Below are 54603 nucleotides of genomic sequence, written 5' to 3'. Positions count from 1 at the left end.
GTCGGCGGACCGGCCGAGGCCGTGGCGGGCATCCGCTCCGGTGCCAGCGTCGCCGTCGGCGGCTTCGGCCTCGCGGGCATCCCGTGGTTCCTCATCGAGGCGCTGCTGGAGCAGGGCGCCGACGACCTCACGATCGTCTCGAACAACTGCGGTGTCGACGGCGCCGGCCTCGGGCTCCTGCTGGAGCACCGCCGCATCAGCCGCGTCATCGCGTCCTACGTCGGCGAGAACAAGGAGTTCGCCCGGCAGTACCTCGCCGGGGAGCTGACCGTCGAGCTCACTCCACAAGGGACACTCGCGGAACGGTTGCGCGCCGGGGGTTCCGGGGTCGGCGCCTTCTACACCCCGACCGGTGTCGGCACGCTCGTCTCCGAGGGCGGCCTGCCGTGGCGGTACCACGGTGACGGCACCGTCGCGCTCTCCTCGCCGCCCAAGGAGGTGCGCACGTTCCACGGCAGGGAGATGGTGCTGGAGGAGTCGATCGTCACCGACGTCGCGCTGATCCGCGCCGCCGTCGCCGACCGCGCGGGCAACTGCGTCTTCCACGCCGCCGCCCGCAACTTCAACCCCGCCGCCGCGATGGCCGGTCGGTTCACCGTCGTCGAGGCCGAACGGGTCGTCGAGGTCGGCGGGATCCACCCCGACCAGGTGCACCTGCCCGGCGTGTTCGTGCAGAACGTCGTCGCGCTCACCCCGGAGCAGGCCGCCCGCAAGGACATCGAGAAGCGCACGACCCGCGCCCGCCAGGAGGCGAACTGACATGGCCTGGACCCGCGACGAGATGGCCGCCCGCGCCGCGCTCGAACTGCGCGACGGCGAGTACGTCAACCTCGGCATCGGCCTGCCCACGCTGATCCCCGACCACCTGCCGGCGACGTCGACGGTGACGCTGCACGCGGAGAACGGCATCCTCGGCGTCGGCCCGTTCCCCTACGACGACGAGGTCGACCCCGACCTGATCAACGCGGGCAAGCAGACCGTCAGCGTCCTGCCGGGAGCCTCGTTCTTCGACTCCCCCACCAGCTTCGCCATGATCCGCGGCGGCCACATCGACACCGCCGTCCTCGGCGGCATGCAGGTCTCCGCGCACGGCGACCTCGCCAACTGGATGGTGCCCGGCGCCATGGTCAAGGGCATGGGCGGCGCCATGGACCTCGTCAGCGGCGCACGGCGCGTCATCGTCCTCATGGAGCACACCGCCCGCAACGGCGACGCCAAGCTCGTCGACACCTGCACGCTGCCGCTCACCGGCCGCCGCGTCGTCTCCCGCGTCATCACCGACCTGGCCGTGCTCGACGTCGCCGAGGGTTCCTTCCGGCTGGTCGAGCTCGCGCCCGGCGGCACCGTCGAGGAGGTCGTGGCGAGGACCGGGGCGCCCGTGCTGGCGTCCGCCTGTTCTCGGATCCGCTGACCGCCCGCGGCCTGGCGGCCGGGTACGTGGCGATTGCCGATTGCGACAACCTGTCGTAACGTTTACGACAGGTTGTCGCAAAAACTGCGCGCCACGTCCGCCCCGAGGAGAAGCCGTGAGCACGACGAGCGACCGTGCCGAGATCATCGAGCTGATCGGCAACTACGCCACGATCTCGGACCGCAGGGAGTTCACGACCCTGCCCGCCAGGACCTTCACCGACGAGGTGACCGTCGACTTCTCGTCCGTGGCGGGCATGCCCGAGATGACGGTCCCGCTGAGCGCTTACGTCGAGAGCCTGAGCGGGGCGTTCTCCGCCTTCAAGGCGACGCACCACGCCATCACCGGCCACGTCGTCGAGATCGACGGGGACACCGCCTCGGTGCGCGCCCACGTCCGCGCCGAGCACTGGTACCCGGACGAGGCCGGCGTTCCGCGCTGGCTGGTCGTCGGCTTCTACGACAACGAGGCGGTCCGCACCCCCGCCGGCTGGAGGCTCAGCCGCGTCAAGCTGACCGCGGTGCACCAGGAAAACGCCCCGCGACCGGCAGGCCTCCTCGCGGGAGAATAGGCACCGGCAGCCCGTCCAGGAGCGAGGAGAACGACCAGATGCCGCGGATCCGCGCCGCCACCATCGAAGAGCACCACGAGATGGTGTGGGCCGACCTCACCACGGCGCTGCGGCACCTGCTCCTCGAGCGCGACTACGACTCCATCACCCTCGGCCACATCGCGGCCAGGGCCGGACTCGCGCGCAACACCCTCTACAACTACGCCAAGGACAAGCGCGCGCTGGTCCTCGAACTGGCCCGGCGTGCGAGCCGTCCCCTGGCCGCGCGGGTGGCCGCGATCGCGGAGACCTCGTCCGAGCCGGCCGCGACCCGGTTGCGCGAGATCGTCGACGTGGTCCTCACCGCGTCCACGAACCACGACATGGCCCTGATGTTCCTCCCGAACGCCGCCTCCCTGGTCGCGGAACTGCAGTCGGGGCCGGCGAACCCGTTCACCGCGGTCGTGGCCGAGGTGGAGAAGGTCGTCCGGGACGGCGTCACCAGCGGCGAGTTCGGCGGCGTGGAGGACGTGGGCCTGGTCGTGGAACTGCTCTCCGGTGCGATCACCGCAGGCGCCACGCGCGTGAGCAGGGACCCGTCCACTCTCGCGGCCACCGCCCGTGCGGCCCAGCACATCGTTCTGGCGTCGTTGACCCGCTGAGCGTTCTTGCTCCATAAGGGACACTTGTGCCATGGCGTTGCAGGATCTCGGCGCGGAGGTGCGCCGCTTGCGCGAGTCCACGGATCCCGCCTCGATCGGTCTGCCGCCGGGCAGGCGGCGGGCCCGCGGGGTGCGGCGGGAGGAGCTCGCCGAGCTGGCCGGGGTGTCGGCGGACTACGTGCGGCGGCTGGAGCAGGGGCGCCGCCACCCGTCCGCCGCCGTCGTGAACGCGATCGCCCGCGCGCTGCGCGTGGGACCTGGTGAGTACGAACGGCTGTGCGCGCTGGCCGGGTACGCCGCCGCGGACGGGCGGGTGCCGCGCGAGGCCGGGGCGGCCGCGCTGCGGTTGCTCGAACGGTTCCCGGACACCCCGGTGTTCCTGACGGACGCGGCGTGGAACGTCGTCGCCGTCAACGGCGCCTGGATGACGCTGGGAGCGGGCTCGTCCAACCAGCGGGCGCGCGACTGGAACGTCGCCTGGCGCACGTTCTCGAACGCCCACCGCGAGATCAGCCGCGAGGACGAGCACGCGGCCGCGTTCCGGGTGACGCTCGCCGCGCGGTTGCACGGCACGGTCCTGCGCTACCCCGCCGACGAGCAACTGGCCGAGCTCGTCGACGAGCTGCGGACCACGAGCCGTTCGTTCGACACGCTGTGGCGCGCGCCCAAAACCGTTGCGGCGTATGACAACCGCGCCGTGTTCCGGCATCCGGACGTCGGTGACATCGCTCTCGACGGCACGGTGCTCGACGTGCCCGGCGACCGCCTCCAGGCGGTGGTGCTGACCGCCGCGCCGGGGTCCGTCGACGCGGGCCGGCTCGGTGAGGTCGTCCGCGCCTCGACGGGGCCCGCGATCATCAGGGTGGGACAACCTGGCCCAGGCTGACCGCCTCCGCGGCGGCGATCCTGGGGCGGTGTTGATCACCACCTTGCCCCGGGAAGGCCGCGTTGCGCGGCGGCCCTCGTCTGCGCCGGCTCACCCTCGTCGAGCAACTCCTGGCGCGGTGAGATCAGCTCTTGCGGCGGCGGGGCGCGGCCGAACGCGGTGGCGCCGACCGCATGTGGTCGCGCACCGGCCCGAGCAGCCGGGCGAGCGCGGTGACGTCGTCCGGTGACAGCGGTTCGAAGAGCAGCCCGCTGACGACCTCGACGTGCCCGGGCAGCACGGCCGCGAGCAGGGTGCGGCCGGCGTCGGTGATGGTGACCGTGACGCCGCGCTCGTCGTCGGCGGACGGCGTGCGCCCGACCAGGCCCGCCTTCTCCAGCAACCCGACCTGGTAGGTCAGGCCGCTGCGGCTGTAGACGACGCCGTCGGCCAGGTCGGTCATCCGGTGACTGCCCGTCGGCGAGTCGCCGAGCCGTGCCAGCAGTTGGAACTGCACGTAGCTCAGGTCGCCCGCGTCCTTCAGCTGCTGCTCGACCGCGTGCCGCAGCAGGCTGGTCACCTCGACGAGGGCGAAGTAGGCGCCCAGCTGGACGGGGTCGAGCGACGGCGGCGAGTCGGACATGACCCCAGCCTACTGCTTCGAATTCGAAGGAGCAGAGGCGCACGTCACATTGCTTCGAATTCGAAGCATGCCTACCGTCGTTTTCAGTTGCTTCAAGTTCGAAGCAAACAAGATGAGGGAGAGCGGTCATGAAGGCAGTGCGTTTCCACGAGTTCGGCGGTCCCGAGGTCCTGCGGTACGAGGACGTCGAGAAGCCGGTCCCCGCGGCCGGTGAGGTCCTGGTCCGCGTCACGGCCACGACGTTCAACCCGGTCGAGGGCAACATCCGCCTGGGCGTCATGCAGGGACCGATCCCGGTCGACCTGCCGCACACGCCCGGTCTCGACGTCGCCGGCACGGTCGACGAGCTCGGCGAGGGCGTCGACGGCCTCGCGGCCGGTGACGAGGTGATCGGCTTCCTGCCGATGACCAAGCCCGGTGCCGCGGCCGAGTACGTCCTCGCGCCGGCCGCCGCCCTGACCCCGGCGCCCAAGGGCGTCCCGCTCGCCGACGCCGCCGCGTTGCCGCTCGTCGGTCTCACCGCCTACCAGGCCCTGTTCGACCACGGACGGCTCGAGGCCGGGCAGCGCGTGCTGGTCAACGGCGCGGGCGGACCGGTCGGCGGTTACGCCGTCCAGCTGGCGAAGCAGGTCGGCGCCCACGTGATCGCGACCGCCAGCCCGCGCAGCGCGGAGGCCGTGACGACGGCCGGTGCCGACGAGGTCGTCGACCACACGTCCACCGACGTGCTGTCAGCCGTGACCGAGCAGGTCGACCTCGTGCTCAACCTGGCCCCGGTCGCGCCCGAGGTCCTGGCGCAGCTGCCTTCTCTGGTCCGTTCCGGCGGGGCGGTCGTCAACACGACCATCTGGATGCCCGCGCCCGCCGACGAGGAACGCGACGTGCGCGGCGTCAACCTCTACGTCCGCAGCGACGCCGACCAGCTGGCGCGGCTCGTGGCGCTCGTCGACTCGGGCGACCTGCGGGTCGACGTCGCGCAGCGCGTGCCGCTCACCGACCTGCCCGAGGTCCACGTCCGGGCGGCGTCCGGCGAGGTGCGCGGCAAGGTGGTCTTCGTCGTCTGACGCCCAGCCGCGGTCGGTCCACTGTGGAGCGAGGCCGACTCGATCATCGCGGTTCGGCGGGCGAGTTGAGGAGTTCCGCCCTCTCGCGGGACCGCGATGCGTCATCATCTGCGGTAGGCGAGTCAGGGGGAGGTGTCGCCGTGTCCGTTGTGCCGGTCGACCGCGGTCCGGTCGTGGGCGGCTCCGGGGCGGGTGCCTGATGGCGGGCGAGAACCCGCTGGTCGCCGCACCGCCCGCCGAGCCGGGCGGGTTGTTCAACGCGGGCACCGGTGACAACGGCTGGGCGACCGGCATCTCCATCGCCGAGTCGGCGATGGACACCTACAACGGCATCAAGGACGGCAACTGGATCGAGGGCGGCCTCGGCCTGGTCGGGCTCGCCGCGGACGCCGCCGCGATGGCCATCGACCCGTTCGGCACGCTGCTGTCCTCCGCCGCGTCGTTCCTGATGGAACACGTGCAGCCGTTGAAGGACATGCTCGACTGGCTGGCCGGCAACCCGCCCGTGATCGAGTCGTACTCCACGACGTGGAACAACGTGGCGACCGAGCTGGGCAAGATCGCCGAGGACTACAACGCGGCGATGAAGTCCGGCATCGAGGCGTGGGCGGGCTCCGCGGCCGACGCGTACCGCTCCGACGCGAAGGCCCAGAGCGACGCCCTGACCGGCGCCGCCTCCGCCGCCGGGACCGTCGGCACCGTCGTCGGGCTGATGGGAATGGTCGTCGCGTTCGTGCGCGAGATGGTGCGCGACCTGATCGCGGACCTCGTCGGCAAGCTCATCGCGTGGGTGCTGGAAGCAGCGTTCACACTGGGCTTCGGCACGCCGGTGATCGTCGCGCAGGCGGTCACCGCGATCTCCAAGTGGGCCGCGCGGATCGCGAAGATCATCCAGGACCTGCTGAGCACCATCAAGCGGGTCTCGCCGATGCTGAAGCGCCTCGTCGAGGTCTTCGAGAAGATCATGAAGGTCGTCGGCAAGCTCGCGGGCAAGGTCACCGGCCTCGACGTCCTCGACCCGAAGAACATCAAGAGGGGCGGCTTCCTCCAGACCGGCAGCCCTGACGTCGACCTGCCGTCCAGCTCCACGCGCGGCGGCGACCCGTCCCCGGGCTCGGGTCCCGGTTCGGGCACGGACGGGCCGGGGTCGAACCGCCCGACCAACACGACGAGCACGTCGAGCACCACCACCGAGCCGTCCACGGACTCGCCGAGGAGCGACGGCCCGGCCGGTCCGCCGAGGCGCGACCCGGGCAGCGGCCCGGACGGCGACTCGCCGCGTGGCCCGGCTCCGGGTGGCACCGGGCCGCTGGGCGGGCCGGGCAACGGGCCGGGCGGTGGCAGGCCGGGTAGCGGACCGGGCGGTGGCGGGCCAGGCAACGGTCCGGGCAGCAGTCCGGGCAGCAATGGTCCCGGCAGCGACTACCGAGGTGGTCCGGGACACTCCCCCGGCGACCGCGGTGGCCCTCAGGGACCGCCCGCACCCGGAGGGAACCACCCCGGCTCACCTCACGGCCAGTCCGGACCTGGCGGCAACCAGCCCGGCGGCGCACCCCAAGGACCACCCGCCCCCGGCGGGAACTTCCCGCACTCCAACGCCGGTGGTGGCGCGGGACCCGGCGGAGGTGCGCCCAACGCCGGTGGTGGCCCTGGCAGCGGTTCGCCCAACGCCGGTGGTGGCGCGGGACCTGGAGGCGGTTCGCCCAACGGCCCAGGCGGTAACAACCCCGCCCCGTCCCCGATGCGGACCGACCAGACCTCCTCGTCGACCGCAGCGGCGGTCGACGCCCCCGCACGCCCCGACCACCCCCAGACCGGCGGTCCCGGCACCAGCCCCCAGAGCGGTCAGCCCAACCCGGGGACGCCTCCGCCCGGCGGCGTACCCGCCGGTGGCGCCCCTGGTGGCGCGCCGGGCGGTGGTGCTCCCGGTGGCGGTGGTGCACGTCCCGGCGCCGGCGGCGGCTGGACCGGAACGCCCGGCAGCCGGGGCGATCTCGGCTCCTCCGGTCCGGCGGCGCGCGGTCCGGAAGGACCCCGGCCCTCGTCGCACGGTCCGGCCCACGGCGGTCCCGGCCCGTCGCACACCTCGCCGAGCTCTCACGGCCCTGCTCGTGGTGGCCCGTCACCGGGCGGCTCGCCGCACGGTGGTCCGCCGCACACCCACAACGGGCCCGGCAACTCCGGCCCCCTCCACAACGGGCCGTCCAACACCGGCCCCGCCAACACGCGCCCGCACAGCGGTCCCGGCCCCACACAGGGCGGCCCGCCGCACTCCGCACCACCGCACTCCGGGCCATCCCACTCCGGGCCATCCCAGACTGGCCCGACACACGCCGGTCCGACGCATGGCGGTCCGACGCACAACGCGCCCGGCGCCACCAACCCTTCGCACCACGGGCCGGGTAACGCCGGCCCCGGCAACGCCGGACCGCCGCACGGCGCGCCCCACAACGGGCCGTCGAACACGAGTCCGTCGCAGGCAGGGCCGTCCCACCACGGTCCCGGCACCACGGGCCCGTCCCACGCCAGCCCGCCTCACCACGGTCCTGGCACCACAGGCCCGTCCCACGGCAACCCTCCCCACACCAACCAGGCCCACACCAACCAGCCCCAGCCCCACCCCGGCCCGCAGAGCCGAGGCCCGGCGCCGACGTCCCACCCCAACGCGCCGCACCAGCCGTCCTCCCCGAACCGGCCGGACGGCCCGCCCCAACGCCACGCGCCGGACACCCCGCCCGCACGCCACGACCCGTCGCTACGGTCCGACCAGGACCCCTGGTCTCCGCCGCGCGACCCCGACGGCCCCGGCACGCCGGACCGGCCGGGCATCGACGACGCCCACGCGCGGCACGGTGAGACGACGCCCGCCGGCATCTCGCACCACCGGGGTGACCCGGACATGGGCGACCTGCCCCGGCGGGTGCCGCACGACCCGCGGTACTTCACCGCCGACGTCCACGTCTCGCCGGACGGGCGGGCGCGCATCGGCAACCACAGCTACAGCCCGGAGGAGTACGGGGACCTGTTGCGGCGCAACGGGTGGGACGGCCGGACGCCGATCCGGCTGATCGGGTGCGACGCGGGGTCCAACGACTTCGCCAACCGGCTGTCGCGGCACACCGGCGCGGACGTCCTCGCGCCCACCAAGCCCGCCTGGACCGACAGCAACGGCCGTGTCTACACCAGTGACGCCGAGGTCGACGCCGACGGCAACCGACGGCCGCGCATCCCGCCGAACGGCGAGTGGGAGACGCACAGCCCGGACGGCAGCCGCACCAGGGCGAGCGACGACGGGTTCGTGCCGGGTACGAACGACGCCGACAAGCACGACCTGGACCCCGACGACGCGCGCGACCGCGGCCGGGACAACACGATCACCGACCCGCCGGAGGGCCGCGACCCGACGCCGCAGCGGACCGTGCCGTGGGACCCGCCGCAGAACCTGCCGCGGGTGGACCTGGAGGTCGACCCGAACCAGCGCGTGCTCGACCTCAACGGCGGGCCGCCGCTGGAGCCGAACTCCCGCATCGTCGTCCACAACCCGGACGGCTCGGTGCGCGGTACGTACTACACGGACGCGAACAGCAGGGTCACGCACGTCGACACGAGCCTGCCGAACACCCGCAACACCACGGGTGTCCCGGTCAACCCGGACACCGCCCGGCCCGAACATGGCGTCGTGTACCAGGTGGACCTCGGGAACGGCACGCAGACGTTCCGCGGCCACGACCCCGACGCGGCACCGTCCCGGCCGGACACCACGGCGACGAACGACGCCGGCACGACGCCCGACGCGGCGCCCGACTCCGCGCCGAGCACGTCGCCGGACCACCGGCCCGCCGACCGGTTCGACGACTTCGACCAGGCACGCACGCCTCCCGCCGTGGAGTGGAACCCGCCCGGCGGCCCCGACGGCAACTACCGGACGATGCCCCCGCACGAGAACTACAACCCCGCTCTCCCACCGGACGGCGACGGCCCGTTCTCCCTGCGCGGCAACGATCCGGACAACCCGCTGCAGCCGCACGCCCGCTACGACGTCTACAACGCCGACGGCGACTGGCACGGCACCTTCTACACCGGCGCCGACGGCCGGGTGTCGCACGTGCACACCTGGTCGGGCAACAGCGCCGAGGGCTTCAACCCCGAGCTCGGCACGGCGGAGACGTGGGACGCGGGCCTGCCGGTCCCGGCGCCTAACACCACGTTCGCGGTCGGCCCGCGGCACGTGGACGGCATGGATCCCCAGGTGCCGCAGCAGATGTACCGGACCGACGTGCACGGCGACACGATCGCCGCGAGCGGCCGTCCGGTGTTCCCGCCGGCCGACACCAGGGCCGAGGACTTCTGGGGGCCGCGCCGCGGTGTCGAGCCGGGCTCGCCCGGCGAGGGCGTCCAGCCCGACACGGGCCGGATCGCGAGCGGTGGCAAGGAAGGCTTCAAGGACCCGACGTCGGGTGACTACCCGCCGGTCAACTACTACGGCAACCGTCACGAGCTGTTCAAGTTCGACGGCGGCCACATCGTGGCGTACGAGGCCGGCGGTCCCGGCGAGCGGATCAACCACGTCCCGCAATGGGCCTACGAGAACCGTCCGATGAGGATCGACGGCGCTCCGACGGACCACACCTGGCGGCGGATGGAGGAGGACGTCGCACGGCACGCGGCGACCGAGGGCACGACCGTGGACCGGGTGGACTTCTGGGCCGAGCGCACCACGCCGGACATCCGCACACCGGACAAGCTGCACGTGCGCTACCACCTGACGGTGTCCGACCCGCCACCGCCCAGGACCGACCATGTGATCAGGAGCTTCGACAATGTCCCCGAACCCGCCAGGAACAACCGGGTCGTCCCCCCGCCCGCTCCGTGAGCGGCAGCAGGAGCTGTTGCAGGAGATCGGCCGCCTCCTGGTCGAGGGCAGCCCGGCGGGCTGGTCCCGGATCGACCTCCGCGCGTCGGTGTCCAGCACGCAGGACCTGATGGCCCTCACCGTGCTGATGCCGGACCACTCCAGTCCCCCGGCGGACCTGCAGCTGCCGGTCGGCCGGGTGTTGCGGGAGCTGCGCGAGCTGATGTACGCGGAGGGGCGCGGCACGTGGTTCTCGCTGCGGTACACGATGGACCCGCCGGACGTGTTCCACGTCGTCTACAACCACGACTTCGACCCGTTGTGGACCCCGGACCTGAGCCCGCACGAGTGGGCTCTCGACCTGGAACGCTTCCCGCGCGCACCGGAGCACGTCCCCGACTGGCTGCGCGCCAAGCTGCCCGAGGACGATCAGCCGGCTGCGGGATACTGAGGCCATGACGGAACCACTCAACCCGGTCCAGCAGGACGAGCTGCTCCAACTGATCACCGGGCGACTGGTGCTGGCCCTGCCGCCGGGGTGGAACCACCTCCAGATCGCCTACAAGGCCATCGGCGACCACATCGAGGCGAGTGGCCTGCTGCGCATGTCGAACGGGAGCATGTGGGGCTGGGACCTGCCCGACGAGGTGCCCGGCCTGTTCGCCCGGCTGCGCGCCGGAATGGCCCGCCCGGAGCGCGGCACGTGGCTGCACGCCACCTACTGGCTCGACTACCCGGACAACTACGCGATCGAGTACAACCGCCAGGACGAGCCGTCGTTCCGCACCCCGCCGCCCCCGGCCGCCCACGCCAGGGAGCTCGAGATCTTCCCGCGCACCGGCGAGCACGTGCCGGACTGGCTGCGCGCCGCCGCCACGTCCTGATCGAGGCGGATCAGGGCGTGAGGGGCACGGGCGGCGGCCGCTCGGCCGTGGTCGTCAGCTCGACCCGCCGCCCCTCGTGCGCCGACCGCAGCAGGGCGGTCATCGTCTCGAGCACGTGCAGCCCGAGCTCACCTCCGGCGCGCGGAGGCCGTCGTCCCGCGGCGGCGACGAGGTCCAGGAGACCGGTTCCCCGTCCCGCGCCCACGTGCCCCGCGCTGGTGGGGAGGGTGCGCCACCCGGTGCCGCCGAGCTCGACGAGGCGGCTCTCGCCGTCGAAGTGGTTCGGGTCCGGGACCGCGAGCGTGCCGGTCTCGCCGTGCACCTCGATCGGCGCGGCGGTGGTGGCCACCCCGTCGAAACTGGTCGTGATGGTCGAGAGCGCGCCGTCGGCGTGTTCGAGCACGCCGGAGACGTGGGTGTCGACCTCGACCGGGATCCGCTCGCCCGTCCGCGCACCGGAACCGACGACGCGCTCGGGGCGCAGGCGGCTCGCCGCGCCGACCACCGCCCGCACGGGGCCGAGCAGGTGGATCAGCGCGGTGAGGTAGTACGGCCCCATGTCGAACAACGGGCCGCCGCCCGCGGTGTAGTAGAAGTCCGGGTCGGGGTGCCAGCGCTCGTGCCCCGGGGTGACCATCACGGCCGACGCGGCGAGCGGGCGTCCGACGAGCCCGCCGTCGATCGCCGCACGCGCGGTCTGCGTCCCCGTGCCGAGAACGGTGTCCGGTGCGCACCCGACGGCGACTCCGGCCGCGGCGGCGCGTTCGACGATCTCCCGGCCTTCCGGGAACGTGACGGCGAGCGGCTTCTCGGTGAAGACGTTCTTGCCTGCGTCGATCGCGCGGAGCGTGATCTCGGCGTGGGCCGTGGGGACGGTCAGGTTGAGGACCGTGTCGACGTCCGCCCCGCCGAGCAGTCGCTCGACGTTCACCGCTTCGGCACCGGGGAGTTCGGCCGCCGTCGCGACCGCACGGGCCGGGTCGAGATCGGCCACCGCGGTGATGCGCACGGCGGGGTGGCCGCGCAGGGTGGTCAGGTACGCGCGGGAGATGAACCCGAGGCCTACGATGCCGACGCGGTGCGGGTCGCCCACGACATCCCCCTCGTGATGACGGTCCGGACGCTGGGGTGCTCCAGCACGTCCAGGCTGTGCCCCGGCGTCGTGACGACGATCCGCCCGGCGCCCCACCGGCGGGTCCAGATCGCCGGGCAGGTGACCGGCCGGTGCCACGGGTGCCACGGCCGGGGTGGGTGGGTCGTGGTGGCCAGCACGTCGTTCAGGTCGTCGTGCAGCACCCAGTACTGCTCGGTGACCAGCTCGAAGTCCTCGACGCCCGCGGTGATCGGGTGCTCGCGGCCGAGCTTGGTGATGGTCACCGCGTGCGGCAGGAAGTTGTCCTCCTGCCCGCCCTGGCGCTCGCACGGCTCCTTGCCCGGATGCGTGGCGAACTGGCCGCCCACCAGGTGCAGGTAGTCCGACGACGCGCGGAACGAGTCCGCGATGCCGCCGTGCCAGCCGGTGAACCCGGTGCCGGCCTCGACCGCCGCGCGCAGCCCGGCCACCTGCGCGGCGGTGATCTCCGCCATCGAGACGCACTGCACGACCAGATCGGTGCGCGCCATCTCGGCGGCGTCGGCGTACACCTCGGGCGACTCCTCCACCCGCACGGCGTACCCGCTCTGCTCCAGGAACGGGATGAACAACTCGGTGGACCGCGCCGGCTGATGCCCCTCCCACCCACCGCGGACCACCAACGCCTTCGGCTGTGCCACGCCCACCCCCTGGGAAACCGCTTACCGCACACTGCCTCGTCGGGTCACCGCCGGTCAAGAACGACTTCAGGGCGCGACGGGTACTCGCCGAGCCACGCAGTCCACAGTAGACAGTGCGGTGGTCAGCCCAGCTGCCTGACCAGCTTCGCCGGTGCCAGCTTGCGGTAGCTCTCGGTCAGCAGCTCCCGGATCTCCGCCCAGTCGGCGTCACGTTCGACGATCATGCCCACCACGTCGAACCCCCACGCCGCGCGGAAGAACGGCGGCCCTCCGTTCACCAGCGCCTCGAACTCCTCGCCGTCGGCGCGGAACGTCATGACCACGGCCGGCGCGGTGAGCGAGGCGGCCCGGCTGAACGCGCCCGTCGCACCCGGCTGCGCGGTGAACACGTGCGCGATCGTGCGCTGCCGCACGCGCCACCGGGTGCCCACCCAGGCGGGTTCCTCGTAGCTCTCCGGCAGGCCGGCACAGATCTTCCGCAGTTCCGCCAGCACGGCGGACGGCACGTCGGCGCGATCGCTCATGGTCCACTCCCCCTCGCGCCACGCTAACCCACCGGCGAGACGCGCGTCACCGGCCGCCCCGCGCGCCCGGCGCGTCTCGCTAGCCTCGGCTCATGCGCGCCGTCTTCCCCGGCTCCTTCGACCCCGCCACCCAAGGGCACCTCGACATCGCACGGCGGGCCGCCGCCCTGTTCGACGAGGTCGTGATGTGCGTTCTCACCAACCCGCACAAGGCCGGCCGGCTGCCGCTGCCCGACCGGCTCGCGCTGCTGACCGAGCTCACCGCGGACCTCCCCACCGTCGTGGTGGACTCGAGCGCCGGGCGGCTGCTGGTCGACTACTGCCGCGAGGTCGGCGCGGGCGTGGTCGTGCGGGGCACGCGCACGCCGGGCGACCTGGCGCACGAAGTCCCGCTGGCCCAGGCGAACCGCGCCCTGAGCGGCATCGACACGCTGTTCCTCCCGGCCGGTCCGGCGTTCGGTCACGTCTCCTCGACGCTGGTCGTGGCAACCGCCAGGACGTAGATCACACCGCTCGCCGTCGTGCACGGCCGCACCGCCGGTGTTTGGCTGGTCTGGTGCCCACCAGAAGCGTCTCCGTCACCGCCACCGTGCCCGCGCCGGCCGCCCGGATCTTCGACCTGCTGGCCGATCCCGCGAAGCACCCGCTGATCGACGGGTCCGGCACCGTCCGCGCGCCGCGGGCCGGCGCTCCCGAGCGGCTCGCACCCGGCAGCACGTTCGGCATGGACATGAAGATCGGCGTGGGCTACCGGATCGAGAACACCGTGGTGGAGTTCGAGGAGGACCGGCTGATCGCGTGGCGGCACTTCAACGGGCACCGCTGGCGCTGGCGGCTCACCCCGCTGCCCGACGGCACCACCGAGGTCACCGAGACGTTCGACTGGTCCACCGCGCGCCTGCCGCTGCTGCTCGACCTGTCGCCGATCCCGCGCCGCAACAAGGCGTCGATGCGGCGGTCGCTGGAGCGCCTCGCCGCGCTCTTCGGCGCGGCCGCCTGACCGCCCGTTCGAGGGGTGAACGCTCTCGCCGTCATGCAGGCACTCCCGCGCGGCCATACGTTCGGTGCGGTGCTTCACGAAGGTGAAAGGTGATCTCATGCGCTCCACCGCGGCAGCGGCGGCCCTGGCTCTCGGCCTGTGCCTGGCTCCCACCCCGGCCACGGCGGCCACCCCCGACGTGCGGCCCGTCGGCTCGATCGACCTGGAGCGCTACCAGGGCCGGTGGGTGCAGCTGGCGGCGATCCCCCAGCCCTTCCAGGCGCACTGCGCCCGCAACGACAACGCGGTCTACACCCTGCTGCCCGACGGCCAGGTGAAGGTGGTGAACTCCTGCACCCGCGAGGGCGGCGTGGCGTCGTCGCTCGAGGGCAGGGCGCGCCGCACCGATCCCGCGTCCCCCGCGAAGCTGCAGGTGTCGTTCGCCAGGACGGCGGACGGCTGGAGCTTCGACAAGCCCGGCAGGTACTGGGTGATCGGGCTCGACCGCGACTACCGGTGGGCGGTGATCGGCGCACCGGACCGCAGGACCGGGTTCGTGATCTCGCGGTCGCCCGCGCCGTCCCGCAAGGACGTCCAGGGCGCGACCAAGGCGTTGCTGCGCAACGGGTACGACCTCTGCGCCTTCCGGATCACCGCCCAGGACGGCGGCGCGCCGGAGTCCGCTCCCCTCTGCACAGGGCAGCGGTGAGGGCCGCGTCCGCGGGCGACCTCCTGAGCGCGGTCGCCCGCGGTGACCGGGCCGCGTTCGGCGGGTTGTACGACCGCCTGGGGGCGGTGGTCTTCGGCGTCGTCGCCGAGGCGCTGCGGTCGCCGTCCGGTCACGTCGACGCCGAGCTGGCCGAGGACGCCGCGCTCGACGTGTGGACGCACCTCTGGCGCACGGCGCCGCTGTTGGCCCGCCGGCCGCTGACGTCGGCCGAGGCGATCGCCTGGGTGGTCGAGGAGGCGCGGGACCGCTGTGCCGCCCGCATCGTGGCCGCGCGGCGGGACTGGGCACCGGAGGTCGCGCGGTGGAACTGGACGGCGAGCGCGTAACCCTGCTGATCGTGCGACGCTCTGCGGCCGATGAGTTCCGGCCGTCCCGGCGGTCTGACCCTCGACCCGAGAGAACGGAAGGACGTCCATGACCCAGCTGGTGAAGGTCCAGAACTTCGTCGTGTCGAGCGACGGGTTCGGCGCCGGTGAGGACCAGACCCTCGAGCGGCCGTTCGGCCACGCCGATCCCGGCACGATGTTCGCGTGGGCGGGCGCCACCGCGAGCTGGCCGAACCGCACCGATCCCGGCGGCAGCCGCGGGCTCGACGACTACCTCACCCGCGACTTCGCGCACAACATCGGCGCCGAGATCATGGGAGCGCACAAGTTCAGCCCGCACCGCGGGCCGTGGCAGGACCACGAGTGGCAGGGCTGGTGGGGCGACGAGCCGCCGTTTCACACGCCGGTCTTCGTGCTGACCCACCACGTGCGGCCCTCGTTCACGCTGTCGGACACCACGTTCCACTTCGTGGACGCGGAGCCGGCGGAGGTGCTCGCGCTCGCGAAGGAGGCGGCGGACGGCAAGGACGTCCGGATCGGTGGCGGCGCCACCACCATCCGGTCGTTCCTCGACGCCGACCTGGTCGACACCCTGCACGTCGCGGTGGCGCCGGTCGAGCTCGGCCACGGGGTGCCGCTGTGGAAGTCACCCGACGAGCTGCTCGACCGGTTCCACCTCGACGTCGTTCCGAGCCCGTCCGGCGTCACGCACCACCTGTTCTGGCGGAAGTGACCGTCAGGCCGCGACGTTCACGATCCAGGTGACGCCGAACCGGTCGGCGAGCATGCCGAAACCGGGTGACCAGGCGGAGGGGGCGAACTCCTCGATCACCGTCGCGCCGTCGGCGAGGCCCGCCCAGATCGGCGTGACCTCGTCGACGCTCGCGCCGCCGACCGACAGGAAGAACGGCTCCGAGGTGATCGTGGTGCCGTTCTCCCTGCGGGTGGTGGGCTCGCCGGTCGCGACCGGCTGCTCCGGTCCGGGCACGTCGTAGGCGAGGACGCGGAAGCCGTTGTCCGCGACGACCTCGCCGAACACGACGTTCTTCGCGCCGGGCACCTCGGCGGGCATGCCGTAGTCGGCGTAGGTGACGACGTGGAGCTGCCCGCCGAACACCGACCGGTAGAACTCGAGCGCCTCCCGCGCCTGGCCGCGGAAGTTGAGGTGGGCGACTGCGTTGAGCGGCATGGTTCCTGGTTCCTTCGAGTCGTTCTCGCTCCGGAGGTCTCCGGCGCTGGAACCGACTCTGTCAGGGGTAGAGGACAGGGAACGTCCGCTACTTGTGCCAAGCTGAAGTCGTGCCCATCGCGAACTCGACGACCACGTCGGCCCGCCTGCTGTCGTTGCTGTCGCTGCTGCAGGTCCGCCGGGACTGGCCGGGACTGGTGCTCGCGGATCGGCTCGGCGTCAGCGAGCGCACGGTCCGCCGCGACGTCGACCGGCTGCGCGAGCTCGGCTACCTGGTGCACGCGGTCAAGGGCCCCGACGGCGGCTACCGGCTCGAGGCGGGCAGCCAGGTGCCACCGCTGCTGTTCGACGAGGACCAGGCCGTAGCCCTCGCCGTGGCGCTGAAGGTCGCGGTCAGCACGGGCGCGGGCATCGAGGAGGCGGCCGCACGGGCGCTGGCCACATTGCGCCAGGTCCTGCCGTCCCGGCTGCGCCACCGCGTCGACGCGCTGGAACTGGAGTCCGCGGGCCGCGGCACGCAGGTCGACACCGAGGTGCTGCTCAGGCTGGGCGACGCCGTCCGCGCCCGTGAGGAGCTGCGGTTCTCCTACCGCGCACCCGGCCGGGAGGACGACACCGTGCGGCGCGTGCAGCCGCACCACCTCGTGGTCAGGGCCGGCCGCTGGTACCTGGTCGGCTGGAGCACCGACCGCGACGACTGGCGCACCTACCGCGCCGACCGCATGGACCTGCGCATCCCGAACGGCCCGCGCTTCACCCCGCGGGAGGTGCCGGGCGGCGACGTCGCGACGTTCCTGGCCGCCCGTTTCAAGGGCTCGGACACCGACGCCTGGCCGTGCCGCGGCGAGGTGGTGCTCGACCTGCCGCTCGCCGAGGTGGCGCCGTTCGCGGGCGGCGACGTGGCGGAGGAGGCCGGTCTCGGCCGCACCAGGCTGCTGACCGGCGCGTGGTCGTGGGCCGCGCTGGCCGCACGGCTCGCCCGGTTCGACGCCGAGCTCGAGGTGGTGGGACCGCCGGAGCTGCGGGAGGCGTTCGCGGAACTGTCGCGCCGCGCCGCGCGGTGGGCCGATCGCTAGCCTCGCACCGTGATCCTGACGAGCGCCCGCCTGACGATCCGCCCGTTCCGCCCCGAGGACGCCCCGGCGCTCGCGGACTACCGCTCGGACCCGGACGTGGCGCGCTACCAGAGCTGGGACGCCCCGTTCCCCCTCGACGCGGCGACGCGGATGATCGCGGAGATGACCGATCCGGCGGCGCCGGGCTGGTTCCAGTACGCGATCGACCACGAGGGCGAGGTGGTCGGCGACGTCGGTGTGGGCCTGCACGACAACCTGCTGCAGGCGGCCATCGGCTTCACCCTCGCCCCCGCGCACCAAGGGCGCGGGTACGCGACGGAGGCGGTGCAGCGGATGCTCGCGCACCTGTTCACCGACCGCGGGCTGAGGAGGATGTCGGCGGAGTGCGACGCCCGCAACACGCGGTCGGTCCGGCTGCTGACCAGGCTCGGGTTCCGGCAGGAGGGGCACCGCGTCGAGCACACCTGGGCGAAGGGCGAGTGGACCGACGACCTGCTGTTCGGCCTGCTGGCGCGGGACTTCCCGGCTAGTGCCAGGTGACGGCACTGCCCGCGTCCGCCCGGCTGGTGCGGAAGCCGTTCACCGGGTGCGCGAGGTCGGGGTAGCCGAACGAGACCCCGACGACCACGCGCCGCGTCTCCGGCAGCCCGAAGTGGTCGCGCAGGAAGCCGGAGTACCCGGCCAGTGCGGCCTGCGGTGCCGCCCCGAGGCCGAGGCTCTGCGCCGCCAGCAGGAACGTGTTCAGGTAGAGACCGCAGTCGATCGCGCCGTACACGCCGAGGTCGGCCTCGGTGGTGATGATCGCGACGTGCGGGGCGTCGAACAGCTCGAAGTTGCGCATCATCTGGCGGGCGGCGCCCTCGTGGTCGCCTCGCTCGACGCCGACGCTCGCGTAGAGCTGCTTGCCGCACTCCCGGCGGCGTTCCTGGTAGGCGCCCGTGTACTGGGCGGGGAACGGGAAGTCCGGACCGCCGGGGTTGCCGGCTCGGAGGTGCGCGAGCAGGCTCGTGCGCAGCCGTTCGGTGCCCTCGCCCTCGGTGACGACCACGTGCCACGGCTGGGTGTTGCACCAGGACGGGGTGCGCTGGGCCAGGTCGAGCAGGCGCTCGGTGGTGTGCCTGGGAACGGGCTCGGGCAGGAACTGCCGGCACGTCCACCGCTCGGCGAGCAGCCTCTGCAGCGTCTCGTGCGGTTCTGCGGGCGCGCTCACGGGACCTCCAAGGCAGTCTCTTTTCGAGACCGAAGCTAGCACAGCGCGGTCTCGAAAAGAGACTGCCTTGGGTAGGCTGCGGGGCATGCGGTACGAAGAGCTCGCCGACCTGCCGTGCTCGATCACCCGCCCGCTGGTGGTGCTGGGAGACCGGTGGACGCTGCTGATCCTCAAAGAGGCGTTCGCGGGCGTGCGGCGGTTCAACGCGTTCCAGGCGAACCTCGGCATCCCGCGCAGCCGTCTGCACGACCGGCTCGGTCGCCTGGTGGAGCACGAGATCCTGGCGCGGCGGCAGGCCGACGACGCGGAGCACCCGGAGTACCGGCTCACCCGCAAGGGGCACGACCTGTACCCGATCCTGATGGCCATCAAGGACTGGGGCGACGCCTACATGGCGCCGGACGGGCCGCCCGTGCACTACCGGCACCGGGAGTGCACGGGCGAGGCCCGGGTCACGCTGGCCTGCGACTGCTGCGCGGACGTGATGACGGCGCACGACGTGGTGCCCGAGGCGGGACCGGGCCTGGTGGCGTACCAGGGCTGACCCTTCCCCGGCGACGGTCGCCGGGGAAGGGTTCAGCGCGCGATCAGCAGGGACGCACGTAGTGCACCCAGCTCCAGTCCGCGTCGCGGTCGTCGGTGTAGGGCGCGTCCGAGGTCCAGCGGACGATGCCGTTGTTGTCCTTGAACTGGGCCCGCGCCCCGCCCGTCTGGTTGTTGATCCACGAACCGCGGCTCGTCCAGGGGATGTAGTGGTCGCGGCACTTGTACATGTCGATCACCGTGCCGGTGAAGTTGATGCCCGAGTAGGCGCAGAAGTGCCCGCGTCCGCAGGTCGCGGCGGCGCCGACCTCCCCCGGCTGCGGCGCCGCGCTCGCCGTCGTGGTGCCGGCCGCGAGCGCGAGCACCGCTCCGGCCACCGCGAGACCTGCCCTCGTGAACTTGCTGCTGTCGAACAAGGTTCCCCCTCTGTTCGGGTGTGCGAAGCGAACACAGGCACGTTCTCAGCGCGACCTTGCAGAAACCTTTCTGGGTCCTGGCGGAACCGCGGGCGCCCTTCGTCCGACTGGTGGGCGTGAGGGTGAGCAGGTCCGCGGTCGCCGCGGTGGTGGTGTCTGCGGTGGTCGTTGTCGTCGTCGTGGTGTGGGCGGGTGACGTGCACGCCGTGCTGGGCGACAGCGATCCGGGCAGACTCACGACGCTGGCCTTCGCTCTCGTGCGCACGCTCGCCAACGCGGCGGCGACGATCACGGTGGGAGCACTGGTCTTCGCGTGCTTCGTGCTGCCCGCGCCACCTCGTCGCGCCGGGCTGACCGCGCAGTCGTTCGCCGCGGTCCGGCTCGCCGCCACCGCCGCCGGGGTGTGGGTCGTGGCCTCGGTCCCGGCCGTGGTGCTCTCCACTTCGGACGCGACCGGGCAGCCCCTGAACGTTGCCCTGAAGCACCTCCCTGACCTGGTGGCGGCGGCCGAGGAACCCAAGGCCTGGCTGGTCACCACCGCGGCGGCGGGGCTGGTCGCCGTCGGTGCGCGGTGGACGCTGACGTGGGTCACGGCGGTGCTGTGGCTGGTGCCCGCCCTGGTCGGGGTGCTCGCACCGGTCGTAGCCGGGCACGTGGCCAATGGGGCGTGGCACGACGTGGCGACGAACGCGGTGGTCTGGCACGTCCCGGCAGCTGCGGTGTGGGTCGGCGCGCTCGTCGCGCTGCGCGGGTACCTACGGCACTCCCCCGGCGACACCTCGCCCGAGGTGGTCCTGCGGCGCTATCGGCGCCTCACGTCGTGGTGCGCGGTCGTGCTGGTGCTCAGCGGCGCGGTGGTGGGCGCGGTGCTCGTCGGACCGGCCGGGATCACCGGCGGGTACGTGGTCCTGTTGTCCCTCAAGCTGATCGTGGTGGCAGTGGTCCCGCTGGCGCGGGCGCGTTGGGATGTGCGGTGGCCGCTCGGCGTCGAACTGGTGGCGCTGGGACTGGTGCTGGCGGCGTCCACCGGTCTCACGCACCTGTTGCCGCCCGCGTGGGCGTTGTCGCGTCCCTCGGCCCAGGAAACCGTGCTGGGCTTCGAGCTCCCGGACGGTCCGTCCGCCGCGGAGCTGGTGCTGGGCTGGCGGCTCGACCTCGTGCTCGGCCTCGGCGCGGTGCTGGCGGCGGCGTCCTACGTGGCCGGTGTGCGCGTCCTGCGGCGGCGCGGAGACCGGTGGCCCGCAGGAAGAACCGTCGCGTGGGTCGCCGGGTGCGCGGTGGTGCTCGTCGTCACGTCGTCCGGGCTCGGCCGGTACGCGTCGGGCATGTTCAGCACGCACATGGTGGCGCACATGGCGTTGACGATGCTCGCGCCCGTGCTGCTGGTGCTCGGCGGGCCGGTCACGCTGGCGTCGCGGGCCTTGCCGCCGGAACCGCGCCAGTGGGTGACCGCGCTCGTGCACTGCGGGCTCGCCAGGACCGTCGCGCACCCGGCGGTGGCGGCGGTGGTCTTCGTCGGTTCGTTCTACGTCCTGTACTTCTCGGACCTCTTCGGCGAGATGATGCGGTTCCACTGGGCGCACCAGCTGATGAACGCGCACTTCCTGGCGTCCGGGTACGTGTTCTTCTGGCTGGTCGTCGGGGTCGACCGGGCACCGCGCACGCTGCCGCACCTGGCCCGCCTCGGCCTGCTGTTCTCCGTCATGCCGTTCCACGCGTTCTTCGGCGTGGTGCTGATGAACAGCCAGGGCGTGATCGCCGAGGACTTCTACCGCACGCTCGGCCTGACCTGGCTGCCCGACCTGCTCACCGACCAGCGCCTCGGCGGCGGGATCGCCTGGGCCACCGGGGAGATCCCGATGCTCGTCGTCGTCCTCGCGCTGCTGCACCAGTGGGCGCGGGCCGACCGGCGAGAGGCCGTGCGGTTCGACCGCGCCGCCGACCACGGACACGACGACCGGCTGGCCGCCTACAACGCGATGCTCGCGGAACTCTCCGGACGAAGGAACTGACCCACCATGACCACCGCGACGGACACCTCCGTCGAACTCTCCGTGCAGGGCATGACCTGTGCCGCGTGCGCGACCCGCGTCGAGCGCAAGCTCAACAAGGTCGACGGCGTGCGCGCGACCGTCAACTACGCCACCGAACGCGCGATAGTCCACCTGCCGCAAGGGATGCTGCTCGACGACGCCGTGCAGGTCGTGCGCGATGCCGGCTACGACGCGGCACCGGCCGGGCAGGAACGGCACACCGGCGACGTGGTGGGAGCGCTGCGCCGGCGGCTCGTGGTCGCGGCGGTGCTCGCCATCCCGCTCGGCAACCTGTCGATCAGCCTCGCGCTCGTGCCCGCGCTGCGGTTCCCCGGCTGGGAGCTGCTGTGCGTGCTGCTGGCGCTGCCGGTCGTCGCCTACTCGGCCTGGCCGTTCCACCGCGCCGCGCTGCGCAACCTGAGGCACGGGTCGTCCAGCATGGACACCCTGGTGTCGCTGGGGGTGCTGGCCTCGTTCGGCTGGGCGGTGTGGTCGGTGCTCGCGGGCTCCTCGGGTCCCGGCTACTGGCTCGGCTTCGGCGTCACCGACGGCGGCGCGGACGCGGTCTACCTCGACGTGGCCGCCGGCGTCACGACGTTCCTGCTCGCCGGCCGCTACTTCGAGGTCCGGTCCCGGCGCAGCGCGGCGGGGCTGCTCGAAGCGCTCGCGGGCATCGCCGCGAAGGACGCGCGGGTGCTGCGCGACGGCGTCGAGACCGCGGTGCCCGCCGCCCAGGTCGTGACCGGCGACCTGCTGGTGGTGAAACCGGGTGAGGCGCTGCCCGCAGACGGCGTCGTGGTCGAGGGACTGTCCGCGGTGGACACCTCGTCGATGACCGGCGAACCCGTCCCCGTCGAGGTCGGTCCCGGCGACCAGGTCACCGGCGGCACGATCAACCGGTCGGGCCGCCTGCTCGTGCGCGCGACGGCCGTGGGCGCCCAAACCCAGCTCGCACAGATGCGGGCGCTGGCCCACCAGGCCGCGCAACGCAAGGCGCGCGTGCAACGACTGGTCGACCGCGTGTGCGCGGTGTTCGTGCCGGTGGTGCTCGCGTTGTCGGCACTCACGCTGGCCGGGTGGCTGCTGACCGGGCACACCGCGCGGGAGGCGTTCACCTCGGCGGTCGCGGTGCTGATCATCGCCTGCCCGTGTGCCCTAGGCCTCGCCACACCGACCGCGCTGATGGTCGGCGTCGCCCGCGCGGCCCAGCTCGGCGTGCTGGTGAAGGGCCCGGACGCGCTGGAGGCGAGCCGCGCGATCGACACGGTGGTGCTGGACAAGACCGGCACCGTGACCACCGGGCGCATGGAGGTCACCGTTACGACGTCCTTCTCCACCCACGCCGAACAGGACGTGCTGCGGTGGGCTGCCGCGGTCGAGGGCGCCTCCGAACACCCCGTCGGCGTGGCGATCGCGGCGGCGGTCCCGCAACGCCCACCCGTGACCGCGTTCGAGGCACTGGTCGGAGCGGGCGCGCGCGGCGAGGTGGAAGGCGTGCTCGTGCACGTCGGATCACGAGATCTGTTGGCGCGACTGGACATCGCGCTGACGACCGAGGCGGAGGAGTGGTCCGCGGCTCTCGGTTCCGCGACGGGCGTGTTCGTCGCCCGCGACGGCATCGTGGTCGGCGGCATCATCCTGCGGGACAGGGTCCGCCCGTCCGCGCGGGCCGCGGTCGAACGGCTGCACGCGCTGGGGTTGCGAACGGTGCTGCTCACCGGCGACCACGAGGAGGCGGCCCGCGCGGTCGCCGCCGAGGTCGGCATCCCCGAGGTCGTCGCCGGCGTCCGCCCCGCAGACAAGGTCGCGGCGGTCGAACGCCTGCGCCGCAACGGTCACCGGGTCGCGATGGTCGGCGACGGGATCAACGACGGACCCGCGCTCGCCTCCGCCGACCTGGGCATGGCCATGGCACTCGGCAGCGACATCGCCGCGCACGCCGCCGACGTCGTCCTGGTGCGCGAGGACCTCACCGTCGTCGCCGACGCGATCACGCTGGCGCACAGCACACTCGCGACGATCCGCGGCAACCTCGTGTGGGCGTTCGCCTACAACGCGGCGGCACTCCCGCTCGCGGCACTGGGCCTGCTCAACCCGTTGATCGCCGGTGCCGCGATGTCGTTGTCGTCGGTGCTGGTGGTGGCGAACAGCCTCCGGCTGCGCAAGGCCCGCTGAGCCGTCACGCCACCGCGGGGCGGCGCAGGCGGAAGAACGCGGTCGCCGCCCCGACGCACACCAGGGCGCCCGCCGCGATCACCGCCAGCGCCGGCTGCTGCGCCTGCGCGGTGGCGACCACCACGGCGACGAGCGCCCACGCCACCGCGAGGCCGTAGGACAGCAAACCCGCTGTGCGCCACAGCAAAGCCACCGCGGTCGCCGTCGCGCCCGCGAGGATCGCGACCTGACCGGCCAGCCCGGCCGGGCCGTCGATCGGCGCCCCGCTCTCGGTCAGCGCGGTCGTCAGGTTGACCCAGATCGCCACGCTGCTCCAGCCCGTGTAGACGCCCAGCGTCGACCACAGCAGCACGCGCGGAACCCGGTGCCAGCGCGCGATCTCGGCGCGCTCGACCAACGCGATCCGCAAAGAAACGAGCAACGCCACCAGCATCACGACGAACACGGCGACCGTCGACCACACCGGTTCCACCTCGGCCGCGACGAGCCACACCGTGAACCCGGCGAACACCACGCACAACGGCTTCGCCAGCCGGTCGCGCACCTCGTGCCCCGGCGACCGGGTGACCAGCGCCCAGACCGCGTAGGCGAGGCACAGCGCCTCGACCAGGCCCCAGATGGAGAACGCGTACCCGGCGGGCACGATCGGCGGTTCGCCCGCGCGGTCCGACGTCCGGAACTCACCGCCGCCCAGTGCCGACACGACCAGCGGGCTCACGACCTGTCCCAGTGCGAGCACCACCAGCAGCACGCGCCACGGCACAGCGGTCCGGTCACCAGCTCGGGCAGTCATGCGGTCCCCTCTCGCTCACCTCCATCGTGGTGGAGCGGTCAGCGGCGTGCATGACGGCGCGCGTCCCAGCTCGCCGCGTCGACCGGCCTGCCGAAGAGGTAGCCCTGCGCGTAGGCGCACCCGGCATCGCGGAGCCAGGCCGCCTGCTCCGGTGTCTCGATCCCCTCGGCGACCGCCTTCGCGCCGAGGACGTCGGCCAGCTCGATGATGCACCGGATCACGCCCTCGGTGCGGCCGTTGCGGCCGAGCGCCCCCGTGAACGAGCGGTCGATCTTCACCACGTCGAACGGGTACCGCTGGAGGTAGCTGAGCGAGGAGTAGCCGGTGCCGAAGTCGTCCAGCGCCACCCTGACCCCCGCGTCGCGCACGGACACCAGGCTCCGCATCGCCGTCTCGTCGGCCCACACGCTCTCCGTCACCTCCACGGTCAACCGGCCGGGGTGCACGCCCGTGGAGGTGATCACCCGGTCCAGCCGGGGCAGGAAGCCCGGGGTCGACAGCTCGCGCGTGGACACGTTGACCGTCACGCCCAGGGAGCGGCCCTCGGTGTGCCAACGAACGGCCTGGGCGCACGCGGACTCGAGCACCTTCTCCCCGAGCGGCACGATGAGACCGGTCTCCTCGGCCAGGCCGATGAACGCGTCGGGCCCGAGCAGGCCCCGGCCGGGTCGCTGCCACCGCACCAGCGCCTCCGCGCTCGTCACCTCGCCCGTCGCGAGGTCGACGATCGGCTGGTAGTGCACGACCAGCTGGCCGTCCTCGACCGCCGTGCGCAGGTCGGCCCTGTCCCGCTGCCGAGCGAGTGCCTGCTCCCCCATCTCCTGGTGGAACAGGCGGACCCGGTTGCCGCCCTCGCGCTTCGCGACGTACATCGCGGTGTCGGCGTCGCGGAGCAGGTCGGCCGGTCCGGTGCCGGCGTGGGACACCGCGACGCCGACGCTCGCCCCGAACGGTTCCGGGGCGCCGGTGAGCTTGGTCAGCACCGACTTCGCCAGCCGGACGGTGTCGCGGACGTCGAAGCCGGGGGCGAGCACCGCGAACTCGTCGCCGCCGAGACGTCCCGCCGCGGTGCCGGGCAGCAACGCGGCGGTGATGCGCGCCGCCACGGCCCGGAGGTACCGGTCGCCTGCCTCGTGCCCGTCGGCGTCGTTGACGTCCTTGAACCTGTCCAGGTCCACGATCAGCAGCCCGACGACCGGATGCGCGGCCATCGCTGTCTGCACGAGGTGCAGGAAGTGCGCGCGGCTCGCCACCCCGGTCAGCTCGTCGCGTTCCGCCTTGTCCCGCAACGCCTCTTCCCACGCCCGGCGCCCGCTCACGTCCACGGCGGCGACGACCGTGTGGTCCGGCCCGGTCTCCTGCTCGACCAGCCCGGTGTGCACGGCGAGCACGAGGCCCTCGCGCGAGTCCACCTCGACCGGGCCGTCCGCGGCCGCGCACCCCTGGCCGCACCGGGTGATGTCGGAGCCGTGCGGGCATGGCACCGCGTACGCCCAGGTGGCGTCGTGCCAGCCGAACATCTCGCGGGCGCGGGCGTTGTGCAGCCGGGGCGTGCCCTGTTCGTCGAGCAGGGCGAGGCCCACCGGGGTCGCCTGGAGCAGTGCGCCCACGGTCCGGCGGGCGGCCTGCTGCGCCCGGACCGCGCGCACGGTCTCGTGCAGGGCGAACGTGCCGATCACCAGTCCCAGCAACGGCATCAGACCGGCCATCGCGGTCTCCGGCTCGACCCGGTCCTGCCGGGCGAACACGACGTGCACGCCCACCACGTAGCCGCCGAGGGCCACCAGCGACTTCACCGGGTAGCGCCACGGGCCGTCGTGCAGGGCGCGCCGGGTCGTGGCGCCGAACAGGAACGCGAGCACGGGTTGCGCGCTGGGCAGGACCAGCGCCGCGCCCGCCGTGACGACGCCCTCGGCCACCGCCTGCGCCCAGCCGTCGAGGCGCGGCCACAGCCACCACGAGGCCATCGAGAGCACCACCAGTGCCGCCAGCGGGAAGCGGGCGATCCCCTCGCCCGCGAACACCAGGTTGCCGGCCAGCGCGAGACCACCCAGCACCGCGAAAGCATTGGTGAGCAATCGAACCAGGCGCAGCGGATCACGGGACGCGTGGCTCTCCGAGTCGTCCACCAGCCCCGATTCGACCGCACTGGCACGGTGCGGATCTGCCACGCCTGCTGCCCCCAGTGGTTCGCGGTTGCTCGGCTGTCCAGCTCAACGAGATGTGCACTATCTGCGGTCAAAAGGTCACAGTGCAACCGCCGTTCGGGTAGGCGCGGGCCCGCGCGGGTATCTGGGGACATGAGTGAGATCAGCCCAACGGACTTGCTGCTGGACGGGTTCGAGCGCGTCGGCCAGGCGGTGGACCAGGTGCTCGACGACCTGTCCCCCGACCGGCTCGCGCACCGGGCCGGTGGTTCCGCCAACTCGATCGCCTGGCTCGTCTGGCACCTCACCCGCGTGCAGGACGACCACGTCGCCGACCTGGCGGGCACCGAGCAGGTCTGGACCGACGGCGGCTGGGCGGAGCGGTTCGACCTGCCGCTGCCGCGCGAGGACACCGGCTACGGCCACGACGCCGAGCAGGTCGCCGCGGTGGTCGCGCCCGCGGACCTGCTGCTCGGCTACCACCGCGCCGTGCACGAGCGGACGCGGGAGTACCTGCGCGGGCTGGCACCGGCGGACCTCGCCGAGGTGGTCGACGAGTCGTGGGACCCGCCGGTGACCCGCGCGGTGCGGCTGGTCAGCGTGCTGGAGGACGACCTGCAGCACGTGGGGCAGGCTGCGTTCGTCCGCGGACTCTGAGCGGTCAGCGGGCGACCGCGCTCAGCCGTCCATCGTGGACCTCGGCGACCTGGTCGACCGCAGCGAGCTGCGCACGGTCGTGCGTGACGAGCACGGTGGCGGTGGCCCGCTGGTGGGTGAGCCGGGTGAGGAGGTCGACGACGGCGGCTCCGCGTTCGTGGTCCAGGGCGCTCGTCGGTTCGTCGACCAGCAGGACGGCGGGGTCGTTCATCAGGGCGCGGGCGATGTTCACCCGCTGGCGCTGACCGCCGGAGAGCTGGTGCGGGCGGCGCCGTGCCTGCGGCGCCAGGCCGACGGCGTCGAGCAGGTCCATCGCGCGGCCGCGGGCGGCGGCCGCGGAACCGCCGCCGATCCGTGCCATGACCTGCAGCTGCTCGACGGCGGTGAGAGCCGGCAGCAGGTTGGGTTGCTGGAAGACGATGCCGATCTTGAGGCGGCGCAGGTCGGTGAGCTCGCCCCGGCCCAGGCCGGTCGTCGTGGTGCCGTCGACCACGACCGTGCCGGCGTCGGGGGTGATCAGGGTGGCGGCGACGGCGAGCAGGCTGGACTTGCCGGAGCCGGACGGGCCGACCACGGCGGTCAGGCTGCCGCGCGGAACGGTCAGGCTGACCTGGTCGAGGGCGGTCAGGCGGGCGTCGCCGTCGGGGTAGGTGAGGGTCACGCCGGTCAGGTCGAGGCTCATCGGGCGCTCCCCAGGGCGGTCAGCGGGTCGACGGAGGTGATGCGGCGGATGGCGAGCGCGGCGCCCAAGGCACCGAGCAGCACCGTCACGGCGGCGGGACCGAGCACCGTGGCGGGCGTGAGGACGAACGGGATCGCGGAGCCCGCCAGCGCGGCGCCGAGGCCCGCGGCGAGGCCGGTGCCGACGAGGGTGCCGCCCACGAGCAGGACGACCGCTTGGCCCAGGGCGTCCCGCAGCAGCCAGGTCGTACTGGCGCCCAACGCCTTGAGCACGGCGACGTCGGCGCTGCGCTGGATCGTCCACACGGTGAAGAACGCGCCGATGACCAGGGCGGAGATGGCGAACAGGAAGCCGCGCATCAGTTGCAGGGAACCGTTCTCGGAGGCGTAGGAGCCGATCGCGGCCAGCGACTCGTCCTTGGTGACCGTCCGGGTGCCGGTGGTCCGGTCGGTGGCCGCGAGGTCGGCGCTCGAGGTGATCAGGGCGATGACCGTCGCGAAGGGACGGTCCGGGGGCGCGGCCGCGCGCCACACGTCGAGGGTGGCCCAGACGACCGGGGTGTGGCTGTACGAGGCGTCCCCGCTCACGGCGGCGACCGCGAGCCGCCGTCCGGCGAGGACGACGTCGTCGCCGGCCCGCACGCCCAGTTCGGCGGCGGCGGGGACGGACAGCACGACGGCGTCGTCCTCGAGCGACCCGCCGTCCGGCGCCAGGGCGGAGCCGGGCCGGACGCCGAAGACCGAGACCCCGGCGCTCCGGTCCCCCGCAGACGCCTTGGTGGTGGTGATGCCGAGCGGTTCGGCGCTGGTGACGCCGGGGGCGGCGGCCCACCGGCGCCACTGCGCCTCGGTGACGGCGGAGTCCGCGTAGGACAGTTCGCGGTCTCCGGCGGGCGCGGCGAAGGCGACGTGGTCGGCGGGCAGGCCGGTGACCGCCGAGACGTTCTGCCGGCCGAGCCCGGCGGTCAGCCCGGACAGCAGGCCGACCAGCAGGGTGATCAGCACGATGACGGTGCCCATCAGGGCGAAGCGCCCCTTGGCGTGCACCAGGTCTCTCCATGCGACGAACACGGCGTCGATCAGTCCTCTCCGGACGGTCAGGGTGGGGGTACGTCCCCACTGTCGTCGGCGGGGTGGTGCCGCGGCATCTGGCCGGGGATGGCACTTCCCGGGCCGGAGGACAGCGCGCGGTCTCCACCTTTCGACAGAGGTGGCGGGCGGCGGCGCTGGGTAGCCTGGGAGGCACTGTGAACGCCGCCGCTCCTTCCCTGACACCGGTCAACCGGGTGCTGACCTGGTGTCTGCACCTGCTGTTCGTCGCCCTGCTCGTCCTGGCGGCGGCACGGGCCGTGGTCGCGGCGCACCCGCGGGCCGCGGTGGTGGTCATCGTGGCGGTGCTGTGCGGCGCGCTGTACGTGGCCGGACCGCTGCTGTCCCGCGTGCGCACGTCCCGGTGGGCCGCCGCCGCGTGGCTGGGCGCCGTGGGTGCCGTGTGGCTGGTGCTGCTGGTCCTCACCGCCGACGGGCTGTGGGTCGCGTTCCCGCTGTACTTCCTGCAGCTCCACCTGCTGCCGCGCCGCGCCGGACTGGTCGCCGTGACCGCGACGGCGCTGGCCGCGATCACCGCGTTCGCCGCCCACCAGGGCGTCTTCAGCCCGGTCGCCGCGATCGGCCCCGCACTCGGCGCCGCCGTCGCGGTCGCCGTCGTCCGGGGCTACCAGGCGCTCTACCGCGAGAGCGAGCAGCGCAGGCGGCTGATCGACGAGCTCACCGCGACCCGCGCCGACCTCGCCGCCGCCCAGCACACCGCGGGCGTGCTGGCCGAACGCGAACGCCTGGCCCGCGAGATCCACGACACGATCGCCCAGGGCCTCACCAGCATCCAACTGCTGCTGCACGCCGCCGGCCGATCGTTGCCCGCCACCCCCGACAAGGCCGCCCGGCACGTCGAACAGGCCCGCCAAGCCGCCGCCGACAACCTGGCCGAGGCCTGCCGCTTCGTCGCCGCGCACACCCCGCCCGCCCTCGACGACACGACGCTCGCGGGCGCCCTGGAACGCCTGTGCACCACCACGAGCACCCGCCACCGCCTCACCGCGCGCTTTCACCTGCGAGGTGAGGCGGTGGCGCTGCCGACCGCGCCCGAGGTGGCACTGCTGCGCATCGCGCAGGCCGCCCTCGGCAACACGATCCGCCACGCGGGCGCCACCGGTGCCGAGATCACGCTGAGCTACCTCGACGACGAGATCGCGCTCGCCGTGGTGGACGACGGCGTCGGCTTCGACCCCGCCGCCCTGCCGTCGCCCGACCCCGGTGAGGGAGGGTTCGGGCTGGCGGCGATGCGCGCCCGTGCCGGTGCGCTGGGTGGGTCGCTCACCGTGGAGTCGCGGCCTGGTGGCGGCACGGCGCTCCTGGCCCGCGTCCCGCTGCCGCCGGAGGGACAGCACCGCACGCTCCCCGAGCCCCGCGCCCTCCAGCCGGCGCGTGGCGGCACTGCCCACGCCCCCACCGTCGAGCCGTCGCCCGGCGCCGCCCACGTTCACCCCACTGTCCAGCCGAATTCCGGCGGCACCGCCCAAGTCACCACCGCCCAGCCGACGCCCGACCGCACTGCCCACACCCCCACCGTCCAGCCGACACCGGTCAGCAGCTCCCACCCCCAACTCCCACCAGGGAGCCACCCGTGACCGGCACCCCCATCCGCCTCCTCCTGGCCGACGACCACCCCGTCGTCCGCGCCGGACTGCGCGCCGTGCTGGAGACCGAACCCGGGCTCGTCGTGGTCGCCGAAGCCGCCACCGCCGAGCAGGCCGTGGCCCGCGCGGCCGAGGGTGACGTCGACGTCGTGCTGATGGACCTGCGGTTCGGCGCCGGGATGTCCGGGGCCGAGGCCACCGCGGCGATCACCGCCCGGCCCGGCGCGCCCCGCGTGCTGATCGTCACGACCTACGACACGGACGCCGACACGTTGCCCGCCATCGAGGCGGGCGCCACCGGCTACCTGCTCAAGGACGCCCTGCCCGAGGACCTGGCGGCGGCCGTGCGCACCGCGGCCGCCGGGCGCACGACGCTCGCGCCCACCGTGGCCGACCGGCTGCTGACCCGGATGCGCGCGCCCAGGCTCGCGCTGACCCGGCGGGAGACCGAGGTGCTCGGCCTGGTCGCCGACGGTCTGTCCAACCGGGCCGTCGCCGCTCGGCTGCACCTCACCGAGGGAACGGTGAAGTCGCACCTGGCGCGGTGCTACACCAAGCTCGGCGTCGAGTCGCGGACCGCCGCCGTCGCCACCGCGACCGACCTCGGCCTCATCCGCCGGTGAGCGACGTCACGCGAACAGACCCTCCAACTGTCCTTTGTGGTCAGAAAGCACCCGTTCCGGCTCCGTGCCCAGCACGCGGTCGAGCAGGGTGGCGTACACGTCGCGGAAGTCCGTGGTCTGCTTCAGGTCCCCGTCGTCGAGGTCGGTCAGGCTCGGCTGCGCGCCGTGGAACCCTCCCTGCACGCCCGCGCCGAGCAGGAAGACCGGACCCGCGGTGCCGTGGTCGGTGCCGTCGCTCGCGTTGGCGCGCACCCGCCTGCCGAACTCGGAGTACACGAGCACCGTCGCCCGCTTGCCCACCCTGCGCACGAACGGGGTGAGCGCGGCGTCCAGTTCGGACAGCAGTCGCTGCTGGGTCGCGCGCTCGTCGGAGTGCGTGTCGAACCCGCCCAGCGACGCCGAGTAGACGCGGCAGGGTGCTCCGGCCTCGATCAGGCGCGCGACCACGTCCAGTTGTGCTCCCAGTGCGCCGCCACCGCCGGCCGACGAGCCCTTGTCGCGCTGCTCGTCCGGGTCGTCGTCCGGCAGCTTCCCGCCCTCGGGGGAACCGGTGAGGGTCGTGGCGGTGTGGCGCAGGTCCGCGATCGACCGCGCCACGCGTGCCTGCCAGTGCTCCTCGCCGTCGGAGGCCTGTCCGAGCGCGGTGAAGGCGTCGCCGAGCGCACCGGACGGGAGTTTCAGGCCGCTCAGCGGGAAGGACGCCGCCGCGGTGCGTTCGCCCGCAAGCATCGGCGGCAGCAGCGGTTCCAGCGAGAGCGCGCGCAACGGGTCGTCGCCCGCGGTCTCGTCGAGCCAGCGGCCGAGCCAGCCGGACGGCACGGACGTGCGGGGCGAGGCGGTCTGCCAGATCGCCATCGACCGGAAGTGGCTGTGGTCGGGCTGGGCGTAGCCGACCCCGCGCACGATCGCGAGGCCGCGGTCGTCCCACAGCTGCTTGAGCCCCTTGAGACCGGGGTTGAGGCCCAGCCCCTCGCCGAGGCCGAGCACCTCCCCCGGTTCGTAGGCGAGGTCGGGGCGCGCGTCCTGGTAGGCGCGGTCCTCCGCCGGTACGACGGTGTTGAGCCCGTCGTTGCCGCCGTAGAGCGTCACGACGACGAGCACGCCCTGGCTCGCGTCGAGCGGGTCGTCGGAAGCCGCCTTCATCAGGTCGTCCCAGTTCACGCGTGTGGCGCCGAACGCGAGGGCGCCGGCCGCGGTGACACCGGACAACGTGAGGAAACGGCGTCGGGTCAGGGTGTCCACGTGCTCACCTGCTCACGACGTATTCGGGGGCGCTCGCCGCCACGACGACGAGCTGCACGGGGTTGGTGGCGACCTTGCCGAGCGCGGTCTTCGTCCGGTCCGACCAGGAGTCGACGCCGAGCAGGCGCCGCACCCCCTCGATCCGGTCCGCCGTGCCCAGGGCCGCCTCGAGGTCGGCGCGTTCCGCCACGAGCTTCGCGAGGTCGAGCCGCGACGGCCACGCGGCCGTCGTCAGCCACGCGCCACCGGCGGGCCAGCCGCCGACGCTCGGCGGACGGAACGGGGTCTGCCCGAGCCCACGCAAAGCGCGCAGCAGTGCGTCAGCCTGCTTGCGCTCGAGGTCGCGCGGCCGCACCCCGAGCGCGCGCATCAGTCCCACGGCCCACTCGACGGGCTGCTTCACCAGCGAGTTGCCCTCATCGCGGAACGCGGCCTCGGAAGCCATGGCGCGCAACAACGTCCGGGTGTCGCGCCGGAACGCGGTGACCAGCCTCGCCAGCACGTCGGCGGCGGGCGGCTGCGCGGACACCATCCGGAACCACGCCCGGCCCACCACGAACTCGGGGCTTTCCTTCCGCTCCAGCACCAGCGTCACCAGCGACTGAGCGGTGAACCGCTCGCTGCGTCCGAAGACCGTCTTGGAGCCGTCGTCGTGGCGCTTGGCCACCAGCTCCGCCTTGCCCGTGTCCGCCCGCACCGTCCAGCCGGTCAACGCCCGCGCGGCCTCCCGCACGTCCTGTTCCTCGTAGTGCCCGATGCCCAGGGCGAAGAGCTCCAGGAACTCCCGCGCGAGGTTCTCGTTCGGCGACCCGGCCCTGTTGTCGTCGCCGTCGAGCCACACCAGCATCGCCGGGTCGACCACCAGCGCCTGGGCGAGGTCCGCGAACGGTCCCAGGCCGAGCCGGCGGAACGTCTCGTTCTGCGCCAGCACCGCCCAGGGAGACCGCACCTTCTGCTCGCTCGTCGCGAAGTGCCCGTGCCAGAACCAGGTCGTGCGCTCCACGGCGGGTCTGCCCGTGGTGACCAACCGGTCGAGCCACCACGTGGTCAGCGCGTGGTCGTCCTCCGCACGCTGCCGGGCCGCGTCCTGCTTCGCCGCGCGGTCGCCCTTGGCGGGCCGGGGCGGGCTGGCGGGCACGGGCGCGGCCACTTCACCGGCGGCGTCACCGCCGAGCAGCGCGTCCAGCGCGGCGTCGAACGTCCTGTCCAGATCGCCGGGCCGCGGGCCCACCCCCAGCCGGTCGTGCAGCCTCCGCACCGCCGCGCGATCGTCGAGTTGCACCATGGCGGACAGTGTTCGTCGGGCGTCGTGGCGTGACCAGCGCTCGGGGAGATCCTTCAGACTCGCTTCAGGCGCTCGACAGGTGGTGTCGAGCGGCCCCCGCGCATCCGGCTGCGCCCGAGGTATTGCGGTACAACGCAATTGCTCCTGATCGCGGCTCACCCGGCAGCCCGGTGGGCCTAGGGTCGTGAGGCATGGAACTGGTGCCCGTGCAGTGGGCCTCGCTCATCGTGATCGCCGTCGACGCTCTCGTCATCGTGGCCGCCTTCCTGACCGGCAGCCCGATGCTGCCGCGGTCCGCGAACGTGGTGCTGGTGGTGATCGCGGTCGTGATGTTGTTCGTGACGCTGTCGCTGACCGGCGGCGGCTTCAACTTCGACAACCCGACGCTGCCGGCGTTCGCGGTCGTGACCGCGGCGGTCGCGTTCCTTGGCGGGGGCTTCCTCTTCGCCTACGCGCTCACTGTCACCAGCGGCGAGCAGAACGACGCGGTGCTGGCCGCGAACCAGCGCGGGGCGGCGGGGCTCGCGGCGGCGCTGGCCGCGATCGCGCTGCTCTACGCCGGGGTCCGCCACCGCAGGTGAGCGCGGCCGGAACTCGTCGGCCCGGTGCGCCGGCCAGCTGCGCACCGGGCCGTCCGGCAGCTCACCTCCCGCGGGCGTCGAACCTCGTCCAGTCCCCTTCGGACACGACCTCGACGGTGTCGCCGACGACCTTGATCGCCGTCTGCTCGTCGATGGCGTAGGCGGGGTCGGCGATCTCGGCGGCCCACCGCTCGGCGTCGGCCGGCGTGTTCGTCGGGAACGCGCCGAGGTGCGGGAAGATCGCGAAGTCGACGACGCCGAGGCCGCGGTCGTCCGGCGCACCCGCCCACTCGACGAAGTAGCTCCCGATCCGCGGCGCCAGCACCATGCTCCCGGCGCTCACCCCCACCCAGACCTTCCCCGACAGGGACGGCAGCAGGTCCGCGAGCCCGGACTCGCGCATCCAGTGGCACAGGTAGGTGGCGTCACCGCCGTCGACCAGGAGCACGTCCGCTTCCTCGACCCACGAGACCCAGCGCTCACCGACCGTGGGCAGCGCGGTGAGCTCCAGCAGGCCGAGCGACGCCCAGCCCAGGCCGGAGAAGTGGCTCCACCGGGGCTCGGCGGCCACGAAGCCCCGCGCCGACGCCGGCCCGCACAGCGGGTGGCCCCACTGGGCCGTCGGGACGCAGAGCGCGTGGCACTCGGAGATCGGCTTGCCGAGCAGCTCCACGAGTGCCGCGTGGATGCTCGGGTTGGTGACACCGCCGGACGTGAGCAAGAACTTCACCGCTGTCTCCAGGATTCCGCGAAGGGCGTGGCCACGTCTGCAGACCGCGCACCCGTCCGGAACTCATCGCCGAACCGGGAGCGTGGTGCCGGGCACCACGCTCCCGCGGCACTCAGTCCACGACCGACTTCAGCCGCGCGATCGCGTCGGTCTCCGCCTCGTGCAGCTCGGCGAGCTGCCTGCCCATGTCCGCGAACTCGGTCGTCCCGGCGAGCGCGTGCCACCGCTCGCCGATCTCCCGCCAGCGCGGTGCCTCGCCGGAATGCCCTGCCTGGTCCAGGAAGTCCGCGAACAGCGGCCGCAGGTTCCCGCCGGTGACGCCGTAGCGCCCGTCGACGCCCTCCCGCACGCTCTGCAGCGCGAGGTCGAGGCCCTTGCCGTCGGCGAACACCTTCGGCCACGCCTTGGCGGCCTTCGTGTCGGTCATCATCCGCGACCACTTGCGCCAGGCGGGCAACGAGAACGAGTCCGACTTCTGCGACAGGTGCGCGACGACGTCGCGCAGGCCCTCGCGGACCGCCGCCTCGACGTCAAGCACCCGGTCCGAGTCCGTGACCACCAGCGCCTGGTTCTTCCAGCTGCCGACGCGCGCCACGGCGCGGTCCAGGTCCTCGCGGGCCACCGTGAACGGCGCGAGGTTGCGGTCGTCGAGGTACACCTGGTCGCCCGCCGCCGCGTAGGCCACGACGGGGTGACCGCCGTGGCCGTCGAGCGCCTCCGGGAGGTCCCAGTAGCCGATCTGGTAGCGGTCGGGCCACACCATGACGGCGTTGCCCGCGTCGAGCTGCCCCGTCAGCCACGTCTGCGCGGCCTTCGGCGCGGAGCGGTGCCACTGGGCCTCGACGCCCAGGCGGGTGAGGACCTTCTCGGTGCGGCGGGTGACGTACTGCCACGAGTTGCTGAAGCCGATCGTGACGTGGCGGCTGTCGTCGTGCTGGAACTCCCACAGGATGTAGCCCGCGCCGATCCCGCCGCCGATGCCGAACAGCAGCGCCTCGGTCGTTCCGGTGATGCCCCGTGCGGTCAGCATCGCATGCAGACCGGCCGCGTCGGGGTCGGTGCCTCCGCGCAACGTCCAGCCGCCGGCCTGGGACGTGCCGGTCAGGTGGGCCAGTGCGGTGGTGTAGCGCTCGCCTGTCTTAGCCATGCGGGCGCGGACCTGCGCCTTGAGCTGCTTGCGTGACGTCATCGCGGAACTCCTCGGCCGTCGCCACCGACATCCGGACCCCACGCGTCCCGATGTCACGACGGCCTGGGTTCAGGCATGACGAGGACGACGTCCCGAGGCGCACAGGTCCCCTTTGCCCCCGCGAGAGCCAGGTGGCGTGGACACCCGGTCAGGAGGTTCGGCGCGGAACTCGCCGGACCGGATCATAACCGACCGGGGCGCCTACTTCTTGAGCCTGCGGCTCCCGGCGTGCCAGTCCTCCACCTCGCCGGTCTCCTGCGCGCCGACGCCGAACGACGGCAGCTGCGGCTGCTCGCGCAGGCTCCGCTTCAGCTCGGCGAAGCCCGGGAACCGCGCGAGACCGACGACGTGGTCCCACAGCTCCACCGCCTGTTCCTCGTCCGGCATGCGGCTGATCACCGGCCCGAAGAACGCGACGCCGTGCGGCGGTTCGAAGTGGATGATCGGCGTGCCGACGTCCTTGCCCGTCAACGACAACGCCTCGTCGGACTCGGCCTGGATCTCGGCGTCCCGCGACGTGTCGTCCAGCGCCGCGGCGAGCGACACCGGCAGACCCGCGTCGGCCAGCGCGTCGACGGCGAGGTCCCCGGTGGCCTGCCAGCCGCCGCCGTCCTCGGGCGCGGTCTCGAAGACGCGGGCACCGAACGCGGCGTAGAGCCGCCCGACCGCCTCGCGGCCGTGCTGCTCCCGCACCGCCGACGCGACCCGCAGCAGCCGCAGGCCCGCGGTGTGCTGGGCCTCGTACTCCGGCGGGAAGTGGGCGGCGTAGTCGACGTGCGCGTTGATCTGGCGCAGGGAGATGAACCGCCAGTCGGCGGTGAGGCCGCGCCGCGCCTGGACGAGCCTGATCCACTTGCTCGTCATCCAGGCGAACGGGCAGACCGGGTCGAAGTAGAAGTGGATGTCGGAGTTGCTCACGAGTGTCCTTTCAGGATTCGCTGACGTGTTCTAGGCTCCAACCTTGACATCAATATGAAGGCAAGTTGTTCCGGGAGCCGTGATGAGGATCAAGGAGCTGTCCGACCGGACCGGCGTGTCCGCCCGGCTCCTGCGCTACTACGAGGAACAGGGCCTCATCGAGCCGCGGCGGCGCGAGAACGGCTACCGCGACTACGACGAGCCCATGGTCGCGAGGGTCGAGCAGATCCGCAGCCTGCTGGGCGCGGGCATGACGACCGAGATCATCCGGGCGGTGCTCCCGTGCCTGGCCGAGGCGGCCGACTCCCGTTACCCGGCACCGGACTTCGTGAACCGGGTCCGCGAGGAGCGCGACCGCCTGGCCGAGCGCCTCGACCACCTGGCGCGCAACCTCAAGGCGATGGACGACTACCTGGACGCCGTGTCCCGGAGCTGACCCGCCACCACCATTCGCTCGCGATCAGTTGAAGCGCGAGTACACCGGCTCGGTCCAGCCGGAGGGGAAGGCGTTCTCGGTCCGGATCGCCTCGGCGACGCGGAAGACCGTCCGGTGCCCGTTGGCCGGGCCGTCCTGGTCCCCGGACGCCCAGCGGACCTCCGCCGTGCCCGTCAGCTGCAGGACCGCTCCCGACTCCCAGTCCGGGAAGAGCAGGCCCGCCACCGGGTTCGAGGTGAGGTTGCCCGCGGTCATCATCATCGCGTTGCCCACGTAGTCGGGCCAGGTCAGCTCGGTGGGCGAGACGACATCGACGAAGCCCGGGTTGCCGCCGCGGTGCGAGACGTCCACACCGCCGTTCGCGGCCGTCGCGATGAAGAACGTGTCGGCGTTCGCCACCAGGAGGGACTCGCCCGGGTCGAGCGTCGTGCTCCGCCGCGCGACGGGGTGGAAGCCGCCGGGCTCCTGTGTGAGGACGCGGGCCTGGATGTACTTGGGGCAGTTGCCGAACGCCTGGTGCACGTCGACCTCACCGCCGCCGGGCACCGGCCGCCACCGCCCGTTGATCCGCAACCTCTTGCGCATCACCAGGTCGATGGCGAGCGTGCCCACGTCCGCCTCCTCCCGGAGGACCTCGGCCAGGGGGTCGGTCGGCACGACGGTCGCGTTCGCGCGCACCGTGTGCGCGTCCACGGCCGACAGGAAACCCTCCGGTCCCGCGAGGGTGGTGGCCCAGGGCCGTCCGTCGCGGTCCTGGGCACCGAGCACCAGCACCTGCTGGCGGGTCAGGAAGTCGAACGCCCCGCGCGGGACGGTGTCCGAGATGATGGGCCGGACCCTCGCCGCCAGCTCGGTGAGTCCGGCCACCCGTTGCGCTTCGAGCTCGCCGGGGTGGAAGGCGAGCCGGTCGACGAGGTCGGCCACGGCGGTCAGAAGGTCAGGACGTGGTAGCCGGACAGCACCAGTTCCCTGATGCTCGCGCCGGCGGGGATGCCGGGCGCCTGGTTCTGGCTCAGCTGCGTGACGTTCTCGCCCTCGACGCTCTCGGTCGCGCCGAAGACCGTGGCGCAGCCGGCCGACGCCACCGTGGCGACCTGCTTCTTCACCGCGGTGTACAGCTCGTGCGCGGGGTGGGCCGGGTCCGCGAGCACGGCGGGCCAGCGGGTGCCGGTGCCCTGGAACACCACCAGGGCCTCGCCGCCCTGCCCGAACTCCCAGGCGGTGGCCAGCGCGTTGACGACGCGGCCGAGCGCCTCCTCGGTGCCGGTCGACGGGTCGGACAGCACCACAACTGCGGTCTTGCTGGTCATGGACTTGCTCCTCTTGAGGGGTGGTTCGGGTGACGCCCTCCACAATTACCGAACGATCGGTAAATTACAAGGTGAGCAGGAACACGCCTCCCACCTGCACACATTTTTTTACCGTACGTTCGGTAACACCGAACCCGAGGAGCTCCCATGACCATCTCGCCCACTGCCACGCCCCTGGCCGTCACGGTCGCCGCCCGCACCGCCGCGGCCACCGACGTCGTGGCCCTGACGCTGGTGTCCGCCGACGGCCGCGACCTGCCCGCGTGGCGGCCGGGCGCGCACGTCGACGTGACGCTGCCCGGCGGGCTGACGCGCCAGTACTCGCTCTGCGGCGACCCGGACGACCTGTCGGCCTGGCGCGTCGCGGTCCTGCGGGAACGGGAGTCCCGGGGCGCGTCCGCGTGGCTCCACGAGCACGCGCACGAGGGCGTCGCGCTCACCGTCGGCGTGCCCCGCAACCTCTTCGCGCTCGAACCGGCGAACGGTTACGTGTTCGTCGCGGGCGGCGTGGGCATCACACCGGTCCTGCCGATGATCACCGAGGCCGAGCGCGCCGGCGTTCCGTGGACGCTCTGGTACGGCGGGAGGAGCGCGGCGTCCATGGCGTTCGCCGACGAGCTCGCCGGGTTCGGCGACCGGGTCCGCCTGTTCCCCCGCGACACCGCGGGCCGCGTCCCGATCGCGGACGTCCTGGGCAGGCCGGCGGCGGGAACAGCGGTGTACTGCTGCGGACCCCGGTCCTTGGTCGACGCTGTCGAGGACGCCTGCCGCGCCTGGGAACCCGGCACGCTGCACGTGGAACGCTTCACCTCAGCGGAGCCCGAGGGGGACACGAGCTTCGAAGTCCACTGTGTACGGTCCGGAGTGGACGTCCGAGTCGACGGCGACGTCTCGGTGCTGGACGCCCTGCTCGCCGCCGGCGTCGAGGCGGACTACTCGTGCACCCAAGGGTTCTGCGGCACCTGCGAGACCAGGGTGGTCGAGGGCGTGCCGGACCACCGCGACGACTACCTCGACCACGACGTGGCGCCGGACACGATGATGATCTGCGTGTCGCGCTCGCGGTGCCCGAGGCTGGTGCTCGACCTCTGATCCCGCGCCGTCAGGAGCCGGCGGTGCCGGGCAGCAGGATCCCCGGCATCGCCGCGATGCTCTCGGCGAACGCGTCGTGCTCCCCCATCACCCGCCCCAGCACCAGCGCGCCCTCGATGCGCAGGAAGGCGTCCCTGGCGGCGCGGGAGGCCTCCTCCGGGCCGCGCCCGGCCCGCTGCGCCGCCTCGGTCATGACGTCGATCCACGTCTTCGCGAGTCCGCGCGCCTGCTCCCGGATCTTCTCCGGAGTGCCCGCCAGGGTCATGGTGTCCAGCACGCAGGACAGCGCGCCCGCGCCGTAGAAGTCCCCGAGCCTCCGGGCCGTCTCGGCCATCCCCCGCGCGACGTCCTCGTCCTCGCGCATCGGCGCCAGGATCCACCGGAACCGCTGCCCGACCTGGGCGAGGACCGCCTCGGCCATCTCCTCCTTGCCGTTGGGATACCGGTGGTAGAGGCTCGCGCGCTGCAGCCCCGAGGCGGCCGAGAGGTCGCCGATCGCGGTGCCGTCGAAGCCCTTCTCGCGGAACACCGCGATCAACGCGTCGAGCAGGGCGGCCTCGTCGATGGAGGGTGGTCGTGCCATGCCGCCAGTTTACCGAACATTCAGTCAACTACGCGGCGAGCGACGCACGTCTCACCGCGGCGGCTTGCCTTCTCACTGATGTGAAGGTTCGACGCTTGCCGGAGTACCGCAGCCGCGGCACGCCGGCCCGGGCCCGGAAAGGCCTGGCACAGCTGAAGGAACGCTCATGACCACCACCCCGGAACGGACCGCACCGGTCCGCGCGGCACGCCTGCCGCTTCCGGCTCTCACCGCCCTGTTCACCGCGGGGTTCATCACGACGCTCACGGAGGCGCTGCCCGCGGGCGTGCTGCCCCAGATGAGCGCGGCGCTGCGGATGTCCGAGTCCGCGACCGGGCAGACGGTCACCGTCTACGCCGTCGCCACGTTCCTGACCGCGATCCCCGTCGCGGTCGCCACCAGCCATTGGCCCCGGCGGCGCCTGCTTGTGGTCGCGCTGCTCGGGTTCCTCGTCGCGAACCTCGTCACGGCCGTCTCGCTCGACTACACCGTCACGATGGCCGCGCGGTTCGTCGCGGGCGCCGCGTCCGGCGTCACGTGGAGCCTGCTCGGCGGCTACGCCCAGCGCCTCGTCCCCGACGAGCTCAAGGGCCGCGCGATGGCGTTCGCCTTCGCGGGCACTCCGGTCGCGCTGTCCCTCGGCGTGCCGCTGGGGGCCTTCCTCGGCCAGGTCGTCGGCTGGCAGCTCACGTTCGGGCTCGTCACCGCGCTGTCCGCGCTGCTGGTGGTGTGGACGCTCTGGAAGCTCCCCGACTTCGCGGGCCAGAAGGCGGAGGAACGCCTGCCACTGCACCACTTGTTCCGGTTGAAGGGGTTGCGGACCATCCTGCTCGTCACCGGGCTCTACGTGCTCGCCCACACGATCCTCTACACCTACATCGCGCCGGTGCTCGCGGGCGTCGGTCTCGCGGACCAGGTCCAGTGGGTCCTGCTCGACTTCGGCATCGCCTCCATCGTCAGCATCTGGCTCACGGGCCTGCTGGTCGACCGGCACCACCGCCGGCTCGTCCTGGCCAGCACGGGCTTCTTCACCGTCGCGGCGGCGGCGCTGTCGGTCGGCGCGGCCGACCCCGTCGTGGACTACGTCGCCGTCGCCGCCTGGGGTCTCGCGTTCGGCGGCGCGGCCACGTTGTTCCAGTCGGCGCTGATGGTCGCGGCGGGCAGGCACGCCGACGCGGCCCAGCCGATGATGGTGACGACGTGGAACGTCGGCATCGGGCTCGGCGGGCTGGTCGGCGGCCTGCTCCTCGCGGGTCTCGGCAGCGCGTCGCTGATGATCGCCGTCGTGGGACTGGTCGCGGTGACCGTGCTCGTCGTGCTCTTCGCCCGCACCCACGCCTTCCCGGGCCGGGTCAGGACCGGTCGAACTCCGGGATCAGCTCGCCGATCAGCCTGATGCTCGTCATCACCTCGTCCGCCCCGATCGGCCCGATCTGCTGCAGGCACATCAACCGGTCGATCCCGAGGTCCGCGTACTCCCGCAGCTTCTTGCGGCACGTGTCGGGGCTGCCGACGATCAGCGACTGCTGCGCCGACAGCACCTCGAACAGCTCGTCCTCGGGGACGTCCTCGCCCTGGATGATCCGGCCGATCACGAGCTGGGCGTCGGTCGGGACGGCGGCGGCCTCGGCGCGCAGGAACTCGCCGGTGAGGCCGCCGTCGCCCGCCGCGAGGATGTCCTGGTGGCGCTGCATGGTCGCGGCGAACTCGGCGGCGGCGTTGAAGAAGCGCAACGCCGTCACGGTGTACCAGGCAGCGGCGGCGGCCGCGCCGTTGCGCATCGCCTGCTCGTCGGTCTCGGCGCAGTGCACGAAGGTGAAGTAGGCGACCTGGTTGTTGACGAAGGAGCCCACCGGCGCGGTGCACTCGGCGGCGGCCGCGCGGTAGAGGTCGATCATGCGGGCGACCCGGTCGATCGACTCCCAGATCGTGGTGCCGAGCACGCCGACGCCGCGGCGGCCCGCCTCCTCGAACGACGTCGGGGAGGCGGCGGCCTGCCACAGCGGCGGGTGCGGGCTCTGCAGGGGCTTCGGGATGATCGAGACATCCGAGATGTCGTAGTGCTCGCCGCGGTGGGAGAACCGGTCGGTGGTCCACATCTTCGGCACCATCTCGAACGCCTCCGCGGTCTGGGCGCGGGCGTCTGCGGGCTCGATGCCGAAGAGGTTCCACTCGGGGATGGTGGAGCGGGTGAGGCCGAGCTCGACGCGGCCGCCGCTGAGGTGGTCGAGGGTGGCGGCGCGCTCGGCGACACGGATCGGGTGGTTGAAGCGGCCCGGGGCGAGCACGGCGGCGTGGCCGAGCCGGATGCGGGAGGTCTGCTGCGACAGGGCGGCGAGCACCAGCTCCGGCGCGGAGGACAGGCTGAACTCGCCGGCGCCGTGGTGCTCGACCTGCCACCAGCAGCCGTAGCCGAGCTCGTCGGCGAGCCTGGCCTGGTCGAGGGCCTGGCGGAAGCGGAACTGCTCGGGGGCGGGACCGGGGTTCTGGATCTCGTTGAACAGGTCGATCTTCATCGGCACACCCTCAGCTCGTGCGGACACCAAGGCTGATGTCTCTCTGAGCGACCGGGCCGTTACGCGGGCGGCACGAAAGCCCGCGCAACGGAGCAGTCACCTCAGCAGGAAGGCGTCCACGATCGTCTGGGTGACCGAGTTGCCCGCGATGTCCCGCGCGGAGGCCCTGAGCGACACCGAGGTGACGCCCTTCGGGTGGGTCAGCACGGTGACCCACTTCCCGTTCCCGCCCAGCACCGGCCCGGAACCGGTGAGCACGACCCGGTCGCCGGTGACGAGTGTGATCGTGCGGCCCTGATCGGCCCCCGGTGCGGCGTTCGCCTGTGCCACCGGTCCGACGAGGCCGGTCGCCGCGATCACGGCGACCGCGACGGACCGTCTCCACCTGTCGCTCATACGCCCCTCCAGAGATCTCCGGCGCCCGGTGTTCGCGGGTCAGCCGGTGCCGATCGCGAACAGGTGGAGCTGCTTGTCCACGGCCAAGGTGACGCCGGCGATCGCTTTTCCTTCCGGCGCTTGGAAAGGAGCGGTGGCGAACACGAAGGCCGGGCCGGTGCCGCCCCCGTTCACGTTGCGGTAGCGGGGATGCGCGACGACGGTGTTGCCGAAGACCGGGTTCTCCGGACTGCCGCCGGGCAGCACCCAGTCGCCGAAGGACATGTCCGCCGGGGCGGTCGTGCCGTCGGTGAACGTGACGGTGGCGGTGCCCCTGTGGTCGCCGTTGCTCGCGGCGCCCACGAACACCAGGCGCGTCGGAGCGCCGGCCAGCGCGACGGTCTGGCCGTTCGCGGCGACGTTGTCCGGACGGCCGGCCGGGGCGGCGGGCCAGGTGAACCGGGTGCCCGCGACCTCGACCTCCTTGCCACCGGTGAGTCCCGCCTCGGCGAGCGCCTGGCGGGAGAAGCTGTTGCCGGCGCCGTCGAGGTTGGCCTGCGACTTGTCGTTGTCGTCGGAGACACCGGTGTTGTCGTAGCGGGTGACGAGGCTGCCCTCCGGCGCGACCAGCACGGTGACCGTGGTCGTGACGGTGCGGTCGTCGCCCTTGATGGTCAACGGGATGTCGTGGTAGCCGTCGGGTGCGGTCGCGCTCACCTGGAAGCGGGCCTGGCCGTCGTCGAGCCGGAACCGCTGCGGGCCGGTGACGGTGATGCCGGGTGGGGGTGCGCTGGTGACGCTCACGGTCCGGTCGTCGCCGGCGAGCCTGCGCGCGGACACGGTGAACTCGGCGGTGCCACCGGGACGCGCGGTGATCATGCTGGTGGCACTGGCGAGGAAGTCGTGCTCACCGTCGCGGTAGGACGGTGGAGCCTCGTCGGTGTCGGTGGCCCACTTGCGGGCCGGCTCGGTGCCGAGGTCGAAGTCGAGCCGGCCGCCGGTGGCGACGAGGGTGCGGGGCAGGCCGGTGCGTTCGTGGTCACGGCCGTCGAGGTCCAGGTCGTGCACGTACATTGCGGCGGCGGAGGCCTGGGGAGCGTTGATGGTCAGGTCGCGGCCGGGCAGGTCGAGCACGATCCGCGGGAACAGCGGGCTGTGCACGGCGAGGTCGGACGTGCCGGGCGTCGCCGGGTACAGCCCGAGCGCGGCCCAGACGTACCACGAGGACTGGGCGCCGAGGTCGTCGTTGCCGGGTTCGCCGTCCGGGGTGGCGTCGAACAGGGTGGTCATGATCTGCCGGACCACCTGCTGGGTCCGCCAGGGCCGCCCGGCGTGGTTGTAGAGCCACGGGATGCCGAACGCGGGTTCGTTGCCCGCCCACATGTACGGCTTGAACGGGCCCGCGTTGAGCTCGGTCGTGAACGTGTCGAGGCGCGCCGCCGCGGCGTCCCTGCCGCCCATGGCGGTGATCAGGCCGGCGGGGTTGTGCGGCACCATCCAGCTGTACTGCACGGAGTTGCCCTCGTCGAAGCCGTCCTGGCCGAACCCGCCGGTGGGCGGGGTGAACGCGGGACCGTCCGGGAAGCGGCCGTCACCGCCACGCGGCTGCACGTGCGCGGTGGCGGGGTTGAACAGGTTCTGCCAGTTCTGGCCGCGTTTCGTGAACTCCGCGGCCGTCGCGCGGTCCCCGGCGGCCTTCGCGAGCTGGGCGATGGCGAAGTCGTCGACCGACCACTCCAGGGTGATCGAGGCGCCGACGCGGTTGTGGTCGCCGCGCGCCACGTCGGTGTTGGGCAGGTAGCCGCGCCGGACGTACTCCTCGATGCCGGGCCGTTCCTGGTACGCGCCGGGCGTGGTGTCGACGGTGGTCGCGCCCTTGACGAGGTACCTCAGCGCCGTCTTGAGGTCGAAGTCCCTGGCGCCGTAGGCGTGCAGGTTGGCGATGAGGGGGACGCCGCTGTCGCCGGTCATCTGCCCGGTGTAGTCGTTGGCGAGCGGCCAGCGCGGCCACCAGCCGCCCTGCACGGCGTCGTTGACGAGCGACTGCGCCATGTCACTGGCCTCGCGCGGCCACAGCATCGCGTGCAGCGGCGCCAGGCTGCGGTAGGTGTCCCAGTCGGAGAAGTTCGCGTACTGCGTGCGGCCCGCGGGCAGGGTGTGGATCTCGTCGTCGAAGCCGATGTAGCGGCCGTCCACGTCGTTGAACGTGTTGGGGTGCATCAGCGAGTGGTAGAGCGCGGTGTAGAACGTCTTGAGCTCGTCGGTGTTCGTGCCGGCGACGCGGATCTTGCCGAGTTCGGTGCGCCACTTGGCTCTCGTGTCCGCACGGACCCTCCCCGCGTCCCAGTCCGGGATCTCCTGGGCCATGTTGCGCTTCGCGCCGTCCACGCCGACGTACGAGAGGGCGACCTTGGCCTTGACCTGTCCGGCAGGGAAGCTCAGGTACGCACCCGCGCGCGGCGCGCTGACGCTGCCGTTGCCGGGGCTGACCGAGGTGCCGTCCCAGGTGCCCTTGGCCGTGAAGGGCCGGTCGAAGGTGATGGCGTAGTAGACGGTGTACTTGTTGGGCTTGCCGCAGAACCCGCCGGTGCTCGCCGAGCCGGTGATCGTCCTGTCGTCCTCGACGGTCACCTGCGCCCCCGTGTTGCCCGACAGGCTCGCCCCGCCCTTGACGAGCACGTGGCCGTCGGCGGGCAGCGTGAACGTGGCGAGGCCGGTGCGGGTGGTGGCGGTCAGCTCGGCCCGGACCTGCGAGTCCTCCAACGTCACGGCGTAGTGGCCGGGCTCGCCCTGCTCGGTGGAGTGCCGGTACCGCTCGACCCGGTCCCACGGCTTCTCGCCCAGCTCACCGGTGACGGGGAGGATCGGCACGTCACCGAACGCGCTGCACCCCACGCTGGCGTGCGTGAGACTGAAACCTCGGATCTTTTCGTTGTGATACTGGTACCCCGCGTACGAGCCGAGCGTGTCCGGCGAGAACTGCAGCATGCCGAACGGCACCGACGGTCCGGGAAAGTTGTTGATCTCCCCCACCGTCGCGTTCGCCTTACCCGTGCCGATGAACGGATCCACGTAGGCCGTCGGGTCCGCCACCAGCGCGGGCGGAGCCGCCGCCGGGTCCGCCGAAGCCACCAGCGGAGCCGCGAGCACCAACGCGACCGCCGTCACCACGACTCTGCTGCAGCGCATACATCGGAACTTTCAGCACCCTCACCCAGCTGTCAACGTTGTCTCCGCGTATTTGGCTCGTTCCGGACAGTGATCGGCAGTGCGGATCGGCTCCCCCGGCTCGTGACGTTCGTCCCTGCCCGCGGCGACACCCCGCCGCCACGCTGGACGCGAGCAGAGGAGCAGGCATGAGGGCACCGGTGATCCTGGTCGGCGTCGACGGCTCGGCGGAGTCGTGCGCGGCACTGCGCTGGGCGATCGAGCAGGCGGCCGGCCACGGCGGCACGCGCGTGGAGGCGATGCTGGCCTACCACCGCGAACCGGCGGTCGTGCCGGCGATGCCGCTGGGCCTCGCCCCGTACGCGCTACGCCGTCACCCCGCGCGCGAACTCCACGACGCCGTGCAACGGGTGCGCGCCACCGTCGCCGGCGCACCCGACGTGGCCGAGTGCGTTGTCGTCGGCGACGCCGCCGAGCACCTGGTCGAGGCGTCGAAGCACGCCGCGCTGCTGGTGATCGGTACCGGCGGACCGGCCTCGCACCGGGTGGCGGAGCGGTGCCTGCGGGACGCCGCGTGCCCGGTCGTGGTCGTCCCGCCCGCCAACGGGCACAGCGCGTTGTCGAGGTGAACCTGGCTCGTCGAGCCGAGCTGCGGCGAGGCGTACTTGTCCGCCGTCTACGCCGTGCTCGGCTGAATGCCGAACAGCGCGGATGCGTTGCCCCAGGCGAACTTCTGCCGGTCAGCGGCCGAGTCGAACTCGTCCAGGAAGGCCGTGATCTCCTCCCGCGACGGGTGCTGGAACGGGTAGTCGGTGGAGAAGATCAGGCGGTCGGCGGTGGTCACCGACAGGGCGTGCCGCAGCAGCGCGGGGTTGAGCATGCCCGAGGTCGTGATGTGGAAGTTCGACCTCAGGTAGTCCGCCACGGACCGCTCCAGTCCGGCGACGCGGGCCAGGCTGTCCGCGCGGTCGACCCAGAACAGCAGCACCTCGCCCCAGTGCCCGAGCACCAGTTGCAGTTCGGGGTGGCGGTCGAAGGTGCCGCGCAGGATCAGGCGCAGGGCGGCGAGGCCCGCGTCGACGTGCCAGCCCCAGCCGAACGTCGCGAGCGCCAGGTCGGTCGTCGGGTCGAAGCCGCGGTACGAGGCGTCGCGCAGGGCCGCCGACGGCAGCTGCGGGTGGAGGAAGACCGGCTGGCGCAGTGCGGCCGCGGCGGCGAAGAACTCGTCGTAGGCCGGGTCGTCGAGGAGCAGGTCGCCGGACCTGCCGTAGACCATCGTGCCCACGTGGCCGAGGCCGGCGGCACGTTCCAGCTCGGCGGCGGCCGCGTGCGGGGCCGACATCGGCAGCGTCGACAACGCGCGGAACCGGTCCGGGTGGGCGGCGACGGCCTCGGCGGCCACGTCGTTCGCCCGGCGGCTGAGTTCCACCGCCTGCGCCTCGGGCAGCGCCTGGGTGCCCGGCGGGGTCTGGGCGAGCACCGCGATGTCGATGCCCTGCGCGTCCATGGTCGCGATCCGGCCCTCGCCGAGGTCCCGCAGGCGCTCCTGGTGGTCGCCGAGGTCGTTGAACGCCAGGCTCTCGTCGCGGTCCGCCACGGCGGCGGCCAGCTCCGGCAGGACCCAATGCTCCTCGATTCCGATCAGCACGGTGGTGCTCCTGACTCTCAGGCCGAACCCGCGAGCGAGCCGGCAGGTTCGGGGGCGGTGACGTCGGGTGACGGCGCGGGGAGCAGCCGGAAGGCACCCACCGCGAGGCCGGCGAGCACGACCATGACGACCGCCATCGGCAGCGCCGAGTGACCGGTCCCCACGCTCACCAGCGGGGAGATGGCCGCGCCGAACCCGAACTGGGCGGTGCCGAGCACGGCCGATCCTGTGCCGGCCGCGCCGGGGACGGCGTCCAGGGCGAGGGCGGTGGCCGGGCCGAGGACGAAGCCCAGCGCCGCGACCGTGCCGAAGATCGGCACGACCAGCCACACCGGGCCGACCGGCAGGAGCGCGACCACCAGCAGCACCGCGGCGGCCGTGACCAGCCAGGTCGTGCCGATCGTGAGCATCCGGCGCGGGTGGTGGCGGCGCAGCAGCCGTGAGGCGACCGCGCTGCTCCCGACGAGACCGAGCGCGTTCAGGGAGAACAGCAGGCCGTAGCCGACCGGACTGGTGCCGATGACGACCTGGTACAGGAACGGCGACGCGGAGATGTAGGCCATCAGCACGGCGAACGACAGGACGAACGTGGCCGTCGCGGCGAGGTAGGCGCGCCGCCCGAGCACCCGGAAGCCACCGGTCCTCGCGGTGCCGCGCCGGCTCCGCGGCAGGGTCTCGGGCACGACCGTGACCGACCCGGCGAGCATCGCGACCGCGAGCCCCGCCAGGACGAACAGCACGCCGCGCCACCCGATCCCGTCCACGAGCAGGCTGCCCACCAGCGGCGCGACGACCGGCGCGACGCCGCCGACGATCATCATGAGGCTGAACGCGCGGGCGGCGGCGCGACCGGTGGCGAGGTCGGCGATGACCGCGCGGCCGATGACCATGCCGGCCGCGGCCGTCAGCCCCTGCACGAGGCGGGCGGCCAGCAGCACCTCGATCGTGGGCGCGAGGGCGGCGAGCACGCTGACGCCGACGAACACCGCCGAGCCGGCGAGCAGCGGCCCGCGCCTGCCCCACCGGTCCGAGAGCGGCCCGAAGACGAGCTGCCCGGCCGCGAGGCCCAGCAGGAACATCGTGAGCGTGAGCTGGACGGCCGTGTCGCTGGTGCCGAGCTCGGCGGCCATCCGCGGGAACGCGGGCAGGTACAGGTCGATGCCGAACGGGGCCACGCTCGCCAGCAGGGCGAGCACGAGCAGGAGCGGCACGGGGATGGCGCTGCGGGACGGCGAGGTCACCACATCTCCTATCAGGTGATAGCTATCATCTGACAGGAAAAGTACCATGGGTCCCGTGGACGAGGCCCAGAAGTCGCGGTTGTTCGAACTCGCCGACCTCATCTCGGCGGTCGGCCGCCAGATCCAGGCGTCCAAGGAGGGCGCGACCAAGGAGATGTGGACGGCCGGCGACATCGCGGTGATGCGCTACATCGATCGCAACCCCGGCACGTCCGCCGGCGCCGCCGCCGAGGCCACCCAGCAGATCTCCAGCAACTTCAGCCGGTCACTGCGCGGCCTCGAGCGCAAGGGCCTCGTGCACCGCGAGGCGGACCCGCAGGACGCGAGGAGGGTCCGCCTCTACCCGACCGCCCGCGCCCAGGAGAACCTGCGGCGGCTGCACGACGTGTGGAGCGACCTGCTCGTGGACGTCGTGTCCGACGAGGACGAGGTCGACACCATGATCACGTCCTTGCGCCGCATCGAGACGCGGCTCGCCGAAAAGGCCCAGGCGCGCTCCGAGAGGTGACCGCTCACGCCACCTTGGTCGAGCCCGCGTCCACGGCCCAGGTCGAGCCGATCACGCTCGGCATCGTCGGCGAGGCCAGCAGCAGCACCGCGCTGGCGATCTCGGCGGGCTCGATCATCCGGCCGGTCAGCATGCCGAGCTCCTTCGGCAGCCCGCCGAGCAACGTGGCGTGCTCGACCCCGAACGCTCCCGCCACCTGCGAGATGTATCCACCGTCGCCCTCGATGCTGAACGTGCGCGTGAGCGACGGGGAGACGGCGTTGACCCGCACGCCCTCCGGTCCCACGCGCTCGGCGAGCGCCCTCGTGAACATGTTCAGCGCCGCCTTGGCCGCCGCGTAGGGCAGCGGGGTGGCGCCCGGAGCGCCGATGCGCCGCGCGGTGTCCGACCCGATGTTGACCACGGCGCCCTTCGCCTCGATCAACGCGGGCAGCGCGGCCCTCGTGACGCGCACGGCGGAGTGCAGGTTCATCTCGAAGACGTCCCGCCAGATCTCGTCGTCGCCGTCGAGGACGTTGCCGATCGAGCCCTCGGGCAACGTGCCGCCGCCCGCGTTGTTGACCAGCACGTCCAGCCTGGGATCGGCCGCGAGGACGGCGTCGACCGCACGCCGCGGACCGTCCACCTCGGACAGGTCGGCGGCCACGAACGCCGCTCCGGTCGCCTCCAGTTCGGGGGTCGTGCGCCGCGACACGGCGGTGACCTCGGCCCCCTCCGCGACGAAGGCCCGCACGATCGCGAGGCCGATGCCCTTGCTGGCGCCGGTGACGAGCACGCGCTTGCCGGCGAGCTTCAGGTCCATGGTTCCCAACTCCTGGTGTTCGACGATCAACGACTACCTAAATGCAACACCCGAGTCTCACTTCTGTCAACAAACGAGTCATTGGTGTCTCACTTAGGCTGATCGTTAGGCTTGGTCGCCACCAGGAGGTCAGATGAGCGCGTCCACCCCGCCCCGTCCCGTCCGCGCGGACGCCGAGCGCAACGTGACGCGCATCCTCGAGGCCGCCAAGACCGTGCTGGCCGACGACCCGACCGCGTCGCTCGAGCGGATCGCGGACGAGGCGGGCCTCGCGCGGGCGACCGTCCACCGCCGCTTCGCCTCGCGCAAGGCGCTGCTGGACACCCTGTTCGCCCAGCTCAACGAGCAGTACCTGCGAGCGCTGAACGAGGCCAGGGTCGAGACCGCTCCCCCGCTCGTCGCGCTGCACCGCGTCACCGAGTTCGTCATCGAGGTCAAGTTCAGCCACCGGCTGATCGTCGACCTCGTCAACCGCACGCAGACGGGCCACGCGTTCCTCAGCGACGAGGTCGTGGCGCGCGCGGAGCTGCTGTTCTCCCGGCTGCGGGACGCCGGCGCGATCACGGCGGAGTCGCCGTCGTGGTGCCTGCGGATCTACCTCGCGGTCCTGGACGAGGTGCACCAGCTCCCCGCCGGCGCGCCCGAGCTCGGCGCGGGCGACGACGCCGCCGCGCGCACCGAGCTCCAGGTCTCGACCGTGCTGGGCGCGCTCGGCGGTGTCCGTCCTCAGTAGACGGTTCAGGCCTTCGCGGCCAACGGGAAGACGACGCCGGTGAGCCGTTCCGAGGCCTCCCACAACCCGCGCGCGAGCACCGGGTCGCTGGCCGCCGCCGACCGGCCGACCAGCGCGGGGTGCCCGTGCAGCTCGAACCGCCCGTCCGGGCCGACGTAGCTCGCGCCCGGCAGGTCCTGGGTCGCCGCGTACAGCGACGGCAGCGCGCCCTGCTCCTCGGTCTGCGCGAGGTAGCGACCGGCCAGGTGCACGACCTTGACGAGGTGCCGGTTGCGACCCTTGGTGCCGAGGTTGGACGCCGTGTAGCCGGGGTGCGCGGACAGCGCGCGCACGGACGAGCCCGCTTCGCGGCAGCGCCGGTCCAGTTCGAGCGTGAACAGCAGGTTCGCGAGCTTCGACCGGCCGTAGCCCTTGACCGGGGTGTAGCGGGCGAGGTCGAGGTCGTCGAGGTCGAGCACGCCCGCCCGGTGCGCGCCGGAGGCGACGGTGACCACGCGGTCGGTGATCGAGGGCAGCAGCAGGTTGGTGAGCGCGAAGTGGCCGAGGTGGTTGGTGCCGAACTGCAGCTCGAACCCGTCCGCCGTGTGCCCGTGCGGGGTCATCGCCACGCCGGCGTTGTTGACGAGGACGTCGAGGTCGCCCTGCCAGCCGTCGGCGAACGCGCGCACCGACGCGAGGTTCGCGAGGTCGAGCGCGCGGACCTCGGTGGTGCCGGGCATCGCGGCCGCGGCCCGTTCCCCGGCGGCGACGTCGCGCACCGCGAGCACCGTGCGCGCTCCGGCGGCGGCGAAGGCGGTGGCGGTGCCCCGGCCCACCCCGCTGGCCGCGCCCGTCACCACGACGGTGCGCCCGGTCAGGTCGGGGAGGTCTCGAGCGGTCCACCGGCGCGTCGTCATGATCGCCAGTCTAGGCACCCTCACGCGGCCGGGACGGGCCAGTTCCGCACCGCGAGCGCGGCCAGTTCCCGGAGTTCCTCCCGGCCGACCCCGCCGGCTGCCTGCACGGCGATGCCCGCCTGGAGCGTGTGCACGTAGCGCGCGAGCAGACCGGGGTCCGCGTCCGGCGGGAGGTCGCCCTCGGCGACGGCGCGCTCGAACCGCTCGCGGATCTTCGCGTGACCGTCGTCGCGCCAGCCGACGAGCAGCGCGCGGATCTCGCGCCCGGCCTCACCGGTGGCGAGAGCCCCCTGCACGCCGAGGCACCCGCGGGGCCGGTCCGGACACGTGGTGGTCTCGACGGCGCCCGTGAGCAACGCCGTCGCGACGCCGAGCGCGGTCGGCTCCGCGAGCGCCGCCACGACGTAGGCGCTGGGCCCCTCCTCGTAGCGCCGCAGTGCCCGGCGGAAGAGCTGCTCCTTGTTGCCGAAGGTCGCGTACATGCTGGCCGTCGAGATGCCCATGGCGTCGGTCAGGTTCGCGAGGCTCGCGCCCTCGTACCCCTGTTCCCAGAAGACCAGCAGCGCGCGGTCGAGCGCCTCGTCGGCGTCGAAGCCGCGCGGACGCCCGGTCGCGCGCCCTCGTGTCGTCTCCACGTCCCCAGGCTACCGCGTTTTGGAACGATCGCTGCAGAAGGTGGTACGGTCGAGTTCTGAAGCGATCGATCCAAAACTTGGGGAGCGAGTTCACGATGACGATCACGCTGGTCACCGGCGCCAACAAGGGCATCGGTTTCGAGACGGCGAAGCAGCTCGTGGCACTGGGGCACACGGTCTACGTCGGAGCGCGCGACGCCGAACGCGGCGAGAAGGCCGCGGCCGAACTGGGTGCGCGCTTCGTGCAGCTCGACGTGACCGACGACGCCTCGGTGCAGGCGGCACTGGCCCGCATCGGCGCGGAGGAGGGACGGCTCGACCTCCTGGTGAACAACGCGGGCATCCTCGCCAACGAGAGCCTCGACGGCCCCGCGGCGCTGCACGCGTTCGACGTCAACGCGGTCGGGGTCGTCCGCGTCACGGAGGCCGCACTCCCCCTGCTGCGCGAGTCCGACCACCCCGCCGTCGTCACGGTGTCGAGCAGCCTGGGGTCGTTCTGGGCGGTGACCAACCCCGACCGGCCCGAGTACGGGCTCCCGCTCGCGCTCTACGCCGCGTCGAAGGCGGCGGCCACCATGCTGACCGTCCAGTACGCCAAGGCGCACCCGGGGATCCGGTTCAACGCGGTCGAGCCGGGCGCCACCGCCACCGACATGACGGCGGCGTTCGGGATCGGGCGTCCGGTGCAGGAGAGCGCGCGGGTCGTGGTGCGGCTGGCCACCCTCGGGGCCGACGGTCCCACCGGGACGTTGCAGGACGAGAACGGCGTGCTGGCCTGGTGACAGGATGAGCCGGTGGAGATCGGCTCACCGGGCGACTGGATGTTCGACCTGATCGCGGAGGACGACGTCGTCCGCGATCAGGCGCTGACCCGTCACCGGGAACTCGCGGCCCGGCGTTGCGGGGTGTGGCACTGGTCCGACGGCGAGCGGACGACGCTGTGGTACGTCGACAGGTTCGAGTACGCGCAGGAGCCCGCCGAGAAGCTGGAGTGCTGGCGCCACGTCGCGCTGTACCTGCGCTGGGAGACGCGCTTCCCGGACGAGTGGCGGCACTCGGACGTGTGCTCGGCGTGGACCCGCAAGGGAGCGCTGCTCACCCACCTGGGCAAGCACGGCGCGCCGCCCGAGGCACGCCGGGAGGCAGCGGACCTGCTTCTCGACGTGCTGCACCGCCCCTACCGCTGCAAGGACTGGATGTTCGCGCGCCTGGT

57 protein-coding genes and 1 pseudogene (2 of these 58 cut by a window edge) are annotated in these 54603 nt (G+C 72.8%); 31 read left to right on the top strand and 27 right to left on the bottom strand.

Annotated elements, in window-relative coordinates:
* The 5 genes from ABZX02_RS01725 to ABZX02_RS01705 all read left to right on the top strand — a co-directional run.
* A protein-coding gene (locus ABZX02_RS01725) for a CoA transferase subunit A (RefSeq protein ID WP_355294176.1) crosses the window boundary here: on the top strand, positions 1-759 show its 3' portion. It extends 18 nt beyond the left edge of the window; only the last 759 of its 777 coding nucleotides appear in the window; its start codon lies off the left edge, out of view; the stop codon is at positions 757-759.
* Between the two features lies 1 nt (position 760).
* Positions 761-1411: a CoA transferase subunit B gene (locus ABZX02_RS01720; RefSeq protein ID WP_355294175.1), complete on the top strand. Its 651-nt coding sequence runs from the start codon at positions 761-763 to the stop codon at positions 1409-1411.
* A 115-nt stretch (positions 1412-1526) separates the two neighbouring features.
* Positions 1527-1982 (top strand): nuclear transport factor 2 family protein, encoded by a 456-nt coding sequence (locus tag ABZX02_RS01715; RefSeq protein ID WP_355294174.1) that lies wholly within the window; start codon positions 1527-1529, stop codon positions 1980-1982.
* A 38-nt stretch (positions 1983-2020) separates the two neighbouring features.
* Positions 2021-2623 (top strand): TetR/AcrR family transcriptional regulator, encoded by a 603-nt coding sequence (locus ABZX02_RS01710; RefSeq protein WP_355294173.1) that lies wholly within the window; start codon positions 2021-2023, stop codon positions 2621-2623.
* 31 nt (positions 2624-2654) lie between these two features.
* On the top strand, positions 2655-3509 hold the full coding sequence (locus ABZX02_RS01705) for a helix-turn-helix domain-containing protein (RefSeq protein ID WP_355294172.1): 855 nt from the start codon (positions 2655-2657) through the stop codon (positions 3507-3509).
* Positions 3510-3633: 124 nt separating this feature from the next.
* Here the strand turns inward: ABZX02_RS01705 and ABZX02_RS01700 are convergent, their stop codons facing one another.
* Positions 3634-4131, bottom strand: coding sequence for a MarR family winged helix-turn-helix transcriptional regulator (locus tag ABZX02_RS01700; RefSeq protein WP_355294171.1), 498 nt, complete (start codon positions 4129-4131; stop codon positions 3634-3636).
* Positions 4132-4259: 128 nt separating this feature from the next.
* On the opposite strand from ABZX02_RS01700, the gene ABZX02_RS01695 reads away from it, so the two are divergent.
* From ABZX02_RS01695 to ABZX02_RS01680, 4 genes are all read left to right on the top strand, one after another.
* The gene (locus ABZX02_RS01695) at positions 4260-5195 is read left to right on the top strand and encodes an NADP-dependent oxidoreductase (protein ID WP_355294170.1); all 936 of its coding nucleotides are present in this window, start codon (positions 4260-4262) and stop codon (positions 5193-5195) included.
* 199 nt (positions 5196-5394) lie between these two features.
* Positions 5395-10068: a hypothetical protein gene (locus ABZX02_RS01690; protein WP_355294169.1), complete on the top strand. Its 4674-nt coding sequence runs from the start codon at positions 5395-5397 to the stop codon at positions 10066-10068.
* A 16-nt stretch (positions 10069-10084) separates the two neighbouring features.
* Positions 10085-10498 carry a hypothetical protein gene (locus ABZX02_RS01685; protein ID WP_355294168.1) on the top strand — a complete coding sequence of 138 codons (414 nt, stop codon included), beginning with the start codon at positions 10085-10087 and terminating at the stop codon, positions 10496-10498.
* A 4-nt stretch (positions 10499-10502) separates the two neighbouring features.
* Positions 10503-10931 carry a hypothetical protein gene (locus tag ABZX02_RS01680; protein ID WP_355294167.1) on the top strand — a complete coding sequence of 143 codons (429 nt, stop codon included), beginning with the start codon at positions 10503-10505 and terminating at the stop codon, positions 10929-10931.
* Positions 10932-10941: 10 nt separating this feature from the next.
* On the opposite strand, the gene ABZX02_RS01675 is transcribed toward ABZX02_RS01680, so the two are convergent.
* The 3 genes from ABZX02_RS01675 to ABZX02_RS01665 form a co-directional block, all read right to left on the bottom strand.
* Positions 10942-12024, bottom strand: a complete 1083-nt coding sequence (locus tag ABZX02_RS01675; protein WP_355294166.1) for a Gfo/Idh/MocA family oxidoreductase — start codon at positions 12022-12024, stop codon at positions 10942-10944.
* Positions 11994-12704, bottom strand: a complete 711-nt coding sequence (locus tag ABZX02_RS01670; RefSeq protein WP_355294165.1) for a ThuA domain-containing protein — start codon at positions 12702-12704, stop codon at positions 11994-11996. Before ABZX02_RS01670 ends, ABZX02_RS01675 begins: the two co-directional genes overlap by 31 nt.
* A 122-nt stretch (positions 12705-12826) precedes the next feature.
* Positions 12827-13228 carry an MmcQ/YjbR family DNA-binding protein gene (locus ABZX02_RS01665; protein WP_355294164.1) on the bottom strand — a complete coding sequence of 134 codons (402 nt, stop codon included), beginning with the start codon at positions 13226-13228 and terminating at the stop codon, positions 12827-12829.
* Between the two features lie 92 nt (positions 13229-13320).
* Here ABZX02_RS01665 and coaD point away from each other — a divergent pair, with 92 nt between their 5' ends.
* The 5 genes from coaD to ABZX02_RS01640 all read left to right on the top strand — a co-directional run bounded on the left by coaD (position 13321) and on the right by ABZX02_RS01640 (position 15996).
* Positions 13321-13731 carry a pantetheine-phosphate adenylyltransferase gene (gene coaD, locus ABZX02_RS01660; protein ID WP_355294163.1) on the top strand — a complete coding sequence of 137 codons (411 nt, stop codon included), beginning with the start codon at positions 13321-13323 and terminating at the stop codon, positions 13729-13731.
* Between the two features lie 53 nt (positions 13732-13784).
* Positions 13785-14228: an SRPBCC family protein gene (locus ABZX02_RS01655; RefSeq protein ID WP_355294162.1), complete on the top strand. Its 444-nt coding sequence runs from the start codon at positions 13785-13787 to the stop codon at positions 14226-14228.
* A 97-nt stretch (positions 14229-14325) separates the two neighbouring features.
* On the top strand, positions 14326-14916 hold the full coding sequence (locus ABZX02_RS01650) for a lipocalin family protein (protein WP_355294161.1): 591 nt from the start codon (positions 14326-14328) through the stop codon (positions 14914-14916).
* Positions 14913-15263: a hypothetical protein gene (locus ABZX02_RS01645; protein ID WP_355294160.1), complete on the top strand. Its 351-nt coding sequence runs from the start codon at positions 14913-14915 to the stop codon at positions 15261-15263. Before ABZX02_RS01650 ends, ABZX02_RS01645 begins: the two co-directional genes overlap by 4 nt.
* Before the next feature lie 88 nt (positions 15264-15351).
* Positions 15352-15996, top strand: coding sequence for a dihydrofolate reductase family protein (locus tag ABZX02_RS01640; protein ID WP_355294159.1), 645 nt, complete (start codon positions 15352-15354; stop codon positions 15994-15996).
* Positions 15997-15999: 3 nt separating this feature from the next.
* Here the strand turns inward: ABZX02_RS01640 and ABZX02_RS01635 are convergent, their stop codons facing one another.
* Positions 16000-16452: a VOC family protein gene (locus ABZX02_RS01635; RefSeq protein ID WP_355294158.1), complete on the bottom strand. Its 453-nt coding sequence runs from the start codon at positions 16450-16452 to the stop codon at positions 16000-16002.
* Positions 16453-16562: 110 nt separating this feature from the next.
* Between ABZX02_RS01635 and ABZX02_RS01630 the strand changes: the two genes are divergently transcribed.
* Together ABZX02_RS01630 and ABZX02_RS01625 are read left to right on the top strand one after the other, a co-directional pair.
* On the top strand, positions 16563-17528 hold the full coding sequence (locus ABZX02_RS01630; protein WP_355294157.1) for a WYL domain-containing protein: 966 nt from the start codon (positions 16563-16565) through the stop codon (positions 17526-17528).
* A gap of 9 nt (positions 17529-17537) precedes the next feature.
* Positions 17538-18068: a GNAT family protein gene (locus ABZX02_RS01625; RefSeq protein WP_355294156.1), complete on the top strand. Its 531-nt coding sequence runs from the start codon at positions 17538-17540 to the stop codon at positions 18066-18068.
* Here ABZX02_RS01625 and ABZX02_RS01620 read toward each other — a convergent pair.
* Positions 18055-18738: a nitroreductase gene (locus ABZX02_RS01620; RefSeq protein ID WP_355294155.1), complete on the bottom strand. Its 684-nt coding sequence runs from the start codon at positions 18736-18738 to the stop codon at positions 18055-18057. The genes ABZX02_RS01625 and ABZX02_RS01620 overlap by 14 nt on opposite strands.
* A gap of 85 nt (positions 18739-18823) precedes the next feature.
* Between ABZX02_RS01620 and ABZX02_RS01615 the strand changes: the two genes are divergently transcribed.
* Positions 18824-19282, top strand: a complete 459-nt coding sequence (locus ABZX02_RS01615; RefSeq protein ID WP_355294154.1) for a helix-turn-helix domain-containing protein — start codon at positions 18824-18826, stop codon at positions 19280-19282.
* 43 nt (positions 19283-19325) lie between these two features.
* On the opposite strand, the gene ABZX02_RS01610 is transcribed toward ABZX02_RS01615, so the two are convergent.
* Complete coding sequence (locus ABZX02_RS01610) at positions 19326-19697, bottom strand: peptidase inhibitor family I36 protein (RefSeq protein ID WP_355294153.1); 372 nt, start codon at positions 19695-19697, stop codon at positions 19326-19328.
* A gap of 122 nt (positions 19698-19819) precedes the next feature.
* On the opposite strand from ABZX02_RS01610, the gene ABZX02_RS01605 reads away from it, so the two are divergent.
* Both ABZX02_RS01605 and ABZX02_RS01600 read left to right on the top strand, forming a co-directional pair.
* Positions 19820-21709, top strand: a complete 1890-nt coding sequence (locus ABZX02_RS01605; protein WP_355294152.1) for a cytochrome c oxidase assembly protein — start codon at positions 19820-19822, stop codon at positions 21707-21709.
* 6 nt (positions 21710-21715) lie between these two features.
* Positions 21716-23905, top strand: coding sequence for a heavy metal translocating P-type ATPase (locus tag ABZX02_RS01600; RefSeq protein ID WP_355294151.1), 2190 nt, complete (start codon positions 21716-21718; stop codon positions 23903-23905).
* Between the two features lie 4 nt (positions 23906-23909).
* Here ABZX02_RS01600 and ABZX02_RS01595 read toward each other — a convergent pair whose 3' ends face one another.
* Positions 23910-24698, bottom strand: a complete 789-nt coding sequence (locus tag ABZX02_RS01595; RefSeq protein WP_355294150.1) for a hypothetical protein — start codon at positions 24696-24698, stop codon at positions 23910-23912.
* 38 nt (positions 24699-24736) lie between these two features.
* On the bottom strand, positions 24737-26869 hold the full coding sequence (locus ABZX02_RS01590; protein WP_355294149.1) for an EAL domain-containing protein: 2133 nt from the start codon (positions 26867-26869) through the stop codon (positions 24737-24739).
* A 129-nt stretch (positions 26870-26998) separates the two neighbouring features.
* Between ABZX02_RS01590 and ABZX02_RS01585 the strand changes: the two genes are divergently transcribed.
* Positions 26999-27502, top strand: coding sequence for a DUF664 domain-containing protein (locus ABZX02_RS01585; protein ID WP_355294148.1), 504 nt, complete (start codon positions 26999-27001; stop codon positions 27500-27502).
* A 4-nt stretch (positions 27503-27506) separates the two neighbouring features.
* Here the strand turns inward: ABZX02_RS01585 and ABZX02_RS01580 are convergent, their stop codons facing one another.
* Positions 27507-28184, bottom strand: coding sequence for an ATP-binding cassette domain-containing protein (locus ABZX02_RS01580; protein WP_355294147.1), 678 nt, complete (start codon positions 28182-28184; stop codon positions 27507-27509).
* On the bottom strand, positions 28181-29254 hold the full coding sequence (locus tag ABZX02_RS01575) for an FtsX-like permease family protein (protein WP_355294146.1): 1074 nt from the start codon (positions 29252-29254) through the stop codon (positions 28181-28183). The genes ABZX02_RS01580 and ABZX02_RS01575 overlap by 4 nt, the downstream gene beginning before the upstream one ends.
* A gap of 176 nt (positions 29255-29430) precedes the next feature.
* Between ABZX02_RS01575 and ABZX02_RS01570 the strand changes: the two are divergent.
* Both ABZX02_RS01570 and ABZX02_RS01565 read left to right on the top strand, forming a co-directional pair.
* Positions 29431-30618, top strand: a pseudogene (locus ABZX02_RS01570) (sensor histidine kinase); the annotation flags it as partial.
* 248 nt (positions 30619-30866) lie between these two features.
* The gene (locus tag ABZX02_RS01565; protein WP_355294145.1) at positions 30867-31502 is read left to right on the top strand and encodes a response regulator transcription factor; all 636 of its coding nucleotides are present in this window, start codon (positions 30867-30869) and stop codon (positions 31500-31502) included.
* A 6-nt stretch (positions 31503-31508) separates the two neighbouring features.
* Here the strand turns inward: ABZX02_RS01565 and ABZX02_RS01560 are convergent, their stop codons facing one another.
* Both ABZX02_RS01560 and ABZX02_RS01555 read right to left on the bottom strand, forming a co-directional pair.
* Complete coding sequence (locus tag ABZX02_RS01560; protein WP_355294144.1) at positions 31509-32744, bottom strand: DUF1501 domain-containing protein; 1236 nt, start codon at positions 32742-32744, stop codon at positions 31509-31511.
* A 4-nt stretch (positions 32745-32748) separates the two neighbouring features.
* Positions 32749-34029, bottom strand: a complete 1281-nt coding sequence (locus ABZX02_RS01555) for a DUF1800 domain-containing protein (protein ID WP_355294143.1) — start codon at positions 34027-34029, stop codon at positions 32749-32751.
* 191 nt (positions 34030-34220) lie between these two features.
* Here ABZX02_RS01555 and ABZX02_RS01550 point away from each other — a divergent pair, with 191 nt between their 5' ends.
* Positions 34221-34610 carry a hypothetical protein gene (locus ABZX02_RS01550; RefSeq protein WP_355294142.1) on the top strand — a complete coding sequence of 130 codons (390 nt, stop codon included), beginning with the start codon at positions 34221-34223 and terminating at the stop codon, positions 34608-34610.
* Between the two features lie 61 nt (positions 34611-34671).
* Here ABZX02_RS01550 and ABZX02_RS01545 read toward each other — a convergent pair whose 3' ends face one another.
* From ABZX02_RS01545 to ABZX02_RS01535, 3 genes are all read right to left on the bottom strand, one after another.
* Positions 34672-35340 (bottom strand): Type 1 glutamine amidotransferase-like domain-containing protein, encoded by a 669-nt coding sequence (locus tag ABZX02_RS01545; RefSeq protein ID WP_355294141.1) that lies wholly within the window; start codon positions 35338-35340, stop codon positions 34672-34674.
* A 112-nt stretch (positions 35341-35452) separates the two neighbouring features.
* Complete coding sequence (locus ABZX02_RS01540) at positions 35453-36529, bottom strand: BtrH N-terminal domain-containing protein (protein ID WP_355294140.1); 1077 nt, start codon at positions 36527-36529, stop codon at positions 35453-35455.
* A gap of 201 nt (positions 36530-36730) precedes the next feature.
* Positions 36731-37447, bottom strand: a complete 717-nt coding sequence (locus tag ABZX02_RS01535) for a hypothetical protein (protein WP_355294139.1) — start codon at positions 37445-37447, stop codon at positions 36731-36733.
* Between the two features lie 82 nt (positions 37448-37529).
* On the opposite strand from ABZX02_RS01535, the gene ABZX02_RS01530 reads away from it, so the two are divergent.
* Positions 37530-37883 (top strand): MerR family transcriptional regulator, encoded by a 354-nt coding sequence (locus ABZX02_RS01530; RefSeq protein WP_355294138.1) that lies wholly within the window; start codon positions 37530-37532, stop codon positions 37881-37883.
* A 24-nt stretch (positions 37884-37907) separates the two neighbouring features.
* On the opposite strand, the gene ABZX02_RS01525 is transcribed toward ABZX02_RS01530, so the two are convergent.
* Entirely contained in the window at positions 37908-38807 is a 900-nt protein-coding gene (locus tag ABZX02_RS01525) for a pyridoxamine 5'-phosphate oxidase family protein (RefSeq protein ID WP_355294137.1), read from the bottom strand.
* Positions 38808-38812: 5 nt separating this feature from the next.
* Positions 38813-39193: a DsrE family protein gene (locus tag ABZX02_RS01520; RefSeq protein ID WP_355294136.1), complete on the bottom strand. Its 381-nt coding sequence runs from the start codon at positions 39191-39193 to the stop codon at positions 38813-38815.
* A 147-nt stretch (positions 39194-39340) separates the two neighbouring features.
* On the opposite strand from ABZX02_RS01520, the gene ABZX02_RS01515 reads away from it, so the two are divergent.
* Entirely contained in the window at positions 39341-40285 is a 945-nt protein-coding gene (locus ABZX02_RS01515) for a PDR/VanB family oxidoreductase (RefSeq protein WP_355294135.1), read from the top strand.
* A gap of 10 nt (positions 40286-40295) precedes the next feature.
* On the opposite strand, the gene ABZX02_RS01510 is transcribed toward ABZX02_RS01515, so the two are convergent.
* A complete protein-coding gene (locus ABZX02_RS01510; RefSeq protein ID WP_355294134.1) occupies positions 40296-40868 on the bottom strand; it encodes a helix-turn-helix domain-containing protein in 573 nt (190 codons plus the stop codon).
* A 166-nt stretch (positions 40869-41034) separates the two neighbouring features.
* Between ABZX02_RS01510 and ABZX02_RS01505 the strand changes: the two genes are divergently transcribed.
* Positions 41035-42264 carry an MFS transporter gene (locus tag ABZX02_RS01505; protein WP_355294133.1) on the top strand — a complete coding sequence of 410 codons (1230 nt, stop codon included), beginning with the start codon at positions 41035-41037 and terminating at the stop codon, positions 42262-42264.
* Here the strand turns inward: ABZX02_RS01505 and ABZX02_RS01500 are convergent.
* From ABZX02_RS01500 to ABZX02_RS01490, 3 genes are all read right to left on the bottom strand, one after another.
* The gene (locus ABZX02_RS01500) at positions 42221-43384 is read right to left on the bottom strand and encodes an LLM class flavin-dependent oxidoreductase (RefSeq protein WP_355294132.1); all 1164 of its coding nucleotides are present in this window, start codon (positions 43382-43384) and stop codon (positions 42221-42223) included. The genes ABZX02_RS01505 and ABZX02_RS01500 overlap by 44 nt on opposite strands.
* 96 nt (positions 43385-43480) lie before the next feature.
* Positions 43481-43780 (bottom strand): hypothetical protein, encoded by a 300-nt coding sequence (locus tag ABZX02_RS01495; RefSeq protein WP_355294131.1) that lies wholly within the window; start codon positions 43778-43780, stop codon positions 43481-43483.
* Between the two features lie 39 nt (positions 43781-43819).
* Positions 43820-46948 carry a GH92 family glycosyl hydrolase gene (locus ABZX02_RS01490; RefSeq protein WP_355294130.1) on the bottom strand — a complete coding sequence of 1043 codons (3129 nt, stop codon included), beginning with the start codon at positions 46946-46948 and terminating at the stop codon, positions 43820-43822.
* Between the two features lie 167 nt (positions 46949-47115).
* On the opposite strand from ABZX02_RS01490, the gene ABZX02_RS01485 reads away from it, so the two are divergent.
* A complete protein-coding gene (locus tag ABZX02_RS01485) occupies positions 47116-47556 on the top strand; it encodes a universal stress protein (protein WP_355294129.1) in 441 nt (146 codons plus the stop codon).
* A gap of 47 nt (positions 47557-47603) precedes the next feature.
* Here ABZX02_RS01485 and ABZX02_RS01480 read toward each other — a convergent pair whose 3' ends face one another.
* Both ABZX02_RS01480 and ABZX02_RS01475 read right to left on the bottom strand, forming a co-directional pair.
* The gene (locus ABZX02_RS01480; protein ID WP_355294128.1) at positions 47604-48575 is read right to left on the bottom strand and encodes an amidohydrolase family protein; all 972 of its coding nucleotides are present in this window, start codon (positions 48573-48575) and stop codon (positions 47604-47606) included.
* Positions 48576-48592: 17 nt separating this feature from the next.
* Positions 48593-49816 carry a multidrug effflux MFS transporter gene (locus tag ABZX02_RS01475; protein WP_355294127.1) on the bottom strand — a complete coding sequence of 408 codons (1224 nt, stop codon included), beginning with the start codon at positions 49814-49816 and terminating at the stop codon, positions 48593-48595.
* Positions 49817-49871: 55 nt separating this feature from the next.
* Here ABZX02_RS01475 and ABZX02_RS01470 point away from each other — a divergent pair, with 55 nt between their 5' ends.
* Entirely contained in the window at positions 49872-50324 is a 453-nt protein-coding gene (locus tag ABZX02_RS01470) for a MarR family winged helix-turn-helix transcriptional regulator (protein ID WP_355294126.1), read from the top strand.
* Positions 50325-50328: 4 nt separating this feature from the next.
* On the opposite strand, the gene ABZX02_RS01465 is transcribed toward ABZX02_RS01470, so the two are convergent.
* Positions 50329-51126, bottom strand: coding sequence for an SDR family oxidoreductase (locus tag ABZX02_RS01465; RefSeq protein WP_355294125.1), 798 nt, complete (start codon positions 51124-51126; stop codon positions 50329-50331).
* A gap of 133 nt (positions 51127-51259) precedes the next feature.
* On the opposite strand from ABZX02_RS01465, the gene ABZX02_RS01460 reads away from it, so the two are divergent.
* Positions 51260-51859: a TetR/AcrR family transcriptional regulator gene (locus ABZX02_RS01460; protein ID WP_355294124.1), complete on the top strand. Its 600-nt coding sequence runs from the start codon at positions 51260-51262 to the stop codon at positions 51857-51859.
* 5 nt (positions 51860-51864) lie between these two features.
* Here ABZX02_RS01460 and ABZX02_RS01455 read toward each other — a convergent pair whose 3' ends face one another.
* Positions 51865-52755, bottom strand: coding sequence for an oxidoreductase (locus ABZX02_RS01455; protein WP_355294123.1), 891 nt, complete (start codon positions 52753-52755; stop codon positions 51865-51867).
* Between the two features lie 20 nt (positions 52756-52775).
* Positions 52776-53390, bottom strand: coding sequence for a TetR/AcrR family transcriptional regulator (locus ABZX02_RS01450; protein ID WP_355294122.1), 615 nt, complete (start codon positions 53388-53390; stop codon positions 52776-52778).
* 95 nt (positions 53391-53485) lie between these two features.
* Here ABZX02_RS01450 and ABZX02_RS01445 point away from each other — a divergent pair, with 95 nt between their 5' ends.
* Entirely contained in the window at positions 53486-54172 is a 687-nt protein-coding gene (locus ABZX02_RS01445) for an SDR family NAD(P)-dependent oxidoreductase (protein ID WP_355294121.1), read from the top strand.
* Positions 54173-54184: 12 nt separating this feature from the next.
* On the top strand, positions 54185-54603 hold the 5' portion of the coding sequence (locus ABZX02_RS01440) for a hypothetical protein (RefSeq protein ID WP_355294120.1). It continues 172 nt past the right edge of the window; the window shows 419 of its 591 coding nt (coding positions 1-419); the start codon lies at positions 54185-54187; its stop codon lies beyond the right edge, outside the window.

Origin of the sequence: Lentzea sp. NPDC003310, assembly GCF_040610935.1 — a bacterium.
GTDB lineage: Bacteria > Actinomycetota > Actinomycetes > Mycobacteriales > Pseudonocardiaceae > Lentzea.
The sequence above is the reverse complement of the archived record's forward strand: the minus strand, read 5'-3'. Positions and strand labels throughout refer to the sequence as shown.

Excerpts from the sequence above, each read along its gene's own strand:
- ABZX02_RS01455 (WP_355294123.1), bottom strand. The coding sequence starts at position 52,755 with ATGACGACGCGCCGGTGGACCGCTCGAGACCTCCCCGACCTGACCGGG.
- ABZX02_RS01540 (WP_355294140.1), bottom strand. The coding sequence starts at position 36,529 with ATGACGTCACGCAAGCAGCTCAAGGCGCAGGTCCGCGCCCGCATGGCT.
- ABZX02_RS01520 (WP_355294136.1), bottom strand. The coding sequence starts at position 39,193 with ATGACCAGCAAGACCGCAGTTGTGGTGCTGTCCGACCCGTCGACCGGC.
- ABZX02_RS01585 (WP_355294148.1), top strand. The coding sequence starts at position 26,999 with ATGAGTGAGATCAGCCCAACGGACTTGCTGCTGGACGGGTTCGAGCGC.
- ABZX02_RS01530 (WP_355294138.1), top strand. The coding sequence starts at position 37,530 with ATGAGGATCAAGGAGCTGTCCGACCGGACCGGCGTGTCCGCCCGGCTC.
- ABZX02_RS01510 (WP_355294134.1), bottom strand. The coding sequence starts at position 40,868 with ATGGCACGACCACCCTCCATCGACGAGGCCGCCCTGCTCGACGCGTTG.
- ABZX02_RS01515 (WP_355294135.1), top strand. The coding sequence starts at position 39,341 with ATGACCATCTCGCCCACTGCCACGCCCCTGGCCGTCACGGTCGCCGCC.
- ABZX02_RS01490 (WP_355294130.1), bottom strand. The coding sequence starts at position 46,948 with ATGCGCTGCAGCAGAGTCGTGGTGACGGCGGTCGCGTTGGTGCTCGCG.
- ABZX02_RS01695 (WP_355294170.1), top strand. The coding sequence starts at position 4,260 with ATGAAGGCAGTGCGTTTCCACGAGTTCGGCGGTCCCGAGGTCCTGCGG.
- ABZX02_RS01580 (WP_355294147.1), bottom strand. The coding sequence starts at position 28,184 with ATGAGCCTCGACCTGACCGGCGTGACCCTCACCTACCCCGACGGCGAC.
- ABZX02_RS01680 (WP_355294167.1), top strand. The coding sequence starts at position 10,503 with ATGACGGAACCACTCAACCCGGTCCAGCAGGACGAGCTGCTCCAACTG.
- ABZX02_RS01555 (WP_355294143.1), bottom strand. The coding sequence starts at position 34,029 with ATGGTGCAACTCGACGATCGCGCGGCGGTGCGGAGGCTGCACGACCGG.
- ABZX02_RS01640 (WP_355294159.1), top strand. The coding sequence starts at position 15,352 with ATGACCCAGCTGGTGAAGGTCCAGAACTTCGTCGTGTCGAGCGACGGG.
- ABZX02_RS01485 (WP_355294129.1), top strand. The coding sequence starts at position 47,116 with ATGAGGGCACCGGTGATCCTGGTCGGCGTCGACGGCTCGGCGGAGTCG.
- ABZX02_RS01665 (WP_355294164.1), bottom strand. The coding sequence starts at position 13,228 with ATGAGCGATCGCGCCGACGTGCCGTCCGCCGTGCTGGCGGAACTGCGG.
- ABZX02_RS01595 (WP_355294150.1), bottom strand. The coding sequence starts at position 24,698 with ATGACTGCCCGAGCTGGTGACCGGACCGCTGTGCCGTGGCGCGTGCTG.
- ABZX02_RS01615 (WP_355294154.1), top strand. The coding sequence starts at position 18,824 with ATGCGGTACGAAGAGCTCGCCGACCTGCCGTGCTCGATCACCCGCCCG.
- ABZX02_RS01500 (WP_355294132.1), bottom strand. The coding sequence starts at position 43,384 with ATGAAGATCGACCTGTTCAACGAGATCCAGAACCCCGGTCCCGCCCCC.
- ABZX02_RS01600 (WP_355294151.1), top strand. The coding sequence starts at position 21,716 with ATGACCACCGCGACGGACACCTCCGTCGAACTCTCCGTGCAGGGCATG.
- ABZX02_RS01460 (WP_355294124.1), top strand. The coding sequence starts at position 51,260 with ATGAGCGCGTCCACCCCGCCCCGTCCCGTCCGCGCGGACGCCGAGCGC.
- ABZX02_RS01550 (WP_355294142.1), top strand. The coding sequence starts at position 34,221 with ATGGAACTGGTGCCCGTGCAGTGGGCCTCGCTCATCGTGATCGCCGTC.
- ABZX02_RS01710 (WP_355294173.1), top strand. The coding sequence starts at position 2,021 with ATGCCGCGGATCCGCGCCGCCACCATCGAAGAGCACCACGAGATGGTG.
- ABZX02_RS01705 (WP_355294172.1), top strand. The coding sequence starts at position 2,655 with ATGGCGTTGCAGGATCTCGGCGCGGAGGTGCGCCGCTTGCGCGAGTCC.
- ABZX02_RS01690 (WP_355294169.1), top strand. The coding sequence starts at position 5,395 with ATGGCGGGCGAGAACCCGCTGGTCGCCGCACCGCCCGCCGAGCCGGGC.
- ABZX02_RS01720 (WP_355294175.1), top strand. The coding sequence starts at position 761 with ATGGCCTGGACCCGCGACGAGATGGCCGCCCGCGCCGCGCTCGAACTG.
- ABZX02_RS01650 (WP_355294161.1), top strand. The coding sequence starts at position 14,326 with ATGCGCTCCACCGCGGCAGCGGCGGCCCTGGCTCTCGGCCTGTGCCTG.
- ABZX02_RS01505 (WP_355294133.1), top strand. The coding sequence starts at position 41,035 with ATGACCACCACCCCGGAACGGACCGCACCGGTCCGCGCGGCACGCCTG.
- ABZX02_RS01445 (WP_355294121.1), top strand. The coding sequence starts at position 53,486 with ATGACGATCACGCTGGTCACCGGCGCCAACAAGGGCATCGGTTTCGAG.
- ABZX02_RS01465 (WP_355294125.1), bottom strand. The coding sequence starts at position 51,126 with ATGGACCTGAAGCTCGCCGGCAAGCGCGTGCTCGTCACCGGCGCCAGC.
- ABZX02_RS01495 (WP_355294131.1), bottom strand. The coding sequence starts at position 43,780 with ATGAGCGACAGGTGGAGACGGTCCGTCGCGGTCGCCGTGATCGCGGCG.
- coaD (WP_355294163.1), top strand. The coding sequence starts at position 13,321 with ATGCGCGCCGTCTTCCCCGGCTCCTTCGACCCCGCCACCCAAGGGCAC.
- ABZX02_RS01700 (WP_355294171.1), bottom strand. The coding sequence starts at position 4,131 with ATGTCCGACTCGCCGCCGTCGCTCGACCCCGTCCAGCTGGGCGCCTAC.
- ABZX02_RS01635 (WP_355294158.1), bottom strand. The coding sequence starts at position 16,452 with ATGCCGCTCAACGCAGTCGCCCACCTCAACTTCCGCGGCCAGGCGCGG.